The organism is Chitinophaga filiformis (assembly GCF_021646545.1).
In the GTDB taxonomy this organism is placed as follows: Bacteria; Bacteroidota; Bacteroidia; order Chitinophagales; family Chitinophagaceae; genus Chitinophaga; species Chitinophaga filiformis_A.
The window spans coordinates 115,343-173,013 of record NZ_JAKIRP010000014.1 but is presented as its reverse complement, the minus strand read 5'-3'; the positions used below and the strand labels follow the sequence as shown (position 1 = coordinate 173,013).

The following is a 57,671-nucleotide window of genomic DNA, read 5'->3' as shown; positions in this document are numbered from 1 at the left end:
ATAAAAGGGGGAATGCTGCTGCCCGTACCGAATGGGCGGTAAATCAGCTGAAATATGCCGCCAGGGCAAGCCGTAACCTGGGGCTGAATGCACATGCTACTTTCAGCGGTGCGTTACTCTGGCATACGGTATACCCCTGGCCACAGCGTCCGGCAGGACTGGTAGAAACAGGCTTTAAGGAGCTGGCCAACCGCTGGCTGCCGATCCTGAATGAGTTTGACGCCAACGGTGTAGACCTCTGTTACGAGATCCATCCGGGCGAAGACCTGCATGACGGCATTTCTTACGAGCGTTTCCTGGAGGCTACCGGCAATCACAACCGCGCCTGCCTGCTGTACGATCCGAGCCATTTCGTGCTGCAATGCCTGGATTACCTGGAGTACATTGATATCTATCACGAGAAGATAAAAATGTTCCACGTAAAGGATGCAGAATTCAATCCTACCGGCCGTTCAGGCGTATATGGCGGCTACCAGGGATGGATTGACCGTCCGGGACGTTTCCGTTCACTCGGAGATGGTCAGGTAGACTTTAAAAGCGTCTTCAGTAAGCTGACCCAATACGATTACAGCGGCTGGGCAGTGATGGAGTGGGAGTGCTGTATCAAACATCCGGAAGATGGAGCAAAAGAAGGTGCGCCGTTCATCCAGAACCACATTATCCGTGTCACCGAAAAAGCCTTTGACGACTTTGCCGGTGGAGGAGCTGATGAAGCCCTGAACAGAAAAGTTCTCGGGCTGTAAGGCAGAACGGTCAGCTGCAGATAACCAATCATGAATGGGGAATAATGGGACAGCTCATCATATAATGTATACACCGTTGTACAATGATGAGTATATTACCTTCCGGTCGTTCGTAAAAAAGATGCTATGCTGCTTTAGCTGGAATAACATCACAGGTAACTGAGCGTACTTATGGAAGTAGTGTATGCTTTTTTATAGAAGTCAATTTGTATTTAGGAACTTATAAACGATTGTAAAATGAGAATGCGTTTTTTGGCGCCGGTTGTATTATGTGCTGTAGTGCTGGCCTCCTGCGGTGGCGGCAGCAGCGAGAAACAAACTGAAAAGAAAGAAGAAGCTGCCAGTGAAACACCGGTAGACAATTCAATGGTATCTCCAGGTGCTGCTGAAGCTGCAGCCTCCAAAGGAGCTGCCCTGATAGAGCAGAAAGATTGTAAAACCTGCCATAAAGTAGATACTAAACTGGTAGGTCCTGGTTACAAGGAAGTAGCGCAGAAATATGAGGCTACAGAGGCAAACATCGAAATGCTGGCCGACAAAGTGATCAGCGGTGGTAGCGGTCATTGGGGTGAAGTTGCTATGACGCCTCATGCTGACCTGTCTAAAGATGATGCCAAGGAAATGGTGAAATATATCCTGTCGCTGAAATAGCAGACAGACAACATTTATATTGGTCTCTCAGCTTTCTAAATTAACTATCATATATAGCCGGTAGTTGCCTGTTCCACCAACTGTGGACCAGCAATGCAACTATCGGCTATAAAAAAACTCAATTTGCAATGAAGCACATTATTCCCGTTCTGGCACTCAGTCTGATCTCTTTATCCACATCTGCACAGGAATTGAATACCCTCACCGCTAAAGAAAAGAAAGCGGGCTGGAAATTATTGTTCAACGGTTCCAACACCGAAGGCTGGCACACTTATCTGCAGAAAAATGCAAGTGCTGCCTGGAAAGTGCAGGACGGTGCACTGGCACTGGACCAGGAAGCCAAAAAGAACGGCGCTCCCGGTGGTGACCTGGTAACCAACGACGAGTACGAAAATTATGAGTTAACACTGGAGTGGAAGATCTCCGAAGGTGGCAACAGCGGTATCATTTTCGGTGTTCACGAAGATCCGCAGTTCAAAGCTACTTACCTCACTGGTCCTGAAATGCAGGTACTGGACGATGCTAAACACCCTGATGGCAAATATCCTAAACATAATTCCGGCGATCTGTACGATCTGAAGAAATCTGAAAAGAACGCCGTAAAACCAACGGGTGAGTGGAACAAGGTGAAGATCCTGAAGAAAGATGGTAAGCTGACCTTCTGGCTGAATGGTGTTAAAACCGTAGAAACCACCATGGGCAGCGAAGAGTGGAAAACACTCCTGGCCAACAGTAAATTCAAGAACTGGAAAGGCTTCGGCGAATATGCAAAAGGTCATATCGCGCTCCAGGATCATGGTGATGAGGTGTGGTACCGCAATATCAAGATTCACGTACTGTAATACCACATACACATGAGCAAGACCCACGTAAGAGAAACAACCCTTCTGTCCCGTACAGAAACACATCATAACCTCGCTTGCAACAAAGCAGGTAAAATAAGCATGGTCCCTTTCAGAACGGGGCCATGCTTTATTGTTGCCCTCCTGCTGACATTGGCTATCACTGTAGATAGTTATGCAGCATCCTTCAAAAAAACTCCCCGTTTACTGGTATTTTCCAAGACCGCAGGTTTCCGTCATGACTGTATCCCGGTTGCCAAACTGGCAATGATCAAACTGGGACAGGAGAACGGATTCGCGGTAGATACGACAGAAGATGCCAGCGTGTTTAATGATAAAGATCTGAAGCGCTATGCCGCCGTATTGTTCCTTAATACAACCGGCAATGTGCTGAACGACGAACAGCAGGCAGCAATGGAGAAATACATTCATAACGGCGGCGGTTATATGGGTATCCATGCAGCCACCGATACTGAATATGAGTGGGCCTGGTACAATAAGCTGGCAGGTGCATGGTTCACCAGCCATCCTAAACAACAGCAGGCTACTTTGCTGGTGGTGGATCGTAACAACGATGCAACCCGTCACCTCCAGGAGAAATGGTCACGCTGGGATGAGTGGTATAACTTTAAAGACCTCAACCCGGATGTACATGTGTTGATCAAGATCGATGAAAGCTCTTATGAGGGTGGTAAGAACGGTGATAATCACCCGATGTGCTGGTACCACGATTTTGAAGGAGGCCGTGCTTTTTACACGGAACTAGGCCATACTAAGGAGTCCTATGCCGACCCGGTATACCTGCAGCATGTATTGGGAGGCCTTCGTTACGCGATGAATTTAAAAGCTAAGAAATAAGAGGATTAGTCCCTATGGCAGGATGCGGTCTGTAAAAAGCGCCGTATCCCGTATTATCAATTAACATTAAAAATATCATGCAAATCAGGTATGTAATGATGCTGCTGGTATTACTGGGAACAGTAATGTCCGGTTGCCAGAAGAAAACCCGGCCAGGTAATCCAAGAGTACTGGTGTTCACGAAAACAGCCGGTTTCCGGCATGCTTCTATCCCCGCAGGGATCCAGGCTATTCAGAAATTGGGAAAAGAAAATGGCTTTGAAGTAGATACTACAGAGAATGCCGCCAACTTTACCGAAGATTCCCTGCAGAAATATGCAGCGGTGATATTCCTGAATACCACTGGTGATGTACTGAACAATTACCAGGAAGCAGATTTCGAAAGATATATTCAGTCAGGCGGAGGCTTCGTGGGTATCCACGCTGCAACCGATACTGAATATGAGTGGGGCTGGTACGGTGAGCTGGTAGGTGCTTATTTCGATAATCACCCTGCCGGTACACACAAGGCTAAACTGACGGTAAAGGACAAAACATTCCAGGCCACAGCTACGCTGCCTGATACATGGGAACATACCGACGAGTGGTACAATTTTAAAAAGATCAGCAAGAATACAAAGGTGCTGATCACCGTAGATGAAAAGACTTACGAAGGTGGTACTAACGGACCTGATCATCCTATCAGCTGGTACCACGACTTCGACGGCGGCCGTGCTTTTTATACAGAGTTAGGTCATACCGACGAATCATATACAGAGCCGCAGTATCTCGCACACATCCTGGGTGGCATCAAATATGCCATCGGTAAAAATACCATGCTGGATTACGCGCAGGCTACCACCCTCCGTGTGCCGGAAGAGAACAGGTTCACCAAGAATTCACTCATTTCAGGCGAGTTCTTCGAACCAACTGAAATGACTATCCTGCCCGATCTCAGCATCCTCGTGGCACAACGCAGGGGTGAGATCATGTATTTTAACCAGGCCAGCCGCAAGCTGACACAGGCTGGTTTCCTGCGGGTGTATTATAAAACTGAAACGCCTCATGTAAATGCAGAAGAAGGCGTGCTGGGTATGAGCGCTGACCCTGATTTTGCTAAGAACCATTATGTTTATATCTATTATTCTCCGGCAGATACTTCCGTGAACCGCTTATCGCGTTTCAAGTTTGAGAATAACGTGCTGGATTCCTCATCTGAAAAGATCATCCTGCAGTTGTATTCTCAGCGTAACATCTGCTGCCATACAGGTGGTTCTATCACCTTTGGTCCCGGAGGACTGTTATACCTGTCTACCGGCGATAACAGCACTCCGTTTGACGAGCCAGGACAGAAATATGTCAGCAATGGTTATGCACCACTGGATGATCGTCCCGGACATCTGCAGTATGACGGTCGCCGTACATCTGCCAACACCAACGACCTGCGTGGAAAGATCCTGCGTTTAAAGATCAATGAAGATGGTACTTACAGCATTCCGGACGGCAACCTGTTCAAACCAGGTACGCCGAATACACGTCCTGAGATCTATGCAATGGGTACACGTAACCCATACCGTATTTCTGTAGACCGTAAAAACGGATACCTCTATTGGGGTGAAGTAGGACCGGACGCTAACAATGACGATCCTAACCGTGGTCCGCGTGGTTATGATGAGATCAACCAGGCGAAGAAGCCCGGTAACTTTGGTTATCCGATGTTCGTAGGTAACAACTATGCCTATCATCTGTATGACTATGAAACAGGTAAGAGCGGCGCTGCTTTTGATCCTGCGAAGCCTGTGAACAATTCCCGCAACAATACAGGTATCAAGAACCTGCCACCGGCACAGCCGGCCTTCATCTGGTATCCGTATGCGAAATCGCCCGACTTCCCGTCAATGGGTAGCGGCGGCCGTAATGCAATGGCGGGACCTGTGTACTACAACGAATTCTATCCGAAGGAAACCCGTTTCCCGGATTACTATAACAACAAGTTCTTCATCTACGACTGGGTACGTGGCTGGATTAAAGCGGTGACTTTTGACAAGGACTTCAACCTGTCCAAGACAGAAGACTTCGTACCACATACAAAATTCAATGCGATCATAGATATGGAAATGGGACCTGATGGTCGCCTTTATTTACTGGAATATGGTAATGGATGGTTTAGTAAGAATAAAGACGCTGGTCTGTCACGTATCGATTATAACGGTGGTAACCGTGCGCCTCTGGCACAGATCCATGTAGACAAACTGTCCGGCGGCCTTCCGTTTACGGCTAAACTGAGTGCGAAAGGGTCTTCAGATCCTGACGGTGATCAGCTGACATATGTGTGGTACCTGGGTAACGGTAACAAGAAAGAAACCAAAGAACCGGAAACAGAGGTAACCTATACTACGGCTGGCGAATATGCAGTATCTGTAGAAGTGCTGGATGCCAATGGCGCAAGCACCCGCAGTAGTGGTATAGAGCTGTATGCTGGTAATGAAACACCACAAGTGAAAGTGAGTGTGACTGGCAACAAGATGTTCTATTTCCTCGGCAAACCTGTTGCTTACAGCGTTAATGTGAAGGATAAAGAAGATGGGTCTACCGAAGATGGTAAGATCGATAATGCTAACCTGTACATCAGGGCCGACTATATGGAAGGTAATGACAAAGCGGGTATTCCTCAGCAGGGCCACCAGATCATTACTGGTGCTATTGCTGGTAAGAACATGGTGGAGTCCAGCGATTGTAAGACCTGTCATAAAGTAGATGAAAAATCTATCGGGCCAAGCTTCAAACAGGTAGCTGAGAAATATAAAGATGATCCGAAAGCGCCTGATTACCTGGCAGACAAGATCATCAAAGGTGGTGGTGGTGTATGGGGCGAAACAGCGATGTCTGCACACCCGACCATCACACAGTCAGAAGCGCATCAGCTGGTGGAATATATCATGTCAGTAGGTGGTAGCAGCAAGGTTGCGCCATCATTGCCGGTAAGCGGTACGGTAGATGCTACTGCAGGTAAACCGGAAAAAGACAATGGTGTGTTGTACCTGATGGCCAGCTATACGGATAAAGGTGGTCCTGGTATCAAACCTATTACTGGTACAGATGCGATCACGCTGAGGAGTCCGAAGATACCTGCGGCGGCATTCGATAAATCAGATGGTGTTTCTACCTTTGAATTTAATGGTAAGAAACTGTTGATACCTACTGGTAATGGATGGGCGGATTACAGGAATCTTGACCTGACAGCGGTGAGTGGTATCAGCATTAACTATTTCACACAGGAGCCATTACAGCATGGTTATGTTGTGGAGATATTCCTGGATAAGGCAGATGGGTTGAAACTGGGAGAAGCGATCATTGGTGTGGGAGCTAAAGGTATGGCGCCTAATGCTGCATTGGTGTCTTTTGCACCTGTGGCTGACGGGAAGGATCATACGCTGCATGTGGTGATTAAGGCTGCTGATCCGGCGGAGAAAACTGGTCTCGGGATATCGTCGTTCCAGTTGATGAGTAAGTAATAGAATTAGATATAAAAAGAAGTGCCCCCAAAGAGTGTCTCACTTTTTGGGGGCACTTCTTTTTTTTATCGCTAAGTAGCTTTGGTTTTTATCGCTAAGTAGCTTCGGTTTTTTGTCGCCAAGTAGCTTCGGTTTTTTATCGCTAAGTAGCTTCGGTTTCAGTATGGGATGGCGGTCGGCGCCTCTCTGGAAGACTATTGAGCGCTGTCAAGCGAATAGGATGTTGAATATCTATTGAACAGCATCGGTCGTGTGGCCGGAGAGCCGAAGGCCCGCCATTCCCATCTGAAACCGGTGCTACTTACGCTGTCCCTATTAGTGTATAAACGCCCGCTTTTCAGGAGCCGGTGCGACTTATGCGGTCCCTATTAGTGTATAAACGCCCGCTTTTCTGGAGCCGGTGCTACTTATGCGGTCCCTGTGGTGTTTAAATGCTCCGCTTTTCTGATGGAGGTACTGCCTATGCGGGTCACGTTATCGCTTAGACGTCTTTTTTCCCTCTGAGGGCTTTTTTATCGATAGACAATGGCTATTAATCAGGTATCTTGAAAGTAGGATCTTTATCTTCTTCTGTTTCAGGTGGCTTGTTAAACTTGTATTCCATTTGAGATTTCACTTTGCGGTACCAGTTGAGGTCATGAGGTAATTTGTCAAACCATTCCTGGAAATCTGCCGGTATCAGGTCATATACATCACTGGGAACGGGAAAGACCATGCCATTTATGATCAGCTGCACCGGATCGGTTTGCACCACAGCGCCGTCAGCAAAGCCTGGTAACAATGGTGATTCTTGTCCTTTTTTGACAAGCCACTCCTTTTTTCTTCCGTAATCGTTCAAATCGGCAATGTCATCATTATTCCAGGTTTTATTAAGGTCTATCAGCTTTTGCCGCATTACCTGACCAGCAGGGGTGTCTGCAAATAGCTTGGTTAGGAAAGTCTGGGCATATTCAGGCGCTTTGCCTATGTGTCCGGTATAGACACGCACCATTTCCTGGGCGGACTCTGTGGTGCCCAAATGCATTTTTGACTGTCCGAAAGGAGTGGGGGTATTGCTGATTGTATCCAGGCCGGCCATATTATAACCTAAAAGGTTATTGGCATCGTGGTAGGGTATGCCAGTGGACGCCAGTAGCTGCTGATGCGCATATTCGCCTATCTGACCATGTATCTTCAGCTCATTCCATTTGGCGTTGGGCTGCATATGCTCGGCGGTCCGGCCGGGACCGTTCAGATGCGTTACATATTCATCCTGTGAATCGGTGAGCGGGCTGCCGGGAGGGGAAGGCGGATGTATTTTCAACGCTTTCTGCGCCTCATGAGCAACCTGGTACGCTGCTGCACCTGCTTCTTCCCAGGAATCAAAATTATGGCGGGCATTTTCAGCTGCCCATCTTTTTAATTGTGCGAGCATCTTCAGCACGGAAGGATGTACGCTGCGTAATTTCCCGTATACGGATGCCGCGTATAGAAACGGCTTGTTGTCTTTTGGCTTTTCTATTCCAAGCCTGTCGTAAAAATCGGCCTCGTCTTTTGCAGCCAGGATATAAGTCTGCACAAGTTTCAGGCTTGAACGTCTCCTTTCCCGGCCGTTAATTACCAATTTGAACTGCGCTACTTTATTAGGTAGCTGCTGTTGCTGAACTACCGGTTGCATAACCGGATACCCGGATGTAGGGTTGATCTGTGGCTTTACGGCAGGCCTGGCAACGCCGGCAGCGCCAATGTTGTTAGCGGATGCCTGCGAAGCAGTGCGAATACCTGGGGCAACAGCCGGTGTGTGATTGTAAGGGTATGACACAGTATAAGGGAATTGTAACTAATTAAATTTAAGCATTTCCTACTATAACAATGTACTTGTTATATTACTTGTTATACATCGCCCGCGGTTCCTTACCTTCCGCCTTTCCCGGTGTGGGTTTCCCCCGGCTACGATTGGGCCCGCAGACTTTTGAGGAACTCCGCTGGCGGCCTGCCGGGATATTTTGCAGGATGGGCCGGAACGTCTAACGCTTCTTCAACTTTCTGCCTGCATAGAAATAATTGACCGTAGTATTACTGAGCAACTGCTGCTGGCAATGAACGTTTAATGCTTCTTCAATTGTCTGCCAGCATGGAAATAATTGATCGCACGGAAATAATTGATCGTAGCAATACTAATCAGCTACTGCTGGCAATGATCGTTTAACGCTTCTTCAATTGTCTGCCAGCATGGAAATAATTGATCGCATAGAAATAGTTGATCGTGGCAATACTAATCAACTACTGCCGGCATTGATCGTTTACCCCTTTTTCAACTTTCTGCCTGCATAGAAATAATTGATCAGTAATACTATGATCAGTAAGAATAATCCGAAGAACTCACGTGTTTCTTCTATCCATGGTTTCGTTGCTTTCATGGTTTCTGCAATGTTCTCACCATGATGTTCGGTAGCCCAGTCTATAACACCGTTCTTATCAAAGAAAAGGTAGGCTGCATACACGAGGTATACAAATATGCCGAAGAGATAAGCGCGCCTGTAAAAGCGGCCACTCGCAGCAAGCAGGCAGCATCCGGCGCCAAACAGGTAAATAGGTCCCCATATGTAAGGATCAGGATCATTGTATTGTAGTCCTGCGAAAATGATGAACAGGATACCCCAGATGATGTTGAATATTTTCATAGAAAAAAAATTGTCAGCGACAGAACGAAGATAGTTGATATAATATAGAAAATATATACCTTTGCATCCGAATTCCTTTATTGTTCACCTCTAAAAAACACAAGGAATCATGACAGAACGTATTCACATATCGCCCTTTTCGCCCGCTGCCTGATACAGGCAATATTTCCTTTTTTAATTTACTGGAAAGCGTGTAGACATTGATGTCATTCATCATTAGTGTATATCATTGGTGTACATCATCAATGTGACTATTGGTATGTTTCATTAGTGTGCTTCATTAGTGTGCCTGTAGCTTCAAGTTTAACCGGGATGGTCGTATACACCTGCTACGGTTGCACAGCTGCGTCTTTATAGCCAGCGGTGTGCCCCCGGGAAATCAGTATAGACGGGATCTTCTGCGCCTGCGGAAAGGGTGTCTCATGCCTTAATTGTCGTTCGATATCATTTGAGCGATACGATTCACTATACAATTTATTACGCACCTATATGGGCAGTTTACGCACAAAAGAACTGAGTAAGATCGGTTATACAAATGACCGTGCAAGAAGTCTGGTCATTAATATTATTTCAAAACATTTTAAGCATCATACCAAAGAGCAGCTCATTACATTATTGTCGGGTATTAAAGAGAAACCTGAGCAATATATCAATGATGAAGTGCTGGGTAAGATCGCAGCTACATTCATAGAAAAAGAAGAAGTCACGCATCATAAGGAGTTCACCTTGCTGGAACAGACAGGACGCCTGAAGATCTATGGTGGCAAAGAGATCGAGCATGCTGCGAAGAAGCAGATGGAGATCGCTATGTCGTTGCCGGTAACGGTGCAGGGAGCTCTTATGCCGGATGCACACACAGGTTATGGATTACCTATTGGTGGAGTACTGGCTACGGAGAACGCTGTTATACCTTATGCGGTAGGCGTGGACATTGGCTGTCGCATGTCATTGTCCATCTTTGATGAAGGTGAAAGTTTTATCAAACGTTACGGCTACCAGATGAAGGTGGCATTGAAAGAATGGACGCACTTTGGTATGGAAGGAGGGCTGGATGTTGAACAGGAACACCCTGTACTGGATGATCCTGCTTTCCAGGCAACCGGCCTGCTGAAGAAGCTACAGGCAAAAGCGGCAAGGCAGCTGGGAAGTTCCGGTAGCGGTAATCACTTTGTGGAGTTTGGTATGATCAGGTTAGCTGAAGATAATTCATTGGGGCTGCCTGCAAAAGATTACGTAGCGCTATTGTCGCACTCGGGCAGCCGCGGACTGGGCGCCAATGTGGCGATGCATTATACGAAGATCGCTATGGACACCTGTAAGTTGCCAAGAGAAGCGCAGCAGCTGGCCTGGCTGGATATGAACAGTGAGGCAGGGCGGGAGTACTGGCTCAGTATGCAGCTGGCGGGCGATTATGCCAAAGCCTGTCATGACAGGATACATATCAATATGGCAAAAGCAGTAGGACTGGAGCGGCTGATCACTATTGAGAACCATCACAATTTTGCCTGGGAAGAAAGGCTGGAAGATGGTCGTAAAGTGATCGTGCATCGCAAAGGAGCCACACCTGCTCATGAGGGAGAGCCGGGCATTATTCCCGGAAGTATGACCACCGCTGCATATCTGGTAACCGGAAAAGGCGTGGAGCAGTCATTATTCTCTGCTTCGCATGGCGCCGGCAGAATGATGAGCCGGAAGCGTGCGAGAGAAAGTATGACAGTATCAGCATTGAAGAAGATGCTGGCAGATGCCGGCGTTACCCTGATCGGTGGTACTGTGGAAGAAAATCCGCTCGCCTATAAAGACATTGAAAGTGTGATAGCAGCGCAGCAGGAATTGGTAAACGTAGAGGGGCGCTTTTTACCCCGGATTGTAAGAATGCATAAAGAGTAACAACATGAACAAGTCAATTATACAGGTAACAGCCGGAAGAGGACCGGCAGAATGTACACGGGTAGTGGCAAAGGTGGTGGAACTGATGATGAAGGCCGCCCGCGCACAGGGACTGGATATCCAGGTGTTGGAAAGCAAAAAGGGAGATCTGAAGGGAACACTGTTATCCGCAGTACTATTAATAAAAGAAGAAAATGGCGCGAAAGGAAAGGGGCTTGATGCATTTGTAAAGGAGTGGCGAGGTACTGTGCAGTGGATCGCAGAAAGTCCTTACCGTAAGTTCCACAAGCGCAAGAACTGGTTTGTGGGCGTCGAGGTCTTTGATGTGAAAGAGCAGCTGAAATGGGACCTGAAGGATGTAAAGCTTGAATCGTGTCGTGCATCGGGTCCCGGTGGGCAGCATGTCAATAAAGTAGAGACAGCGGTGCGGGGCACGCATCTTCCTTCCGGTATCCAGGTGCTGGCAATGGACAGCCGTTCACAGTTGCAGAACAAACAGCTTTGCCTGGAAAGGCTGGAAGCGAAGTTCATGTCCTGGCAGATGGAACAGTTGCTGGCACGCCGGCAGGATCAGTGGCAGGAACATAATGAACTGGAAAGAGGTAGGGCCGTAAAGGTGATCACAGACAAACTGTGATCGCCGCCCTCTTTCTTCACCGTTTTGTAAAAGTGATAGTAAATTCTTAAATACTGATTAAAAATTTACAGCTTGTCTTGCTTAAATTAAACGAATGTGTTACCTTGGTCGGCAGTTAACAATTGAAACTTTAGTGTGTGTTTAATAAATGCCAAGATCTAATCCATGTTCCCTAAGTTTTTATGTTAACACGTATGAAAAAACTAAACTGTAGTCCTTAAAAAAAACATTTAAGTACGCCATTCCCATTTTTTAACAACTAAACCGCCCGGATATATTATTGCATTGATACTGATGCAATCGGTATCGATATGGATTTGAGCCCGAGAGGAAGGATGTACATAGTGTCCCTCTAAGACCAGGATATTGACTTAACCCGGTCATTTTTCGTGTCTGTACCTGCCGAAAGGCGCAGTGTACAAGCCCGGACAGGCTAATTATTAACCAATTTTTAAAAACGTTTCACGTTATGAAGAGACATGTCTACCGCACATTTGCGTGTTGCTGGCTATTGTTGTTGTTGTTTGCCGGCGCTGCATTCGCCCAGACTAAATTTACCGGGAAGGTCACAGATAAGGCTTCCGGTAATCCCTTGCCAGGTGTAACTGTAGCAATTAAAAATTCCGGCCGTGGTACTGCCACAGATCCAGCTGGAAATTTTAGTGTTACTGCCAAAAAAGGAGAGATCCTTGTGTTTTCATTCGTAGGCTATACTCAGCAGGAAGTAGTGCTTGGAGATGCTGCTTCTGTTAGTGTAGTGCTGAGCGAAAAAGTAGGTTCACTCGATGAAGTAGTGGTAACTGGTTACGCTACTCAACGTAAAAAAGACCTGACAGGTGCTGTATCTGTTGTAAACGTAGAACAGATCAGCCGTCAACCCACTGCTCAGGTGAGCAATCAGTTACAGGGCCAGGTATCTGGTATCACTGTGTTAGGTTCCGGTCAGCCGGGTGAAGAACCACAGGTACGTATCCGTGGTGTGAATACCTTCGGTAACAACACTCCTCTTTACGTTATTGATGGAGTACCTACGCAGAACATCGTAGACCTGAACCCATATGACGTAGCCTCTATGCAGGTGCTGAAAGATGCAGGTTCTGCTTCTATCTATGGTGCAAGAGCTGCTAACGGTGTAATCATCATCACCACCAAAAGAGGTAAATCTGATGGTAAGGTAAGAGTGACCTATGATGGCTACTATGGTACCCAACGTCCGAAAGGTGGTAATGTATGGGACATTCTGTCTCCACAGGAGATGGCTGATCTGAAATGGATGGCATTAAAAAATACAAATCCGAATGTTTCTTATAACGATGGATTGTATGGTACTGGTGCTACTCCGAGACTACCCGACTATATTGCTCCGGGAGGTCTGATGGAAGGAGATCCAAACGTAGATCCTTCTAAATACAATGTGAATCCTAATTACAAGAATCCTTCTGACCTGGATAATTTCTATCGTATCAGCAGGGCAAACAAAGCAGGTACAGACTGGTTCCACGAGATATTCAAACCAGCTTACATTACAAGTCATAACGTATCAGTAAGCGGTGGCGGTGATCAGGGATCTTACTATCTGTCCTTCTACTATTTCAACCAGAAAGGTACCTTGCTGAATACTTACCTGAAACGTTACTCTATCCGCTCCAACAGCCAGTTTAACGTAAGTAAACATGTACGTATCGGTGAAAATCTCGAGTTCTCTGTAATCGACAACCCGCAGATAGATGCGCTGACAGAAGGAAGTGCCATTGGTATGGCTTTCCGTGAGCAGCCGATCATTCCTGTGCGTGACATTAGGGGCAACTTTGCCGGTTCCTTCAGCACAAACGGCGCTCAGTTGGGTAACGCCCGTAATCCTGTTGCAATACAGGACCGTACGAGAGAAAACCGTGGCCTTGGCAACCGCTTGCTGGGTAGTGTATATGGAGAGGTCGACTTCATGAAGCATTTTACTTTCCGTACTACCTTTGGTGGTGAGATTTTTTCTGCTTCTACTCACAACTTTACTTATCCTGAGTATGAAAATGCTGAGAATAATAAAGTAAACTCCTATACAGAAGGATCCAGCAATGGATACAACTGGACCTGGACCAATACCCTGACTTATGCACAGAACTTCAACAAAGTGCATGACATCAAGATACTGGTAGGTACTGAAGCATTCGACAACCATGGTCGTACACTGACAGGTACCACACAGAATTATTTCATCTTTGATCCAAACTTCACCAACCTGTCTACCGGTACCGGTACGGTGACTAATGGCAGTGGTACTTATACTGATGCCTTGTACTCTATCTTTGGCCGCGTAGATTACAGCCTGTTAGACAAATATCTGATCGGTGCTGTTATCCGTCGTGATGGTTCCAGCCGCTTCGGCGCCAATAACCGTTTTGGGGTTTTCCCTGCGGTGAGCGCTGGTTGGCGTATCTCACAGGAAGCTTTCCTGAAACAAGTGGCGTGGTTGTCTGACTTAAAGATCAGAGGAGGATATGGTGTCATGGGTAACCAGCTGAATGTGGAAGCATCTAACGCCTTCACACAGTATGGTCTGAACAAAGGTTCTTCCTTTTATGACATTGGAGGTACTTCCAATTCACTGGCTTCCGGTTTCTTCAGAACACATATCGGTAACCCTGATGCAAAGTGGGAAAGCAATACCAACATGAACATTGGTATCGATGCGACATTGTTTAAGGGTAAACTGGAATTCACCGCAGACTATTACAAGAAGAAAGTAAAAGACCTGCTGTACAAACCAGAGATCTCCGGTACTGCCGGCCGTACAGATCCTCCGACAGTGAACATTGCACAGATGGAGAACCACGGTATAGACGTGTCTCTCGGTGTTAATGACATTCATCTTACCGGCGACCTGGTACTGAAAGCAAATGCTACCCTGACCACTTATTCGAATAAGATCGTTAGCATATCTGCCGATGCTCCTTATTTTGATCAGGAAGCGCGTCGTTTCAATGGTAACTTTATCATCCGTAACGCAGTTGATCATCCGATCTCCAGCTTCTATGGTTACAAAACTGAAGGATTCTGGAATAGCGCAGAGGAAATTGCACAGGCAAATGATCAGGCGCAGAAAGCAACCAACAATCCTAATGCAATTTACCAGACAGGTATCGGACTGGGACGTTTCCGTTATCAGGATACTAATAAAGATGGTATCATCACTGAAGCTGACCGTACATTCCTTGGTAACCCTAATCCTGATTTCAGCTATGGTCTGAACCTCGAACTGGACTATAAGAATTTTGATTTTACCGTGTTCTTCTACGGTGTACAGGGCAACCAGATATGGAACCAGGTACGTTGGTGGACAGACTTCTATCCATCATTTGCCGGTGCGAAGAGCAAAACTGCGCTGTATGATTCCTGGAGACCCGATCACCAGAATGCAAAAGCGCCTATCCAGGAGAATGAAGGTTCCTTCAGCACCAACACTGTACCTAACTCCTTCCTGGTTGAGAATGGTTCTTACCTGAGAGCCAAGAACATGATGTTAGGTTATACGCTGCCTAAACCAATCCTGCAACGTCTGGGTATTGAGAGGTTCCGCATCTATGTACAGGCAGCTAACCTGTTCACCATCACCAAATACAGTGGTATTGATCCGGAAATCACCGGTGGTACAACCAACTTCGGCCTTGATGAAGGTGCTTATCCAAACCAGCGTCAGTATCTCGTAGGCGTTAATGTAGGCTTCTGATTTTTTAGCTAACGGGTAAGGTTATGTTAAAAGTAATTGGAGAATATCAAAATTATCTAAACATGAAACGGAACATAATAAGATCAAAATATATAATAGTTGCAGCAGTAGTAGCCGGAGGTTTGTTCTTCGACGCCTGTAGCAAAAGTTTCCTGGAACGTGATCCTCAGGGTTCACTGACGGGAGCCGCAGTATCTACCAAAGATGGTATAGACGCTTTACTGATCGGTGCATATGCTGCACTGGATGGACAGCAGCAGGACGTAGCAGCCATCGGCACAGGTGGTCCCTGGGAAGCAGCTCCCAGCAACTGGATCTATGGTAGCGTAGCGGGTGGTGATGCACACAAAGGTAGTGATGCAACAGACCAGCCGCCTATCAGCCTGATCGCAACCGGGCAGTTTGATGCAAGCAATGGTTTCTTCAATACAAAATGGAAAGTATTGTTTGACGGAGTAGTGCGGGTAAACACGCTCCTGTCACTGCTACCTGACGTAAAGGACATGTCAGCCGGTCAGCTGACACAGGTACAGGCGGAAGCGCGTTTCCTGCGTGGTCACTACTACTTCGAACTGAAGAAAATGTTTGGTAAAGTGCCCTGGGTAGACGAAACCCATATCACTGATTACAAACAGCCAAACAACGTAGACATCTGGCCAAAGATCGAAGCAGATTTCCAGTATGCTTACGAAAACCTGCCTCCTACACAATCGCAGGTAGGACGTGCCAACAAATGGGCAGCAGCTGCTTACCTGGCTAAAACCTATGTGTATCAGAAAAAATGGACAGACGCTAAACCGCTGTTTGACCTGATCACTACACAGGGTGTAACTGCAAAAGGCGTGAAATATGCACTGACAGCAAGATTCGAAGACAACTTCGATTCAGAAACAAAGAATAACAGTGAGTCTGTGTTTGCCATTCAGATGTCTGCCAACAATGGTACCGGTCAGATCTCCAACGGTAACCAGGGCGAGATGCTGAATTTCCCTTACAATAGCCCATTCGGTTGCTGCGGATTCTATCAGCCTACCCAGGACCTGGTGAACTCTTACCGTACAAATGCTAACGGCTTGCCTTTCCTGGAAGATTTCAACGATCATGCAGTAAAGAGCGATATGAAGGTATTGTCTACAGCGCCATTTACGCCTGATGCAGGTAATCTGGACCCACGTCTTGACTGGACAGTAGGCCGTCGCGGTATTCCTTACCTGGATTGGGGTAATCACCCTGGCCGTAGCTGGGTGCGCGATCAGGATTATGCTGGTCCTTATGCTCCTAAAAAGAACGTGTACTGGCAGTACAACCAGGATAAGTATAAAGATGCAAACTCCTGGGCGCCTGGTTCTGCTATCAACCTGGTGTTGATCCGTTACTCAGACGTACTGTTACTGGCTGCAGAAACAGAAGCTGAGCTGAGCAACCTCGATGCAGCGCAGATATATGTAAATATGGTGCGTACCAGGGCTGCTAATCCACAGACCATCGTATACAAATACATCGACGATACCAAGCCAATGGGTGGTTTTTCCACTACACCAGCTGCGAATTACGTAGTAGCTAATTATCCTGCAGGTGCATTCACCGCAATGGGTAAAGATGGCGCACTGAAAGCGATCCGCTTTGAGCGTAAGCTGGAACTGGCAATGGAAGGTCAGCGTTTCTTTGACATCGTTCGTTGGGGAACAGCATCAGCTGAGCTGACCAGGTTCTTCGCTTACGAGTCCAAGATCACTACTGACGTAACCGGCGGTAAGTTTGTTGTTGGCCGTAATGAGAATTATCCTATTCCTCAACGTCAGATTGACCTGAGCTTCAAAAACGGAGCGAAGACGCTTGAGCAGAATGCGGGATATTAACACATGTCTATTTAACGAAGAGGATAAAATGGAAAGACCCTGGCGACGGGGTCTTTCCGCTTTTTGGGTATATTTATATTTCCTAATCCAACACACTTGAAAACACTACTCCCTTTCATTCTCATTATAGCATCCATCATAACATACTCCTCGTGTTCCCTGAGCAAACAGGAAAAAGGAAAACTCCTCGCTGAAAAATATTGCGGCAGTTGTCATTTACCTGTGTCTCCGACGATGCTGGACAAAGTGACCTGGATGCAGCATGTGCTGCCGGCAATGGCGCCTAAGCTGGGAATTGGCGTATGGCGGGAGAATGAGTATTTCCCTAAGCCTGTGAATGGTGCTGCTAACATCAGTATCGAAGACTGGAAGAACATTGTTGCCTGGTACCAGGAATTGGCGCCCGATACCCTGACAGCAGCAAAGGCACCACAGCCGCTGGCGGAAGACCTGCAACTGTTTGACCTGTTGCAGCCGGATACAGCAGGGCATAGGCAGACTGCCACGACTACGATGGTGTCTATAAATCCGTTTACCGGTGATATTTATTCCTCCGCAGAATACGGCGCTACCCTTTACAAATGCGACAGGCAGTTGAAGTCATTACCCGCCATCAAACTACAATCTACGGCAGTAGATATGAACTGGCGTGCGGCTGATACCGCCCTGCTCACCTGCATCGGTAACATGCGGGCAGTAGATGTGCCCACGGGCGTACTGTGGGAGGTGCATCCTGCTCAGGAAGAAGCCCGGCAGGTAAAAACGATAGGAATGGGATTACCCCGTCCGGTGCAGAGTATAGCGGCCGACTTTAATAAAGACGGCAGGATGGATTACCTGGTATGTGGCTTTGGGCATAATTACGGAGGATTGTATGTGCTGCAGCAGACGGCGGATGAGGAATACACCAAACGGGCCGTATGGGAGGTGCCGGGTGCTATCCATAGTGTGGTGGAAGATGTTGATAAGGATGGCTGGCCGGATATCATGGCATTATTTGCCTATGGGGATGAGGGCATCTGGTTGTTCCTGAATGATCATAAGGGCGGCTTTAAACAGCAGCAGTTATTACGTTTTCCGCCAGTGCAGGGTTCTACTGGCTTTCAGGTGGTGGATATGAATAAGGATGGTCTTTTGGATATATTATATACCTCCGGAGATAACGGAGACTATTCTATGGAGCTGAAACCCTTTCATGGCGTGTATCTGTACCTGAATAAGGGAGACTTCACTTTTGAGCAGGCCTGGTTTTATCCTGTGAATGGCTGTACAAAGGCTATAGCGGCCGACTTTGACCTGGACGGCGACCTGGATATTGCCAGCATTGCGTTCTTTGCTGACCTGAAGCACCGGCAGGCAGAGAAGTTCATATTATTCACCCAGGATAAACCGCTGCAATTTATGCCACACGTTATGCCGGCACTGCAAACAGCAGGCAGGTGGATCTGTATGGATGTCGGAGATTATGACAGGGATGGTGATGCAGATATAGTGCTGGGAAACTACTCAAAAGGGTTCATTATCCAGGAGGATTTTAAGCCGGACTGGGACGTTAACATTCCGTTTAGAATGCTTAGAAATAAAACAAAATGAGCCAATTACACTTGCTCAGTTTAAAAATAGTAATCGAGGGATCAGTTTTTTGGGCATTCGATTGCAGTTGTAACAAATAAATACTTATATTGCATAAGCAATGTCAGGCAAAAATCTAAATCTATGCTGCTTAAACTACTCAGTTTAATCTACGTGTAGCATTTCTTTTTCCCTGTAAACAATACTGAATTTATAAAGCAATAATCTCCGCGGTATTATTGTTTTTCAAGATACTCCTGATTGAACTGATCAGGTTTTAGAATGGCGGAAGGAGAGGCACACCGTGCCTCTCTTTTATTTACTACACCATCTATCACAGTTTTCCATTTTTTTTAATGCTTATTCAGCTAACTTTAACCTGGATAAATTTCAACCGGAGCGATGGAACATGCTTATTATTACGATAGGAATAAATTCGACGCGTTATTATACCGGATCATTGAGCAAAACAGTACAGAACAGGCGCTCAACTGGTTACAACAACAAAAGGAGAAACTGGGCGAACCAGTAAGTGCACAGCGTTTCAATCTTACTTTCACCGCCATCCCGCGGTTCATGGGGAAACATCCCCTAAAGTCTGCCACATCACATATTGAGCTGTCTGACGATACCAACTTTTTCATACAGGGTTATACGTTAGATAAGCTGGTGAGGATCTGGTGGTTATTACAGTTCCCGGCAGCAGACAAGGATGCGTATATCAGGGTGATAGAAGGGCTGTTTGACGCAGCTGATATGAACGAGCAGGCGGCACTGTATGCAGCCCTGCCGGTACTGGCGTGGCCGGAAGCATGGGTGTTCCGTACCACGGAAGGTATCCGTTCGAATATTGGTCCGGTACAGGAAGCAGTAATGTTACATAACAGTTATCCTGCACGTAACCTGGAAGAGCCGGCCTGGAACCAGCTGGTAATGAAAGCGTTTTTTACAGATAAGCCGATCCATCAGATTGCAGGTCTGGATGAAAGGGCTAACTCAAACCTTGCCGCTATCCTTACAGATTACGCGCATGAGCGCTGGGCTGCCGGCAGGAAGGTGCATCCTATGTTGTGGAGGCTGGTAGGGCCATTTATTAATGCTGACAATTTCCCGGATATACAACGTATATGGCATTCTGAAGTGAATGTCGAAAAAGAGGCAGCTGCATTAGCCTGCGCTTCAAGTACATACGATGCGGCACAGCAGCTGCTGGAGCAGTCGGCCACACTTAGAGAAGAAATAGCCACCCGTCAGCTGACATGGGACACTATTGCAGCCCGAATAGCATAAACGTGTATCACACCTTCAGTGTATATAATAGTAACTTGCACAATGGTAACTCAGCCCGCCAGGGCAGTTTTCTCAACAGGTTCTTCAATTTACAGGTCTCGATAAAAAGAATAAGATATGTGTAGCAGTCATGAGTTAACAGGTAAAGAATTTCAACCTATCGCCACGCCTTCTTCCTATTTGGAACGCATAAAAGGCATGCGTTTCTTTGATCCTCATGTACATATGACATCCCGCACCACGGATGACTATCAGGCAATGGCGGATGCAGGAATAGCCGCCATCATAGAGCCGGCCTTCTGGCTGGGACAGCCACGCACAGGTGTGGATACTTTCCGTGATTATTTTAACAGCCTGATTGGCTGGGAAAGATTCCGTTCTTCTCAGTTCGGTATTAAGCATTATTGTACTATCGGTCTCAACTCTAAAGAAGCCAACAATGAGCGGCTGGCTGAGGCTGTAATGGAAATATTACCTTCATTTATATATAAAGAGGGCGTAGTAGGCGTTGGTGAGATCGGCTTTGACGATCAGACTGCTGCTGAAGAAAAATACTATCGCGCACAGCTTGAACTCGCTAAAGAAGCAGGGCTCCCTGTTCAGATACATACCCCGCACCGGGACAAGAAAAAAGGCACTCAACGTAGTATGGATATTGCGTTGGAGCATGGCCTGGACCCCCATATGGTCATTGTAGATCACAACAATGAGGAAACGGTTAAAGAAGTATTAGACCGTGGTTTCTGGGCAGCGTTCACTATTTATCCCTTTACTAAAATGGGTAATGAACGCATGGTGGAAATCGTAAAACAGTATGGTAGTGAGCGCATAATGGTAAATTCTGCCGCCGACTGGGGCATCAGCGACCCCTTGGCTGTACCAAAAACTGCGGCGCTCATGCACGAAAGTGGTATTGACTTGAATGACATTCATTTGGTAACTTTCCGCAATGCTATAACTGCTTTCGCTCAAAGTGGTCAGATGGACGAGGCGGATTTTGACACGGTCAAGGACGTTGATCAAAGTCTGAAATTTAACGGGAGCACCGTACTGCGCGGTGGCCAGCAGCCAAGAATAGATAAACAATCTAATATTATTAGATAAATCGTTACAAGTTTGTACTACGGATATCCCTCGCTATGTAGTGATACAGAAACATTGCTGTGTCCCTTACATAACCAGTGATCTGTGTTGCCTACTTGGAGAAAACCCGAGCCCGGTGAATTATATTGTAAGCAAGTTGTTAGGATATTTACGTTTAATGCGGCCCGCCAACATAGTAACTGCTGTAGCAGATATATTGGCTGGGGTTGCTATTTCCGGCTTCCTCGGTTCCGAAGTGTCCAGTTACCTGGACCATTTGTTGCCTGTCATTTGTATGTGCCTGGCAACCATCGGACTATATGGCGGGGGAGTCGTGTTTAACGATGTGATGGATGCCGAGCTGGATAAGAAAGAACGTCCTGAACGTCCCATACCAAGTGGTGTTATTTCGCTTACAGAAGCGATAGTACTGGGAAGTTATCTTTTGCTGGTGGGAATACTGGCGGCTTTTACCGTCAGCCGTATCACCGGCTATTTCGCACTGGGCGTTGCCGCTTCTGCCCTGATATATGACAAATGGGGAAAACATCTCTCCTGGGGGCCTGTGAATATGGGTTTATGCCGTGGATTAAACCTGCTGATGGGGATCAGCATGGTCGCCGCTGCCCTGAATAAGTACTGGTGGCTGGGGATCATTCCCGTGATTTATATAGCCGCTGTGACCGCTATCAGCAGGGGAGAAGTACACGGAGGAAGTAAACGTACATTGCGTATTGCCGCCCTTTGTTATGCGCTGGTATACGGTACCATGCTGGTACTGGCAGCGATAAACGGGCATATTCTTATAGCGGCGCCATTTGTCATCCTTTTTGCGCTCATGATTAATCTGCCTTTATTCCGGGCCATGAAGGACCCCTCCGGTCCCAATATAGGAAAAGCGGTAAAAGGAGGCATTATTGCCCTGATAGCAATGAATGCCGCCTGGGTAGCAGCTTTTTCTACCTTACCTCATGCTTTACTGGTATTGATATTATTGCCATTGTCATTACTGATGGCGAGAGCGTTTGCAGTAACCTGATTCCTCGTTCGTCATTCGTAATTCGTCATAGCAATTAAATTTTGTACTTTAACGGTCTGTTTGACGATTCATTAAACGAAAGAAACATCAGAGCGATTATCCATGCAGAGTATTCAACAGACTTTTAGTGTCGATTATTCTTATAAGGTCTTTTTTACCCGGTACCTTTTCAATTCATCTAATCCGGAATTCCGGAATTATCTAACGTCCCAGATTACACCTGGACTCACCAAGAAGCTACTTTTTATTTTAGATGATGGAGTAGCTAAAGCCCATCCGGCGCTTACGACAGAAATAGCCGCTTATTTACAACAGATAGAAGGTTTTAAGATAGCAGGAGATGTGATCCTTGTACCCGGTGGTGAAGCCTGCAAGAACGACCAGGAACTTTTTTATCGTTTGATAGACCATGTGGATGCACAAGGCATAGACCGTCATTCATTTGTGGTAGCTATCGGTGGCGGCGCTGTACTTGACCTGGTGGGAATGGTGGCTGCCGTGTCACACAGAGGAGTGCGCCATATCCGTATACCGACCACCGTATTGTCGCAGAACGATTCAGGGGTGGGTGTGAAGAACGGCATTAACTACCGGGGAAAGAAGAATTTCCTTGGGACGTTTGCTCCGCCCGCGGCAGTGTTTAACGATGCACAATTCCTTACCACTTTGTCGGGTCAGGACTGGCGCTCAGGTATATCAGAAGCTGTGAAAGTAGCGTTAATAAAAGACGCTCCTTTCTTCGAATGGCTGGAAGCCAATGCAGCGGCGCTGGTAAATAATGATTTACCTGTGATGCAGGAGCTGGTATACCGCTGTGCCGCTTTGCATATGGCGCACATCGGTGGAAGTGGTGATCCGTTTGAAAGCGGTTCTTCCCGTCCGCTGGATTTCGGGCACTGGAGTGCACATAAGCTGGAACAACTGACAGACTTCGCATTACGTCATGGAGAAGCGGTCGCAATAGGGATAGCGGTTGACAGCGTATACTCCTCATTGTTAGGATGGATCGATGCAGCTGCAGCTGAAAGGATCGTCCGTTTGCTGGTGGCGCTGCAACTGCCTGTTTATCATCCTTTGCTGGAAATGCAGAACGGTGTTTCGTCGCCTGTTATTAAAGGCTTACAGGAGTTCCGGGAACACCTGGGCGGACGTCTCACTATCTGTTTGTTGAAAGCGATCGGACAGGGCGCAGAGGTACATGTAATAGATGAAGTGTTACTGAATAAAGCTATAGAGCATTTAAAAGTGAACCATGCAAGTAACTGACCATTCGTATTTAACCTATTGCACGAATATTCACCCGGGTGAGAACTGGAGTGCTCATTTTGAGCAACTCAAGCAATTCGTCCCGGCTGTAAAACAGGAAGTATCTCCTGATAAACCTTTTGGTATCGGACTGCGCTTATCTAATACTGCCAGTCTGGAACTGAGTAAAGAGGAGGCCCTGCTTGAATTTAAGCAGTGGCTGCAGGCACAAGGTTGTTATGTGTTCACGATGAATGGATTTCCCTATGGAGGCTTCCATCATACTGTTGTAAAAGACCAGGTACACACGCCCGACTGGACAACGGCCGAGCGGGTAGCCTATACCATCCGCCTGTTCCGCCTGCTGGCGGCCCTGCTGCCCGAGGGCATGGAGGGAGGCATCTCGACTTCTCCACTCACCTATAAATTGTGGCATGTACGTTGCGAAACAGAAAGGGAGGCGGTTATGGAAAACGCCACCCTCAAAGTATTGCTCGTAGTAGAACAGTTGGTACGCACCCACCGGGGTGGCGGCCCCCTGATGCACCTGGATATTGAACCAGAGCCCGATGGATTAATGGAAAATTCGCAGGAATATCTGTACTGGTACCTGAACTATCTGTTGCCATATGGTGTGCCTTTTCTGCAGGATAAGTTCGGAATGAGTGAAGACCAGGCTCGCGCCAGTATAAAAGCGCATGTGCAGCTATGCTATGATGTATGCCATTTTGCACTGGTATATGAATCAGCAGAAAGTGTATTGAAGAAACTGGATGAGCATGGCTTAAAAGTGGGCAAGATACAGATCAGCGCTGCAGTAAAGGCTTTGCTGCCGGCGGAAATGGCGGCAAGACGGCCATTGATCGATGCCTTCAGGGAGTTTAATGAAACAACCTATCTGCACCAGGTGGTAGCGCGTAAGGCAGACGGGTATATACATTATCCGGATCTTCCGCAGGCACTGGAAGATGCTGCGAATCCGGTGGTGGAAGAATGGCGCTCGCATTTTCATGTGCCGGTATTTATCGAAAGTTACGGCGTATTATCATCTACCCGTTCCGATATAGAGAAAGTATTAGAATTACAACGGAAACAACCATTTACACAACACATGGAAGTCGAGACTTATACCTGGGATGTATTGCCGGCTGATCTGAAGTTGCCCATGGACAGGTCCATATCGAGGGAACTGCACTGGGTGTTGCAACAGCTGAACAATTGATCTTGAATTTTAGTTTTGACCCACATATCCTAACGGCGCCACTCTCATGAAAAAAACAGTAGTAATTGACGTAGTAGGGCTATCCTCCTCTCTGATAGGTACTCACACACCTTTCCTGCAGTCATATGTCAGCCGGCAGCATTTGTCGACCATTAAACCCATGGTGCCAGCCGTGACCACAGCCGTACAGAGTACCTATGTTACCGGACAATGGCCTTCAGAACATGGTATTGTTGGCAACGGCTGGTACGACAGACAGGACAGTGAAGTTAAATTCTGGAAGCAGTCCAATAAACTGGTGGAAGCTCCCAAGATCTGGGACAAGGCCAAACGGCTTGACCCTTCCTTTACCTGCTCAAAAATGTTCTGGTGGTACAATATGTATTCCACCGCCGATTATTCCGTCACTCCTCGTCCGCAATACCTGGCTGACGGCAGAAAGGCGCCGGACTGCTATTCTCATCCGGCATCCCTGCGCGATCATTTGCAGAAGGAACTGGGTACATTCCCTTTATTCCAGTTCTGGGGACCAGGGGCCAATATCAAGTCCACACAATGGATCGCTGATGCGTCGATGATAACGGATAACCTGTATGACCCGACCTTGACACTGATCTATCTGCCGCACCTGGACTACTGCCTGCAGAAATTCGGGCAGGACTTCAACCGTATCAGCAAAGAGCTGGGAGAAGTTGATGCCGTATGTAAGCAACTGGTTGAGTTCTATGAGCAAAAAGGTTGTGAGGTGATCATTTTGTCTGAATATGGCATTACCAATGTCAATCATCCTATTCACCTGAACCGCCGGTTCCGTGAGGAAGGCCTGATACAGGTCAGGGAAGAAAGGGGACTGGAACTGCTGGACGCCGGTGCTTCAAAAGCATTTGTAGTAGCAGACCACCAGATTGCACATGTATATGTAAATGATCCTTCGGTTTATAAGAAGGTCCGCAGTATTGTGGAAAATACGCCGGGAGTAGAACTGGTGCTTGACAGAGAAGGCAAACGGCAACATCATCTGCACCATTCACGTAGCGGTGAACTGATACTTGTAGCTGATGCTAATAGCTGGTTCACATACTATTACTGGCTGGATGATGCCAAAGCGCCGGACTTTGCCCGCCTGGTAGATATCCATAAGAAGCCGGGATACGATCCGGTAGAAATGTTCATGAACCCTGCCGATCCCCTGATCAAACTGAAAGCAGGATTTAAACTGCTGAAGAAAAAACTGGGCTTCCGCTACCTCATGAATGTGATACCATTAGATGCAACGTTGATAAAAGGCTCTCACGGGCGTATTTCCGAAGATAAAGCCAATCACCCTGTACTTATATCAGGCCGGGTGCCTCAGGGGCAGGAACTGGCTGCTACGGATATTTACGGTGTGATCTGGAATGCACTGACGAGATAACTTGAAAATAAAGGATCAGGAATGGCAATACCCGCGATGGTGTTTTTGTAATTCCTGATCCTTCGTTTTTCCGTATATATACCAAAACACTACCCCATGAAACTACTCTTCCTCTCAGTAAGCATGCTCCTGCTTACATGTGTGTCTTCAGCACAGGACAATTCCTTCCTTTATCAATACAACAAGCAGCGGATCAACAGCACCAAAACTGCCATGCTGGTACTTGGCGGATGGGGAGTAGCGAACATTACGACGGGACTGATCGGCAATAGTACTGCCGGAGGAGAAGCAAAGTATTTCCACCAGATGAATGCCGTATGGGGTGTTATAAATCTGGGTATCGCGACTGCCAGTTATCTTGGTAACCGCAGGCTGGACCCGGGAAAATATAACTGGCAGGGAAGCGTGCAGGAACAGCATAAGATAGAAAAGATCTTCATGATCAATGGTGCGCTGGACCTGGCCTATATGGCCGGCGGGTTATTTATGCGGGAGCGTGGCAAACTGAAACTCACAGGAAGGGCGCATGACCGCTGGAAAGGTTATGGTAACTCTTTCATCTTACAGGGTGCTTTCCTTTTACTCTATGACGGTGTTAACTTTACACTGCACCATGCGCACGGCAAGAGATTGTTCCAGCGGTTTAATGAACTGCAATTGAGCGTGGCCCCTGGAGGGGTGGGAATGGTGTATAGTTGGTAATATTCGCCTATATCTTCTCATTTTGCCTTTTTATAGTGAACTTATTCAAATCATAGATTTAGTAGGCTAGATAGGTTATACACGGGTGTAAGCCGCTGCTGTCAAAATCATTACCTCAGGTTATCTGCGATAACTTTTAGTAATACTGACACCCTGTCCTGAATTTTGTTGAACCCATACCAGTGCTGTAGCTTTGGCTTGTCCTTCCATTAAAACATCGATGTAACTGAAGAGGATACCTGTAATTCACATAGACCAACCATTTAAATAATTAGCAGCCCCGGCTCCACACCAAGGCCTGTTTGCTAAAGGAAGTATTTTATGATCACATTATTGCAACAGACCGATTATCTGGTCGTTTTACTTATCGGCGTTATTGTCGGTTATCTCTCCGGTTTACTGGGCAAGGGAGGAAGTGCGGTGAGTACCCCTGCCTTACAGATCTTCGCAGGGGTCAATCCGTTCTATGCGTTAGCTTCCCCGTTACCTGCGGCTATTACCAGTACAATATCTGCAACCACTGTTTATAGTCGTCAGAAGTTATTTAACAGGCAGGTTATCATTACCGGTGCGCTGTTCGGTATACCGGCCACACTGGCGGGTGCATGGCTGAGCAAGTTCCTGCCGGGAGAAACTTTAATGATCCTGACCGCTTTGTTTATTGTATCAATAGGGGGCTCTCTATTGTTCTCCTTCCTGCGCAAAAAAGCTCATGAAGAAGAACATGCCGTAGATGCAATAAAAGATCATCATACGCTCATTGTAATGGCCTCTCTGGGTATTGGCTTATTGTCCGGGTTGCTGGCCAATGCAGGAGGTGTACTGTTCAGCTCTTTCTTTATCAAAAAACTGCATATGCCTATCAAGCAGGCGCTGGCCTGTTCTATTGTGCTGTCTGCCCTGTTATCGATACCGGGAGCGCTGGCACATTGGTGGCTGGGGCATATTGACTGGAATATTGCATTGTTGTTGTCTCTCACGGCTATTCCCTCTTCCTATCTGGGTGCTAAAACAGCGGTGAAAATGAAGTCTCCATTGCTGGAGAAATTGTTTGCCTGCACGCTGATCATATTTGGGGTATACGACATCATTTATACACTTTGGAAATAACCAAATGGGGGACATGGGGATATGCTGGAAGTAGAGAAAACACGAATGGCTCGCAAAGCGAGCCATTCCATTTTTAATATTATAGGCGCTGCCAGGCGCTATACGCAGAACTTCCTCTTGTATTCATAGCACCGATGCATTACCTCCTCGTTATACTCTTTCTTTCCGGATCTGCGTCCGTTCTTCCGGAGGTAATGTACTCACCACAAGATCATACGCATTTTGAAGAAGCGACTGTAGTTCATGCACTGGTAAAGTATCCAGTGATCTTATCTGTACCCAGTGGTAGCGCGCCAGGTATGGAGCCGGCACGATGCCCGGTTGTGAAATAAGACGATGAAAATCTTCCAGACGGCATTTCAAGGATATGCGATGCGGTTCATTTTTGGAGATCATGCAGAATAACTTTTCTCCTACGGAGAACCGCAGATCTTCATCCCATTTTTCTTCCTGCGTTACGGCAGGAAATGCGAGACAGTAATTAAGGGTCATGTCAAACATAATACTGGCAGCTTAAAAGTTAAAAAATAGTCGAGTGGAAAATATAAAGCGCAATCAAGAAATTGAAACAACAAATGATGGTAAAAGGTTTGTTGATTGTCTTCTTATTCCAGCATTGCCAGACATGAGGGTCTGTTCCGGATATGTTGTGTGATTGTGTATAGCTGATGGACAACTAACCTAAAACCTCGAGGTTCCTGACTCTATTCCTACTATAAATTTAAGTATCTTTTCCCAAAGCGGGATGTATATTTTTCGTTAACAACTGATATTGACAAGTCCTTAAACAGGTAGTCCACAGGCAATGACCACCACAATTGTTATAGTTTAAAAAAATACTATAAGTTAGTGATTATCACCTATGGACTATCAGCGCCTTATGGATGAGTTACTTAAACCGCCTGGCCATTTTTTCCTCCAGCACACTTAGCGGTACGCAACCATCTTTTAACAATTCGTCGTGAAAATTTTTCATACTGAATCCAGTAGAATGACTGTATTTGTCCCGCAGTTCGCGAATTTTCAGCTCGCCGATCTTGTAAGACAAGGCCTGACCAGGTATGGCCATATATCGTTCTATTTCAGCAACAGCTTCATGCTCGCTTACGGGCTCATTGTCCATCATGTATCGGATAGCCTGCTCCCTGGTCCATCCTTTGGAGTGCATACCTACATCCACAACCAGGCGGATGGCGCGATGGATCTCATCTGAGAGATGACCAAAGTAACTGTAGGGATTGGTATAGACACCGAGGTCTTTACCGAGGCTTTCACAGTATAATGCATATCCTTCGCCGTAGGAACCGATCCAGTTGAAACGGCGGAATTTAGGCAGGGAATCATTCTCCTGCTGAATAGAAATCTGGAAGTGGTGCCCCGGAATGGCCTCATGCAGGAAAAGACATTCCATTCCGGTATAGTTGAAAGTAGACGCGTCCAGGATAGGCACATAAAAAATACCGGGACGGGAGCCGTCCGGACTTCCCTGCATATATTCGGCGCTGGCAGACGCTGCACGGAAAGCTTCTGTCTGGCGGATCTCAAACTTTGTTCTGGGCAGATGTCCGTATAGTTGTTTTACGGCAGGCATGATCTTTTGCTCGATGGCCCTGAATGAATCCAGTACCTGCGAAGGAGCGGTGAATATCTTAAACTGTTTATCTGTACGGATGAAGTTGAAGAATGCCGGTAGTTCGCCTGTAAAACCGGTGCTGTTCTTCACGGAATCCATCTCTCTTCTGATACGGGCTACTTCTTTTTCACCGGTAGCGAATATCTGATCGGGCGTCAGATCAGTGGTTGTCCAGTATCTGATCAGATGCATGTACCATTCTTTTCCGTTTGGCAGACCGTCAATACCGCTGCTGGTCCGTGCTTTCGGCAGGTATTCTTTAGCAATGAAGTCATGCAGTTTAGCGTAGGAGGGAAGTACATATTGCTCAACAGCCGCCCTGTAAGCTGTGCGCAGGTCATTTTTACCTGTGCTGTCAATGTCGGCCGGCAGGAGCCGTAAAGGAGTATAAAATACGTTGTTACTGTCTTGCTTCGCCAGGTCGGCAAGTTGGGGTATTACTTTCAATGCAAGGGCTTTGGGTAATACATATCCGGTAGACATACCACGCCGCATGTTTGCAATAGCTGTATCACTCCATTGTGCAAAGCTTTTCATTCTCTGAATGAACTTTTCATAATCTGCTTTGTTCTTAAACGGCTGGGCGCTTGTACCTGAACCAAATTGAGGGAGCGTAAGGGTTAGGCCCCAGAACTGCTGGATAGGCATCAGGTAATCCGGAAAGCGGAGACCTTCCTTACCTACGGAGATTTCCCTTTGCAGCATGGAATAGCTGATCAGGTCATTATTATTGAGTGTTGATGTATCAATTCCCTGTAACGCTTCCTGATAGCGGGTGTAAAAGCTATCCAGTTTTAGCCGGAAAGGCTCGCCGATATCAATTTGCAGCAGCCCATCGTACTGATGTTCTCCATTCATGGTAGCCTCCATGGGAAAGAGTTCCATTTTCTCATCATAATAGTGTTGAACAAGATGATGTAATGAATCCGGAGCGTTATTTCCAGCCGTTTTACCCGGTCCTGAGCAGGAGGCTGAAAAGATCGTCACTGCCAGCAAAAGGGCGTAGTTAGTCTTTAGCATGTGTTGCGATTAGATGAAGGTGATATATTTCGGTACGTTATATGCTTCCGGATAGAATAAACATAAAAAAAACACTCCGAAGAATCGGAATGTTTTATATAGAACAGTGAACAATGAAAACTCTTTCATCAGTTGATAAAGCCATTATTATAAATTTATAGTAAAGGCAAGTAATTGATTCCGTGATACTTTATCCCACAAACCTGCATATACGGAGCTTACTTTTATCAACCCGTCTGCCTGGACAAGCCAGCAAACGAATGCAAAATTAGCTTAATTAACAAACCGAACTTGTTAACCTATCTTAAATTTTTGATTTTTATGCTACGGAATGACACTGTATTGCCGTGGTCCTGCAATAAGATGTGTCCTTCGGGCCACAATCCAAAGTTATTCCAATTTTTGTATTTACTGATCGCTACCAGGTCTTTAAATTCTTTGGAACCTCTGTCGTACTCAACCATTTTGAAACCATTCAACCAGTGTTCAACATGATTGTTGGGATACACAATTATACGCCCTTTATTCCATTCTCCAATCTTCTTTATGGCAGCTTTGTTCAGATCAGTATTTTTCCGGGGAATCAGGTCATACAGGGAAGACAGGGTCCTGTTACCGTCACGCCCCAGTTTTGCATCGGGATGACGCTCGTCGTCCAGCACCTGGAATTCCAGCCCTATAGCTGATTTACCTTTTGTATCATAGCTCTCCTTTACATTGTATTTCACACCACTGTTCGCGCCCTCTGTCAGTTTAAAGTCGAACTCCAGTTCAAAAGCACCGTATTCCTTTGTAGTTACGATATCGCCGCCGGAGCCCATTTCATCGCCGTTAGACTGATGGATGGACAGTTCGCCGTTTTCCATTGTCCAGCCGGACGTAGGAAATTTGTCCTGGTTTACCCTGCGCCAGCCATTGCTGGTTTTACCATCCCACAGTAACTGATACCCGTTCTTCTTTTCCTGGCCGGAAATGTTATTGGGAATGTCATTTACGACATATATATTATCATATGGTGAATACTGGGAAGAGGCCGGATTTTCCAGGATGCGGATATTACGCCAGTGTATCTGTTTACCCTTATCGTCTTCTTTATAGATCTGGTGCACCTGTAATGCGATAAACCCTTTCAGGGTCATATCATCGATCAGGTGAGCAGTAGGAACACCGTTAACCCAGGTACGGATCTCGGGGCCACGGCATTCAATACGGTACTTGTTCCAGCCTTCTTTTTTGAATGCAGATTTACCCGCAGGATTCAGTTCCAGCGGATACAACCATCCACGGCGGGCTTCATCATAAATACCGCCACTCCACGCACGGTCGCTGGGATCAACTTCCATCTGATACCCATGTACGCGGCCATTATTATACTCAGGTTTACTTTCACTGCGGAACTGAATGCCATAGTTCATCGGAGCATCCAGCTTCAGTTCAAGTTCGAGTATGAAATCACCGTATTCTTTTTCCGTAGCGAGGAAGGAATTTGGGCTGCCGGCCACGGAAGTGCCGTTTATCATCCCATCTTTAGCATCATAAATTGCTGTCCCGTTTACTTCTTTCCAGCCATTCAGTGTCTTGCCGTCAAACAGGTTTTTCCATTCTGCTTTTTTTTGCTGGGCGACAGAGAAGCTGCTTATAAGTATGGCGCTGCATACCAATAACGTGTTTTTCATAACCATAACCTAAAGTACTCTTAAAAGTAAATAATGATAACTATTTATTCAACCGATTGCACAAATTTTATGATAAGCGGTATTATTTCAGGTTGATTTTATGCAATCGTTTGCAATTTATAACTAATCTACTTAACTTGTACTACCCCATTCTCTGAAAAATGTTTTAGAAAAACCTGATTGAACTTATAAATGACTGTTTTTCAGGGAGGTGTATTCTGTTACAAATTAAAATTCTACGTATGAAGAACACGTTATCGAAGGCGGGCGCCGTCTTACTATGCCTGTTATTGTATGGCACATTTATCAGTGCCCAATCCATTCCTATCAGGGGGAAAGTTACCGGACCGGACGGTAATCCTATTATCGGTGCTTCTATATCCGTCAAGGGGCAAAAGAACGGAACAGTGACCGATGTTACCGGCTCCTACAAAATACAGGCGCCGAAAGATGCTGTACTGACTTTCTCCTTTATTGGTTTCCTGCCACAGGAAATACCTGTGAACGGCCGGTCAGACATTGAAGTAAAACTGGCAGAAGACCAGAAAAAACTCGACGAAGTCGTTGTAGTCGGCTACGGTCAGCAAAAGAAAAAGGATGTGACCGGAGCCATCTCCTCCATCAACAGTAAAACAATTATGGAAGTTCCTGTAACCAATGCACAACAGGCACTCCAGGGCAGAACACCGGGGATTGATGTATTAAATAACAGTAACAAACCTGGCGATGAGCCTCAGGTCAGGGTTAGGGGAACACGTTCTTTATCTGCAGGTAATGATCCGCTCTACGTTGTAGACGGGATTCCGTTTGCCGGTAATCTCAATGACATCAATCCACAGGACATTTCTTCCATGGATGTACTGAAAGATGCTTCTGCTACGGCTATCTATGGTTCACGTGGTGCTAACGGTGTTGTACTGGTAAGTACCCGTAAAGGAAAGATCGGTAAACCACAGGTGAACTATAGTGGTATGTATGGTATTGTCAACTCACTTGGCAGAACTGATATGATGGACAGTCAGCAGTACCTCGCCATGAAAAGGGAAGCAAACCGTGCAGCAGGACTTTACGATGATAATAATCCCGATGCTTCCGATGCCAAAATATTTACGGCTACAGAGCTGGCTAATATTAAAAAAGGTGTGAACACCGACTGGCAATCGCTCATGTTAGACCCGGGCTGGCAGACCCGTCATTCACTGGGTGTAAGCGGTGGTAACGAATCTACTAAGTACGCAGTGACCGGCGGTTATTTCAAAGATCAGGGCGTACTGAAATTACAAAGTTATGAACGCTATAACCTGCATGTTGCGGTAGACCAGATGATCGGTAAACGCATTCAGGTGGGCGTGTCTTCACTGGCTACCTATAGTATGCGTAAAGGCAGTACCTATAATGGTATGAGCGCTTCGCTTAAAATGCTGCCGATCGCTGATCCATACGATGCTTCAGGTAAACTGATCACCTATCCTACAGCCGATAACCAGCAGCCTAATGCATTGCTGGATTACGAGGAGGGCAACCGTGTTGAAAGACTGAGCCATATCCGTTTCTTCAACAGCTTATATGGCGAGGTAACGATCCTCGATGGATTGAAATACCGTCTCAATGTCGGTACCGACGTTTTCCAGAACAACTATGGCCTCTTTCAGGGTAAAAAGAATACAGACCTGCTCATAGGTGGTGGCGATGCTACCGCTACGAAACAGGGACAGCTGGTGTGGGCATATACGGTGGAAAACCTGTTGACTTACAACAAGACCATCAGAAAACACTCCCTGAACCTGACTGCATTATACAGTGTGCAGCGTCAGCGTGAAGATTCTTCCACCGCTTCAGTAAGAGGTATTCCGGTAGAGTGGCAGGAATATTATAACCTCGGACAGGCAGCCAATGTAACTGCTATTGGCAGCCAGCTTGGTACATGGACGATACTGTCTTATATGGGTCGTTTGAACTATGGTTATGACGACCGTTATCTGTTGACTTTGACACTGCGTGCCGATGGTTCTTCCCGTTTTGCACCAGGACACAAATGGGGGTATTTCCCTTCTGTAGCGGTAGGATGGAATCTGACCGGCGAAGATTTTATGAAAAGAGCATCCTGGGTTGAAATCCTGAAAGTACGTGCCAGCTATGGCCGTATCGGTAATACCGGTATTCCGCCGTATGCTACACAGGGGCTGCTGGGACGTATGCCTTATTCCTTTGGCAATAAAGGTGTAACGGGCTTTTCTCCGATCCTGCTGCGTAATCCCAACCTCACCTGGGAGACTACTGCTTCCTTCAACTATGGTATCGACTTCAGTTTCTTCAAAGGAAGACTATCCGGTAGCATTGATCAATATAAACAGAAAACCACTGACCTGCTGTTGCAAAGATTCCTGCCTTACAGTAACGGTGTGAACTATGTACTGGAAAATACAGGTGTTACGCAGAACAAGGGCTGGGAAGTAGGATTGTCTGCCGTCGTTCTTGATACAAAGGGCGGCTTCAACTGGTCTATGGATGTGAACTGGTTCAGAAACCGTGAGAAGATCCTTGCATTAGGTGAAGGTAAAACACAGGACGTAGGTAACGGCTGGTTTGTAGGAAAGCCTACCTATGTATATTATGATTACAAAAAAGTAGGTATCTGGCAGGATGAAGCCGCCGCACAGGTATATAAACAACACCAGGGCGAAATACAGCTGGCTGACCTCAACAATGACAAGAAGCTGGACGATAAAGACCGTACCATTCTGGGGGCACCACAGCCTAAATGGTCAGGTGGTATGACACAGCGTTTCTCTTACAAAGGTTTTGACCTGTCTGTCGTTGCGTTTGCCCGTATAGGTAGTATGGTAAAGAGTGATTTTTATTCCACGTACAATACACTCTTCGGCCGTTACAACAACCTGGATGTAGACTACTGGACACCAGCAAATCATACCAATGATTTCCCTCGTCCAAATGCCAACCAGGAACGCCCAAACAACTACAATACACTGAGTTACTTTGATGGCGATTTCATCAAGATCCGCAATATCACATTTGGATACTCAATGCCTTCCAGTATTATGAAACGCTGGCAGATGCAGTCTTTGAGGTTCTCTGTCGATGTAAAACAGCCACTGATCCTGGCGCCTTACAGGCAGAAGTATAAAGGTATCGATCCTGAAGACGTGAATACTATTGGTGTAGATGCACCTGCTACCTGGATGCTGCAGTTTGGTGTCAATGCTACTTTTTAATGCAACAAAAAAAATTCTTTATGAGAAATATATGCTGGTACCTGTTCTTATGCGCATGCATAGTAACAGGGTGTAATAAAATGCTGGATGAAGATGTGGTATCTTCTGTAACGGATGATTTTTATAATAATGCAGCTGGTTTCCAGACTGCGGTAAACGGTAGCTATACCGGCTTACGCAGCTTTTATAGTACAGAGCGCGGTATGACAACGAGTGTATTCGGAACAGATACTTATACGAATGGCTCTGATGGCGATTTCAAATTTGCGAATCAGTATACATCCCAGCTGGACCCTCGTTATGCGCACCTTCGTGAAATATGGAATTCATTTTACCAGGCTATCAATACCTGTAATGTCGTGATTGGAAGGGCTGACCAGGTACCTGATCTGGATAGTGCTGTAAAGCGTTCCGGTGTAGCGCAGGCGCGTTTCTGCAGGGCGAATTATTATTTCCTACTCGTGCAGATGTTTGGTGCCGTTCCGTTAAGATTAACAGAGAATAAAGAGATCGTCACCGAAGCGCATCGCGATCCGGTTCCTGATATTTATAATGCGATCCTGGCCGATCTGCAGTATGCTGCGCAGACATTGCCTGTTACACAAACAGAATGGGGCCGGGCTACCAAACCTGCGGCTGAGCATCTGATGGCAAGAGTATATCTGACCAGGGCTACTTCTGCGGCCAAGGGTGCAACCGATTACGATAGTGCAGCTACATATGCTACACGTGTGATCTCTCAGTATGGCATGCAGTTGTTACCTGATGTTGGTCAGGTGTGGGCGCAAGGAAAAGAGAATAACGCTGAGACTGTTTTTGCTGTGCAGTTCACTACAGACGCATTGTATAATGCTACAGACAATAATGCCTGCCGTTTCTTCCTGATGCAATACGATGTATTGGGTGGTATGAAACGTGACCTGGCGAATGGTACGCCATGGAAGCGTTTCCGTCCTACAAAGTTCCTGCTGGATACCTTGTTTGCCGACCGTGTGCACGATACCCGTTATGAGAAATTCTTCACAACCGTATGGTTTGCCAACGCCGGTAGCACCAAGCTGAAAGTAGGAGATACTTCTGTTTACATGCCGGGTGTTAATGTAACTGACGAGCAGATTGCCAGCAAGAATTATCTGCTGGTGCCTCCGCGTAATTACACAGAACGTTTGTATCCTTCGCTGAACAAATTTGCAGATGCACTACGTCCCGACAACCAGGCTTCAGGTGTACGTCCTTTTATTGCCTACCGTCTGGCAGAAGACTACCTGATCGCTGCGGAAGCTTTGATGTATAAAGGCGACAGAGCGGGTGCAGTGGGTTATCTGAACACGCTGCGTATGCGTGCCGCGAGGGCAGGTGCTACAGAAGCTGAAACCGGTGCACACCGCGATGCGATGAAGATCACAGAAGCGCAGCTGAATATAGACTTCATCCTGGATGAACGCGGTCGCGAACTGGTAGGAGAGCAGCAACAATGGTTTGACCTGGTACGTACCAATAAGTTGCTGGAGCGCGTACGCCTCCACAATCCGCAGGGTGGTCCCAACATCGAACAAAAACATATGCTGCGCCCTATTCCGCAGGATCAGATAGACAGAACAAGCAATGAGTTCCCGCAAAACCCTGACTATTGATAGGGCAGGAAGAAGGCTCTTTCATCGTTTACACTTGCCTGAATTCCTGGTTTAAGTAGTCAGGAGAAGAGGTACACGAACAATATTTCCCTCATGAAAATCCACTGACTCCGGTAGTATAGAAATATGCTACCGGAGTCTTTTTTTCATTAACTTTAGTGGCACCCAAAAATCCCCAGTTCATGTCACAACAAAAGATCCTCTTTATTACAGGAGATTACGCAGAAGATTATGAAACAATGGTACCCTTTCAGATGATGCAAATGATCGGGCACACTATCCATGCCGTTTGTCCGGATAAATCAGCGGGAGATAAGATCATTACCGCTATCCACGATTTTGAAGGAGATCAGACATATAGTGAGAAGCGGGGGCACTATTTTGTACTGAATGCATCCTTTGCAGATGTGCAGGTATCTTCGTACGATGCGTTGATGATTGCAGGGGGAAGGGCGCCGGAATACCTGCGCCTGAATACGAAGGTGATTGACATCGTAAAGCAGTTTGTGGCTGCAAATAAGCCGATTGCCGCTATTTGTCATGGCATACAGATCCTGACTGCAGCCGACGTCGTGAGAGGCCGGACCCTGACCGCCTATCCTGCTGTGGCGCCCGAGGTGACGCTGGCAGGCGGAACCTATGCATCCGTGAATATCGACGAAGCAGTCACAGACGGCAACCTGGTAACGGCCCCTGCCTGGCCTGCTCATCCACAATGGGTGGCGGCTTTCCTGAAGGTACTGGGTACACAGATCCAGTTATAAAGATCTTATTACTGATCTGTTTGTTATGTGCCAGTGAGTAGCTTACATATTTATTATATTCAAATGCCTCTTTTTTTACTATTTTTGGTAGCACAATCAGCTACCTATGAAAAAGAGTCCTATTCTTGTGTGCCTGCTGTTTCCCGCTATAATGGGTTCTGCCCAGTCGTTAACTTCCCCTGGTAAAACAGCCGGAGATTCCCTCCTCCTGGTAAAAATTGAAAAAGCCGGTAAGTATGGATTTACCGATACAGCTGGCAAGGTGGTCATTGCGCCTGTATATGATGCCATTGCGCCCTTCCATAACGGACTGGCAGCTGTGAAGAAGAATAAAAACTACGGCTTCCTGCTGGCCGATGGGAAGACCTCTTCCCTGAAATATGACTCTGCCTGGATGAAAGAAGGGCGTTATCCTATGGTCAGGCTCAATGGGAAGACCGGCATGCTGGATAATAAGGGAAAAGAGCTGGTATCTCCTAAATATGACGACGTGGCCGGACTGAGGGACGGCTATGTATCCGTATTTGTAAACGGTAAATATGGCGTAGTCAATTCCAAAGGGAAAATGATCTTAAAGCCTGAATATGAGCATCTTGGTTTTGTAACCAATGGCAGTATGCTGGTGTATATAGATGGAAAATGCGGCCGGGCTGACCTCACAAAAGGAAAGGTAGTGATGACCCCTTATGAGAAGGTAGGTCCTTTCCGGGACGGAATGGCCTGGGTAAGGCAGGAGAAAAAATTCGGCTTTATCAATATAAAGGGAGAGCTGGTGATTCCTTTGGCGTACGACTGGGTAGGCAATTTCAATGAAGGCCTGGTGGCGGTAGCTACCGGAGGGAAATATGGTTTCATTAATAAAGCGAACCAGGTAGTGATACCTCAGAAATACGATAAGGCATACACTTACTCGAAAGGCCGGGGCCTTATCCGGCTGAACGGCCGTATCGGTTATGTGGATAAGGATGGCAATGAATCCTGGCCCGAAGCGGCAGCTGCGTTACCGGCAGAAGGAGCTCAGAGCAAATAATCCCCCTCCCCGGATATGTTTTATAATACATGCTCAATTAGACATGTTTTTTATTACCTTTGCAGCCAAATTGAAAAGCCCCAGGGGGCCTAATTATCATTCAAAATAAAGTAATACATAAAACATTATGTCCGGTCAGCTTAAAGAAGTTCGCAACCGTATAAAGTCAACACAGTCTAACCTGCAGATCACTAAAGCCATGAAAATGGTAAGTGCTGCCAAGCTGCGTCGTGCACAGGATGCTATCTTGCTGATGCGTCCCTATGCGCTGAAACTGCAGGAAATGTTGAAGAACATTGTTTCCAACAGTGAAGGAAGCATTGATCTGGCACTGGCTGCACAACGTCAGGTAGAAAAGGTGCTGCTGATAGTGATCACTTCTGACAGGGGATTATGTGGCGCTTACAACTCTAACCTGATCAAGCTGACCAAACAGGTGATCCGTGAGAAATACGAGGAGCAGTTTGCCAAAGGCCATGTAGAAATACTGCCTATCGGTAAAAAAGGGTATGAGCACTTTGTAAAGAATGGTTATAAACTGAATGATACTTTCTGGCACCTGTTCGCTCACCTGGATTTCGAGCACGTAAAACAGGCAGCTGCTTTCGCAATGGAAGGATTTGTTGCTGGTAATTACGATGCCGTAGAGATCATCTATAGCGAATTCAAGAACGCTGCTACCCAGCGCTATGTAGCTGAGCAGTTCCTGCCGGTAGCCCGTGTAGAGAATACAGACCAGAATGCCGGTCGTGCAGATTTCATCTTCGAGCCGGAAAAGAAAGCCCTGATCGCCGAACTGATGCCGAAGATCCTCAATACTCAGCTGTACAAAGCAATGCTGGATGCTAACGCTTCTGAGCATGGCGCCCGTATGACAGCGATGGATAAGGCTACTGAAAATGCGAACGAACTGCTGCGTAGTTATAAGATCTCTTACAACCGTGCACGTCAGGCAGCTATTACGACCGAACTGACTGAGATCGTGAGTGGTGCTGCAGCATTGGAAGGTTGATCATAGCCACTTATACACATCGAATCAACATCAGGATATTTTGATTTCTTCATAAGGGTCAAAGGCTGTATTTTCGGCCTTTGACTTTTTTCTTTTACAGCTGTGGTAATGGCCCCTGCCTTTCCGCACCTGAATACTGAAAATCCGGATAATGGAACTTTCACAGATTATACCGCACATAGAATCATTGATATTTGCCGCAGACAGGCCTTTGCCACTGCTGGAAATACTCGACCTGGCGAACAATGCGCTGGCCTTCCTGGAAGACCGTGCCTCACTGGAACAGGTGGAGACAGCCCTGGAGGCTATCAAGGAGAAATACAGCTCCGAATTCTACCCTTTTGAAGTAAGGGAAAGCGGTGGGGGCTACCAGTTCCTGACAAAGAAAGAATATTACCAGACTGTTGCCCAGCTGAACGGGGAGAAATTCCTGAAACGCCTCTCCACAGCTGCACTGGAAACCCTGGCGATCGTTGCTTACAAACAGCCGATCTCCAAAGGTGAAATAGAACATATCCGCGGTGTAAGCACCGATTACTCCATCCAGAAACTCCTTGAAAAAGAATTGATTGTGATCTCCGGTCGTAGTGAAACACTGCCCGGGAAGCCGCTTTTATATTCTACCTCCAAGGCCTTCATGGACTATTTCGGCCTGAACTCCCCTAAAGATCTGCCGAAACTGAAAGAAGTATTTGAAGACGAAGGCATCCAACCTACGCTTGTAGGCCTGGATGGTAATACAGAATCTCCGGATGACGATAGCCTGAATATGGTGGTGTCTGAAACAGGAGAACTTGTAGAACGTGACCTGACACATAATAATGACGCCCACGCCGGACTCAATGGGCACCATACAGATGCGCCGGAAGAAATTCCGGTAGTGGATGAAGACATCCCGGTAAATGATCAGGAAGGCGCTGAGGATGATAATGTCGCTGCCCAGGGAGTTATCCCCACGGTAGTTGAAGATATTCCTGCTTTGAATGAGGAAACCCAGGACGCTGTAGAAGACAATGAGGATACTGCTGATGCCTCTTCGGATGATACTACAGATGAGGAAGATATCCCTGCCGCAGATGAGGACAATGCAGTGGCTACAGACGATGATATCGCAGCTTTCCTGGAAGCAGCTGCAGACCTGGGGCCTAAAGGTGATGACGAAGAAGATGAAGAGGATGAGGAAGACGAGGACGATGAAGACTTCGATGATGAGGACGATGAGGACAGCGATGAAGATCTCGATGATGAAGATGACGAAGATGGAGATGACGACGATGATGATTTTGGAGATGACGAAGACGAGGAGAATGACGGTGATGAAGATGATGACGATTTCGACGACGAAGATGAGGACGAGGATTTAGATGAGGACGAAGACGGTGACTTTGACTTAGATGAAGATGAAGAAGGCGGTAGCAAAGAAGAGGATGTAGATGATGAGGGGTTTTATAAAGATGGCGGTTTCGAAGATGAGGAGGATGAAGATGAGGACGACGACAAAAAGTAGATTCGATTCATAGATATTTAGAAGCCGGTCATTGCTAAATGCGCAATGACCGGCTTTTTTTGGTTATGGGATAAACAAACAAAGCCCCTCATAGTTTCGACAACTATAAGGGGCTTGTAATTATGTATACAAGATTTACAACTTACTGATAACCGCTGCAAAGATCTCACTCAACTTCTTATCAGCTGTACCCGCCACAGCGATGATCTCTTCGATAGACACCGGGTGCAGGTTGTCAGGGTCGCATTCATCCGTGATAACAGAAACTGTGGCACAAGGTAGTTGCAGTTGGTTAGCCACGATCACTTCCGGTACGGTGCTCATTCCAACAATGTCAGCGCCAATCGTGCGCAGGTAGCGGTATTCAGCCCTGGTTTCGAGATTGGGGCCGGTAACAGCTGCATAAACCCCGTTAGTATGCATTTTATGCCCCAGGGAGGATGCGGCTGTTAATAACGCCTCACCTAATGCGGCATCATAAGGACGGCTCATATCCGGGAAACGGGGGCCGAATTCAGGGGAGTTAAGCCCACGGAGCGGATTGTCTGTCTGAAGATTGATATGATCGTCCAGGAGTACCATGTCGCCCTTGGAATAGGCTTTATTGATACCACCGGCAGCATTGCTGAGCAGCAGGTATTGAATGCCGAGGGCTTTCATCACACGTATCGGGAAGGTGATCTGCTGCATAGTATAACCTTCATAGTAATGGAACCTGCCCTGCATGGCAATAACAGGAGTGTCGCCGATATGACCATAGATCAGTTGCCCTTTGTGCGATTCCACGGTAGATTCCGGAAAATGAGGGATCTGATGGTAAGGGATGCTTTTCTGTACCTTAATATGGTTGACCAGTTGACCAAGTCCTGTTCCCAGTACGATGCCTACACGGGCGGGCTGGAGGTCTTTCAGAAAGGCTGCTGCGTCTTTTATTTGCTGTTGAAGCATGGTTTTATCAGTTACGAATTTATCAATTACGATTAGACAGTCGCGAAGGTAATAGCTAATTCTTGATTGAGGATTGACATTCGTCAAATAGTGAAGAACTACCAGCGGAAGATAGGAGCCGTTTCCAGGCATCCGTAGTAAATAAAACAGTAGTGAACAACGGGCCAGTGAGGAACGGTTAGTTCCGGCGGAAGATAGGAACCGTTTCCAGGCATCCGCAGTAAATAAAACAGTAGTGAACAACCGGGCCAGTGAAGAACGGTTAGTTCCGGCGGAAGATAGGGGTGGTTTCCAGGCATCCGCAGTAAATAAAAACTGCGGTGAAACAATCCATGAGAAATGCTTCACCGCAGTTAATCTGTTTGTTATACCCTAGTCGAGGTTTGTAACTGAAATATTCTTCCATCTCACTTTGATCCCTCCGCCGGAATGGATCTGAAGTGCGATCTGCCCATTGGCGCCACCGATTTTTTCATCGGTGAGTGTTATCATTTCATGGCCATTGAGGAAGGTGGTCACTTTGTTGCCTTTGACGATCACCTTCATGGTGTTCCATTCTCCCTCTTTTAAATATTGTTCTTTGTCGGCAGCCGGCTGGATCAGCCATCCACGTCCATACGATTCGTATATGCCGCCGGTATGTTTGCCTTTAGGCGCTACCTCCGCCTGCCATCCGGTGATCTTTGTGCCTTCAATAGAGGAGTGGAAGAACACACCGCTGTTACCATCAGCTTCCTGTTTGAATTGAAGGGTCAGTTCAAAATCTTTGAACGACTGGTTGGTGGCCAGGTAGCCATATTCCTTATCAGGGCCGCTTTCGCAAACCAGGGTTCCGTCTTCCACATACCATTTTTCGGTACCGTAGACCTTCCAGCCTTCAAGATCCTTACCATTGAAGAGGGACTGTTTTTGTGCGAAGATGAGAGGACTGCCCATGAACAGGAAGGCAGCCAGCAAGAGGATTTTTTTCATTTTTCAGAACGGTTTTATAAGCTAAAAGAATACGTGGAACTTAAATGTAAGAAACAAAAAATAAAAAAGGCGCCCTGTTTTCAGGACGCCTTTTTAAAATAGGTTATACAGTTGCCGGTTTAGCGTGCTACGTTTACAGCACGTTTCTCACGGATCACGGTTACTTTGATCTGACCTGGGTACTGCATTTCAGTCTGGATCTTGTTAGCGATCTCGAAAGACAGACGGTCAGCGTCATTATCGGTTACTTTATCACTTTCAACGATCACGCGCAGTTCGCGGCCGGCCTGGATAGCGTAAGCCTTTTCCACACCATCATGGGCGAGGGCCAGGTTTTCCAGGTCTTTGATACGTTGCAGGTAGCTCTGCATGATCTCACGACGTGCACCAGGACGGGCGCCGCTGATGGCGTCACAAGCCTGAACGATAGGAGAGATCACGTATTGCATTTCCATTTCATCGTGGTGGGCGCCGATAGCGTTCACTACCGCAGCGTGTTCACCATATTTCTCAGCCAGTTTGGCACCCAGCAGGGCGTGGCTCAGTTCAGTTTCTTCATCAGGTACTTTACCGATGTCATGCAGCAAACCGGCGCGTTTTGCCAGTTTTGGGTTCAGACCCAGCTCTGCCGCCATCACAGCACAAAGGTTAGCAGTTTCCTTGGAGTGCATCAGCAGGTTCTGACCGTAAGATGAACGGAAACGCATTTTACCAACCAGACGTACCAGTTCTTTATGTAAGCCATGGATACCCAGCTCGATCACAGTCCTTTCTCCGATATCCATTACCTGCTCTTCCAGTTGTTTCTTGGTCTTTTCTACTACTTCCTCGATACGTGCAGGGTGGATACGTCCGTCCTGTACCAGGCGTTGCAGGGACAAACGGGCGATCTCACGACGTAATGGGTCGAAGGAAGACAGTACGATAGCCTCAGGGGTATCATCGACGATCAGGTCCACACCGGTTGCCGCCTCAATAGCACGGATGTTACGGCCCTCACGACCAATGATCTGACCTTTGATTTCGTCACTTTCCAGGTTGAACACGGTGATTGCGTTCTCAATGGTCTGCTCGGCAGCGGTACGCTGGATGGACTGTATAATGATCTTTTTAGCCTCTTTGTTTGCCTTCAGTTTGGCGTCTTCGATAATTTCCTGGATGTGTGCCAGCGCCTGTGAGCGGGCTTCTTCCTTCAGGCTTTCGATGAGTTGGTGGCGGGCTTCTTCTGCAGTCAGGGCCGCTACTTTCTCCAGGCGGCGGATGTGTTCTTCCTGGTGTTTTTCCAGCTCAGTACGTTTTATAGCAACCAGTTCCATCTGGCGGTTCAGGTTTTCTTTGATCGCCTCATTCTCCTGCATCTGTTTCTGAAGATTCTCTGTCTTCTGGTTCAGCGTCTGTTCTTTCTGTTTGATGCGGTTCTCTGAATCTGCTATTTTCTGGTTACGTTGTAAAACTTCTTTCTCGTGCTCACTTTTCAGCTGGAGGAATTTTTCTTTTGCTTCCAGCAAACGGTCCTTCTTGAGGTTTTCTGCGGTAAGCTGTGCTTCTGAAACTATTTTCTGTGCCTGTAATTCTGCCTCCTGTATTTTATGTTGAGTGTTCTTGGCAAAAATCACCTTACCTAACAAAATACCTATGATCAATGCCACTACTGCAGCTATTGTCGACATTAAAGTAACTTCCATACAAAAATTTTAATACTTGATTTATGTTGCATTCCTGGCCATATCCCATTCCGTGGAAAGGTAGAGGGTTTAGAACTTGATTCGCGAAAATACAAAAAAGAACGTGCGAAACGACGGGACGATGAGCTGATATGCAGATGTGTGGAAGCTTACAGGAAAATCCTATACTAGATAATTGGATAAAGCATTGATTACCTTAGTAGTATGTTGTAGTTTTATTTCAATACGTTACTAGCTGCTAATCTACTTTTTCAAAATATTTTGTGCATCACAGATCTGTTCCGATCAGGAATGAAGCGTCAGGAATAATGACCGGAGCGAAGTAGTTCAACTGCTCCTTATCCTGATCCGTTCAATCCTGGTTCATTACTTCAGCGAGTTGTCCAGCAGCGCTTCAAGGTGCTGTAACTTTTCTTCCAGGAAGGGCGCAAGGCCTGCCTGGATCTTTCCCCCACTTGTCACGGGATGGGTGGCGTACATGATAAGGACCATAGCAATATAGTCTTGCAGGTCTTTACCAGCGTACGCTGTCTTGAATTCAATGATCTTTTCGTTCACTTCCTTCATGGTACGGCGTACTTCCTCTTCCTCTTCCGGCTTTATCTTAATGCGGTACGACCTGTCGGCTACCACAATGTTAATGGGAATCAGCGGTTCCATGTCGGTAAATTTGGTTTTAACTAGCTGTTTAACAGTGCGATACAGCGATCAATCTCCTTTATATAATCATTGATCTTGTTGCGCATTTCCTTTCTGAATTCTTCATCGTCTTCCCGGTTGGACGGTGTACCCTGGGTGGCCACGGCCATTTTGGCCAGGTGGAGCTTATTTTCCAGGGCTGCGATCGTTTCATCCCGGGCTGCCAGTGTTTCTTCCTGTTCCTGCAATTGCTCTTTCAGCAATACATTTTCAGCCTGCACCTGCTGCAGTTTTTTTAACAACAAATGGAGCTTATCGTCTATCCTTTGTATGTACTGCTCTAAAGCCATAAAATTCAATTCATTGTTAAGAATTAAGAAGCGTGGTCAACATACCCCGTTCTTAATTCCTAATCCTGATTATTTCCTGATTTCTGCCTGTAACTGTCCTTCGAATGCTTTTACCAGCTTATCCATTACCGCGTCAATCTCTTTATCGGTAAGGGTCTTCTGTGCATCCTGGAAGGTGAAGCTAACGGCGTATGACTTTTTATTAGCGCCCAGTTTCTCACTCTCAAACACGTCAAACAGATTCAGCTCCTGCAGCAGGGAAGATTTCACCGTTTTGGCGGCAGCTTCCACGGCTGCAAATTTCACCTGCTTGTCGAGTACCAGTGCAAGGTCACGGCGAACAGCCGGGAACTTCGGAATTTCTTTGTAAAAGTTATCGCTTTTTTGCAGTAATCCCAATACAATCTTCCAGTTGAAGTCGGCAAACCACACCGGTTGCTTAATATCAAACTGTTTCAGTTTCTGTGCGTTAACAGCACCGAGCACCACCACAGGCTTATTCTTCACACTGATCTGCCAGCCATGCTGCAGTGCGTCGTTTTCAGCTTCCGACCATTGCAGGCCATTGATGCCCAACTGTCTGAAGAGGTTCTGTACATAGCCCTTCAGGAAGTAGAAATCTACCGGCTCAGCCTTGTTCATCCAGCTTTCCGTTCTTTTCTGACCGGTCAGGTAGAGGCTCAGGTGAGCGGTTTCATCATATTTACCCTGTTCGCTGACAGCGTACGTGTTACCGAATTCGAAGAACAACAGGTTGTCATTCCGGCGATTCAGGTTGTGTGCTACACTTTCCAGGCCGGTTTCCAGCATGGAAGGTCGCATTACGTCCAGGTCAGCACTGAGGCTGTTGATCATCTTCACCGTGTGCTGCAACACTTCAGGTGTAAAATACTTACTATTTGTGATAGAGTTGGTAAAAATCTCATTAAACCCGTTGGCTGCCAGGTAATTAGCTGCTTTTTCACGCACTTTCTCCCTGTCCGGTTTCGAATTGGGGGCAGGAGTGATCAGCACCTGTGACGGGATCTCAATATTATCCAGGCCATCGATACGCATTACCTCTTCCACAATATCTGCCGGGATGCTGATGTCAGGTTTGCTGTAAGGCACGCTCACCCGCAGCTTTTCGGTATCTTTTTTAAGAATACCGAAGCCCAGACTGCTCAGGATATTCACAATTTTATCTTCCGGATAAGCCTTTCCACTCAGTTTACGGATATAGCTCCAGCTTGTTTCTACTTCTGTCTGTGCCTTCGGATGAGGATATACATCCACTACCTCCGATGCTGCCTGACCACCTGCCAGTTCGCAGATCAGTGCGGCAGCGCGCTGTAACACATATGCTGTTGCAGAAATATCAGTTCCTTTTTCGAAACGTGCTGCAGCATCTGTACGGAGACCGTGACGGAAGGACGTAGGGCGGATGCTGGCAGGGCTGAAGCAGGCACTTTCCAGAAAGATATTCGTGGTGCTATCTTTTACACCGGAATGCAGTCCACCGAAAACACCGGCAATACACATAGGCTCACTCTTGCCATTGCAGATCATCAGGTCTGCGGCGTCGAGTTTGCGCTCTTTTTCATCCAGCGTTACAAAAACCGTGTTCTGTGGCAGATTCTTTACGATCACCTGACGGCCGTCTATAGCGTCGGCGTCAAAAGCATGCAGCGGCTGACCGGTTTCGTGCAGGATGAAATTGGTGATGTCTACTATATTATTAATAGGCCTTACACCGATAGCGAGCAGTTTATTTTTCAGCCAGTCGGGAGACGCAGCGATCTTCACACCGGTAATGGAAATACCGCTGTACCGGGGACAAGCTTCTGTATTTTCTATGGTAACACCGATCTGGTAAGGGGCAGTTGCTTTGGGCAACGCAGATAGTTCAGGTATTAATGCCTTGTATTTCAGTGTGTTCTCACTGTTGTTCAGGTAAGCGCATACATCTCTGGCCACACCCAGATGGCTCATGGCGTCCATCCTGTTAGGTGTCAGGCCGATCTCGTAGATCCAGTCCTGAACGGGTTTAAATACCTCCCTGGCAGGAGTACCGGGTTGCAGGGACGGGTCGAGTACCATAATACCGGCATGGCTTTCACCGATACCGATCTCATCTTCCGCACAGATCATTCCATGGCTCTCTTCTCCGCGGATCTTCGCCTTTTTCATGGTCAGCGGTTCTCCGCTGGCAGGATAGATGGTGGCGCCGATAGGGGCTATTACTACTTTTTGTCCGGCAGCAACATTGGGTGCGCCGCAAACAATGTGGAGCGGTTCTCCGCTACCTGTATTTACTGTTGTTAATCTCAGTTTATCGGCATTGGGATGGGGTGCTACGGTCAATACCTCGCCTATCACCAGCCCTTCAAGACTGCCCTTTACGGACTCGAATTGTTCCAGGCTTTCCACCTCCAGGCCTATACGCGTCAAAATAACAGATAGTTCCTCCGGCGTCGGTTTCACCGGCAAATAGTCACACAGCCAATTGTACGAAATAGTCATTTGTAAAATTATATAAGTCCGTAAAGTTAGTGTAATTCACGAATAGTCCCTATATAGAAGAAGGAATAGCGCCCGGCGGTGTTGCCCGCAGCGGTACCCGGGCTGCGATTTATTCCCTGACACAGCAAGCGACGAGGAAGCGACGAACTAGCGACGAACTAGCGACGAACAAGGATGATCATCCTGTCCCATTTCCGGACCGCCAGCCAACAAATCACACCAAACAATACCGGTTACCCGGATACGAAAGCAATCGAATTCTTCCGGGGAAGGAATGTGCAAATCAACAAACCTTATGTGTGAAACTTTTTTGCACATTGTTTGTGAATATCCTGACCTTTGTGTGGGGATATTGTGTGAGTTTGGTGGATAATGAATCGATAGTCAGTGTATAACTGTCATTTTGCGGGTGCATAACCTGTGCATGTCACCTTATAAATTATATACCCTGGCAAACTTTAGAAAATCGAAAAATGCGGTTACCTTAGTCAGTACGGCCCTAAAAAGTTTACAATTTCATAAAACGGGAATGGCACAACTGGTACAATAAATTGTAAGGACAAACTAAGGAAGCCACGACATATTAAGTTTTTGATTAACAGACTAATCACGAATATATAGATGGATCTCAATCTAAAGAAAGACCGCAATGTACGCCGTAAGTCGTCCGTTGACGTATCTACCATGATGTACGGCAAGATTCCTCCGCAGGCAAAGGAGATGGAGGAGGCTGTATTGGGAGCCATTATGCTGGAGAAAGGAGCATTTGACACAGTGGTAGAGATATTGAAAGGTGAATGTTTTTATGTAGAAGCACATCAGAAGATATTTACGGCCATGACCCGGCTGGCAGGTAAATCCATGCCGGTGGACATTCTGACCGTAGTCGAAGAACTGCGTTCAATGGGTGAACTGGAAATAGTAGGTGGCCCATATTATATTACCCGACTGACAAATACGGTGGTATCTTCCGCCAACATTGAGGCGCATGCCCGTATCATCCTTCAGAAGTTTATCCAGCGGGAACTGATCCGCATATCCGGAGAGATACTAAGTGAATCTTACGAGGACACGGCAGACGTATTCGACCTGCTGGATTCTGCGGAAAGTAAACTTTTCGAGGTGACCAACAACCACTTACGTAAGAACTACGACAGTATCGACCGTGTATTGGTGAACACCATGAAACGTATCGAAGACCTGCGTAACCGTGGGGATGATATTACGGGAGTACCTTCCGGTTTCCCTTCACTGGACAAGGTAACCTATGGCTGGCAGTCGACGGACCTTATCATCATCGCGGCACGTCCTGCGGTGGGTAAGACCGCTTTCGCACTGAACCTGGCCAGAAATGCCGCCCTTCACCCACGCTTCCCGAAAGGAGCAGCGGTGTTCTCTTTGGAAATGTCATCCGGACAGATCGTACAACGTATCCTGTCCGCGGAGTCTGAAATAAAACTGGAAAAGATCACAAGGGGTAAACTGGAAGAGTATGAAATGAAGAAGCTGATGACCCACGGTATTGAACGCCTGGCAAAAGCACCTATCTTCATAGACGATACCCCGGCACTGAACATCTTCGAGTTGCGTGCCAAGGCCAGAAGGCTGGTACATAACCACGGAGTAGGGGTGATCATCATCGACTACCTCCAGCTAATGAGTGGTAGCGCCGATGGAAAGGGTAGCAACCGTGAGCAGGAGATCAGTAAGATCTCCAGGGACCTGAAAGGGTTGGCGAAAGAGTTGCACGTGCCGATCCTGGCCCTCTCCCAGTTGAGCCGTGATGTGGAAAAGCGTAAGGATGGTAACAAGATGCCGCAGTTGAGTGACCTCCGTGAATCGGGAGCGATCGAGCAGGATGCCGACATGGTAATGTTCCTGTACCGTCCTGAGTACTACGAGATCAACACCAACGAGATGGGCGAGTCCAACAAAGGTGAAACCCACGTGCGTATAGCTAAACACCGTAACGGTCAGCTGGACACCATCAAATTGCGCGCGGTACTCGAATTCCAGCGTTTTGAGGACGATGGTAGTCTGGAAAACCCGGGTGGTGGCAGCAGCAACGCATTCGCAGGCATGCGCAATAATGATCCTGGTGGTAATGACGAAGCGAAACTGTATATCCAGAAGGGTTCCAAGATGAATGACATGAATTTCGATGAAGGATTTGAAGATGCTCCTTTTTAAGTAAACAGCATTAGTAATAATACTGAAAGGCGCTCCTTCTGCACGGGGCGCCTTTTTAATTTCCCCTTATAATATGATGTGGACTAAATATCGTCTGTACTATAAAGACAATTTTAAGTTAGCCTACCCTGTAGTTATTTCCCAGCTGGGGCACGTGCTCGTTGCCTTTTCTGATACCATCATCATCGGTCATACCGGCGATGTGCCCCTGGCGGCAGTAGCGCTGGGCAGCAGTATATTTTCTGTTTTCATGGTGATAGGTATCGGCATGTCTTATGGCCTCACGCCACTGATAGCACAGGAGCATGGCCGTAAAAATCTTGCCCAATGCGGTTTCCTGTTGCGCCATAGCCTGATCATCAATATCGTACTTGGTTTATTATTGTCTACCGCTATCATCACTGGCAGCAATTACCTGCACCTGCTGGGGCAGGAAGAGGACGTACGTGTGCTGGCCAGACCTTTCTTACAGTTATTGGGTGTTTCCTACTTCCCGCTGATGATCTTCCTGACCTTTAAACAGTTTGCCGAGGGCCTGGGATTCACCCGGCAGGCGATGAACATCAGTATAATAGGGAACGTGCTGAATATAGTGATAGGCATCACCCTGGTGTACGGGTTGTTTGGAGCGCCCCGATTAGGGGTGGTGGGTGTTGGTATCGGTACGCTGACAGACAGGGTGCTGATGGCGGCTGCGATGACCTGGTATGTATTGTCTTCTCCCCGTTTCAAGGCTTACCTGGTGCATTTCCGGCAACGCTATCTGTCTCTGGCAGCCATCAAACAAATCCTGGGTATAGGTACACCTGTTGCCCTCCAGTATATTTTCGAAGTGAGCGCCTTCAGTAGCGCTATCGTAATGGCCGGCTGGATTGGGGCCCGGGAGCAGGCAGCTCACCAGATTGCCATTAACCTGGCGTCTATTACCTACATGATGGCCAGCGGTATCTCTGCCGCTGCAGGTATCAAAAGTGGGAACCACTTCGGCGCACAGCAGTGGCGTGAGCTGCGCTCCTCTGCAATAGCCAGTTATCATATGGTATTAGTAATGATGGGCGCAGCTGCGCTGATCTTCATGGTAGGCTGCAGGCTGTTGCCGTTGATGTATATCAGCGATCCTGCAGTTATTAACATTGCCGCTGACTTGCTCATTATTGCAGCGTTCTTCCAGTTGTTTGACGGCACACAGGTAGTAGGGCTCGGTATCCTCCGCGGATTAGGAGATGTACGAATGCCGACTGTTATAACTTTACTGGCATATTGGGTGTTGGGATTGCCTGTGGGTTACTTCCTGGGCATCTACCTGGAATTCGGTGTGCAGGGAATCTGGTGGGGGCTGCTGATAGGCTTACTGACGGCGTCGATATTGTTGTTTTTCAGGTTTCAGCATAGGACGAGGGCGGTGTTGGCCAAAGCCTGATTTTGTTTTACCCCCGATATACCTGGAACTACCGTCTCATTAACCAATGAGGCGGTTTTTTCATTCATCCCGTTTGTATTGATGCGGGTTGCACTGATGAAAATAATGACAACACTAATTGCAAACACGTAAAAAAGTAACAGGTAGCTATTTTTCATTGTAAGTTATTTTGAAATTTGTAAATCGGAAACCCTTGCTACACGATGCAATGTTAGGAAAGAATCAGACACTGTTTTGAACAATGTCCCTTAACTGCAGATTCCTGTCCTTTAACTACAAAAATCTGTCCCTTAACTGCAAAAAACGGGTTCACAGGTTATCATATATCCCCTTATACCTTCCAGGCTACCAATAGTGTACGACTTCGCTACGACTATAGTGCGACTCTATACCTATAGGCGCTATAGTCCTGCGTTACGCCTGCTATTCTATAGCCCTGGCTATACAATAGTGGCTATAACGCTATAGTACGGAGCCTGTAGGTTATAGTCTCCGGTATAGTCGTAGTATAGTGTAAGCGAATACATGCCCTTGAATGCCCTTTCCATACCTGGCAGGGGTGAGTGCCGGAATGGGCCCGTTTCTGTCTTTCAGGCTATTTGCATTACATGTTTTTAACATCTATCCCGCCATGTATCCAGCATCAAACCAGCATGTAACCAGCATATGACCAGGATTAACTTCCGATAATCCTCCGATCAAATCGGAAGATAATCGGAGGTTAATCCTGGTCATATGCTGGTCATATGCTCCTCATATGCCCCTTTCTCGCCCAGGTAACCGATATTTGCCAAAATTTCAACAGGCAATCATGTTTTACGCGAAAGACATCACTCCCGGCGCCGGGCATTACACAATGGACGAACCTACCTCTAAATACTGCATCCAGGTGCTGCGCCATGAGACCGGCGACGAAGTGCTGCTGGCCGACGGTCGTGGTGGCAGGTATACCGCCGCTATCACGGATGATAATCGTAAAAAGTGTGTCGTACAGATAAAAAACTATGAACTGATGCCACCTGTGAAAGCGCCTGTACGTATTGCCATCTCCTTTACCAAAAACACCTCCCGCATAGAATGGTTCCTCGAGAAAGCTACTGAGATCGGTATGCAAACCATCATTCCACTGGTAAGCCAGCGTACGGAAAAGGAAAAGTTCCGTGCTGACCGCTTCGAGAGCATTCTGGTCTCTGCCATGCTGCAATCGCAGCAATTTTATCTGCCGGAACTGACTGCCCCCGCTACCTTCGAAGCACTGGTGCAACAGCCCCCTGCCAATCAGCTGTTCATCGCCCATTGCCTGCCGGAACAAAAACAACATCTCTGGCAAGCCATGCAGCCAGGTAAGGATAGCTTATTGCTGATTGGACCGGAGGGCGACTTCACACCGGAAGAGATCAAACTGGCACTGGAAAAAGGATTTCAACCCGTTTCCCTGGGAGACACCCGCCTGCGCACCGAAACCGCCGGAATAGTTGGCTGCACCATGATGAATGCAGTCAATGCCACTACCTTATAATTTGATAACACATAAAGAAAAAATATCACAACAAGCGTTTTTCTGATAACTAATCCCATATTGGAAAAGTGAAGAATTAATTGTAGATTACACACTTATAAGGGCTTTATACTTTTCACGTGAAAAACGCGCACATTCATCCGGATTCCACTTGCACGGATAAATACCTGTGGGATATGATCAGGGCTGATTCCGTAGACGCTTTTAACGAAGTGTACAACCGGTATTGGGGCCTGTTATTCCATGTCACCATGAAGCGCCTGCAGGTCAAAGAGATCGCAGAAGAGATCGTACAGGACACCTTCATCATCTTATGGGAGAAAAGACATGATATAGAGATCTCTGCCCTGAAACCTTATCTCTTCGCCATTACCCGTTACGCCGTATTTCATTACCTGGCCAGCAAACAGACCATTGCTTCCAGGATGAAGACCCTTGCCCATATGTCGGAAGCTGACAGTAGCAAGGGCGCCGATGTGGAAGCCCTGGTGAACGACAGACTGTTGTTACAGTTAATAGAAACCGTCGCCAGTGAACTGCCGGAAAAAAGCCGGCAGGTGTTCTACTATAATAAACTACTCGACTACTCCATCAGCCAGGCGGCTGAAACCTTCAATATATCTCAGAAAACAGCCGAAGGGCACCTCACCAAAGCCCTGAAAATATTACGCCTGAAACTAAGCGCACTACATACTGTTCTCTTCTGAAAAAAAATCTTTCTTAAAAGCAAGGGTAAATTGTCAGTTATACACTCTTAATTAGTATAACTCGGAAAAATGCCTGACGATTACATCCACGAACTTGCCCGAAAATGGCTGGCAGGTACAGCTACAGAGGAAGAGATCAACATCCTGATGCAATGGTATGGAAAGGAAGAAATGGATATGGTCAGGAATGAAGACAGTGCCCGGAAACGGCAGCTGTCCTCCGTATGGTGGATGGCAGCCGCGGTTATGATAGCCGCGGGGATCTGGGTTTTATATCCGAAGCGGGAGGAAAAGAAGGTTGTCATATATGTACCAAAAGAACAGCAGCACAGGATCATATTGCCAGACAGCAGTATTGTATGGCTGAATGCCGACAGCAAACTGCAGTACAATGACTGGCCACAGCGCAGGGAAGTCACGCTCAGCGGTGAAGCGTTTTTCGACGTGAAAAAAGGCGCCCGGCCATTTGTAGTGAAAGCCGGTGGCAGCACTACAACCGTATTGGGTACCAGCTTCAATATTAAAGCCTATAGCGGCGAGCCGACTTCCATTACCGTAGCTTCCGGAAAGATAAAAGTGGAAGACGAAAAGAAACGTATTACTGTGCTGACAGCCAATAAACAGATCACGCTGGAAGAAAAGACAGATAGCACTGCCGAAAGAACAGTCAATGCAACAGCTTACCACGCCTGGATAAAAGGCGGTTTTGAAGTGAACAATGAGACATTTGAATCTATTACCAATATGCTAAGCAGGAAGTACGATGTAGCTTTCCATTTCGAAAACGATGCACTGAAGAAGTGTACGTTCATCGCCAGCTTTGATGAGCACACGCCTATGGAGAGAATATTGGAACTATTGTGTAAGATCAACAACTCCACGTACCGCATCAGTCAGGACAAAAGAGAAATATCTATCAGCGGCGAAGGGTGCCAATAATATTTTCACAAAAATCAAGCAATCCCGTTATGAAACAAACAACAGCATTTCCCGGCGATACCACATAAAAAATCCTTTCCCATAAGGAAAGGATAACATAGCGCTGTCTGCATCAGAGTCTGCAAACCATATATGCAAACAGGCGCTACGGCTTTGTATTCTATTACATCATACAAAATGCAATTAAAGATATGAAATACTACGGTATTTTGACAGGGAAGCCTATGGGCATTACCCACCATTATTTACCAGACCTTTTGCTTAAGCTAATGCGAACAGTGATCATGATCATGATGGTGCTGTGTACAACAACGTTGTTACTCATTGCCCGTAATACCAGCGGACAAGACCTGAACACCGTGATGTTGCAGCTGAATATCAGGGAAGGAAAACTTGATAAAGTATTGAAACGCATAGAAACGCAGGCGCCGTTCCTCTTTGTTGTAGATGGTGTACTGGCCGGCAACACCCCCGTGCCCGCACTGGAGAACAAAGAGCGTTCGCTAAAAGAGGTACTGGACGCACTGCTGCTGCCGCACGACCTGTTCTATGTACAGGAGGGAAAATATATCATCATCAAAAGGATGCCCATGTCTGCCGCCATGCAGGCCGCTGCAAAAGGTCTGCCCGTACCCGAAGGCATGGCCAAGGTCATCACGGGGATGGTGACCGACGAAAAAGGCCAGCCACTACCGGGCGTGAGCATAGTAGTGAAATCGTCAAAGACGGGTACTATGACCAACGATAAAGGTGTGTTCTCCCTCGAGGCAAGGAGTGAGGCCGATACACTGTTGATCAGTTATATAGGTTACCGCACCCAGGAAATAGCCGTGAAGGGCCGTAGCCAGCTGAATATCCAGATGGCACTGAGCGACAACTCACTGGCGGATGTTGTAGTAATAGGCTACGGCAGCCTGCGGAAAGGAGACCTGACCAGCGCTGTAGCTACCGTAAAATCAGAGAACTTCGTAAAAGGTAATGTACTGGATGCCGGTCAGCTATTGCAGGGCAAAGTGGCGGGCCTGTCCATCGCTACTCCCAGCGGTGACCCCACCAGTTCCTCACAGATCCTGCTGCGTGGTAATACCACCCTGCTGGGCGCTAATGCTGATCCTTTAGTATTGATAGATGGTATCCCCGGCGATCTGAAAACTGTAGCACCTGAAGACATCGAGTCTGTAGATGTGTTGAAAGACGGATCTGCCGCCGCTATCTACGGTACCCGTGGTACCAACGGTGTGATCATCATCACCACCCGCAGGGCCAGTGGCACTTATAACAATTCAGTGGAGTACAGCGGATATGTCAGCACACAAACCATCGCCCGCAAACCGGAAATGCTGACAGCAGCCGATTACCGCAAACAGATCGCGGATGGTACCAGAGACGCTTCCTGGGATCAGGGCGCGAATACCGACTGGCTGAAGGAAATATCACAAACGCCATTAACACATGTACACAACCTCACCATGAGAGGCGGTAATGCCAAAACAAATTATCTCGCGAATGCGAACTACCGTTCCCTGGAAGGTATCATGAAGAAGTCTGACAACAGGACCTTCACCGGCCGTATCGATATCAATCACAGCATGCTGGATGATAAACTGAAGGTCAACCTGGGCATGCTAAGCGCCAACAACAAGTACACAACTACCGGCGATGGTTTCAGCTTTAATGGGTATACCTACAGACAAGCCCTCATCCGTAATCCAACATCTCCCGTACGCGACTCGCTGGGAAACTGGTATGAACAGACAGGCCTGTTTAACTACGAAAATCCGGTGTCAAGACTCTATGAAAGCGATGGCCGCAATACTTCCCAGAATACGCGTCTCAACGGTTCATTGACATTGCTGCCGGTAGACGGATTGAAATTGTCAGCCTTGTTCTCTTACACCAAATACAATGAAGACAGGGGCTATTCAGAAACCAAACGGCATATCTCCAATCTGAGGGATAGCAGGAATGGGTATGCATCCGTTGGTACGAAACAACAGATTGACAGATTGATGGAGCTCACTGCACAGTATACCGCTAATGTAGGAAGACATAAATTCACCGCCCTGGCGGGTTATAGCTACCAGGAGCGCGAATATAACAGTCACTGGATGCAGAACTGGGACTTTCCGACAGACCGCTTTACCTACAACAATATTGGTATAGGACAGGCACTGAAAGAAGGACTGGCGCCGGAATTCAGTGATAAGACAGAAACGAACCTCATTGGTTTCTTCGGCAGGGCTACCTATAGTT

At 46.9% G+C, this 57,671-nt stretch carries 41 protein-coding genes (2 of these 41 running past the window's edge); 30 read left to right on the top strand and 11 right to left on the bottom strand.

Features of this window, described 5'->3' with window-relative positions; translation table 11 throughout:
- The 5 genes from L3C95_RS26950 to L3C95_RS26930 form a co-directional block, all read left to right on the top strand.
- Positions 1 to 743, top strand: partial view of a sugar phosphate isomerase/epimerase family protein gene (locus tag L3C95_RS26950; RefSeq protein WP_236392658.1) — the 3' portion only. The gene continues 310 nt to the left of window position 1, outside the view; 743 of the gene's 1,053 nt are visible here — the last part of the coding sequence; its start codon lies beyond the left edge, outside the window; its stop codon occupies positions 741 to 743.
- A 237-nt stretch (positions 744 to 980) separates the two neighbouring features.
- Positions 981 to 1,394 (top strand): c-type cytochrome, encoded by a 414-nt coding sequence (locus L3C95_RS26945; RefSeq protein ID WP_236392656.1) that lies wholly within the window; start codon positions 981 to 983, stop codon positions 1,392 to 1,394.
- A 128-nt stretch (positions 1,395 to 1,522) separates the two neighbouring features.
- The gene (locus tag L3C95_RS26940) at positions 1,523 to 2,236 is read left to right on the top strand and encodes a DUF1080 domain-containing protein (protein ID WP_236392654.1); all 714 of its coding nucleotides are present in this window, start codon (positions 1,523 to 1,525) and stop codon (positions 2,234 to 2,236) included.
- A 12-nt stretch (positions 2,237 to 2,248) separates the two neighbouring features.
- Positions 2,249 to 3,094, top strand: coding sequence for a ThuA domain-containing protein (locus tag L3C95_RS26935; RefSeq protein WP_236392652.1), 846 nt, complete (start codon positions 2,249 to 2,251; stop codon positions 3,092 to 3,094).
- A 77-nt stretch (positions 3,095 to 3,171) separates the two neighbouring features.
- Entirely contained in the window at positions 3,172 to 6,588 is a 3,417-nt protein-coding gene (locus L3C95_RS26930; protein ID WP_236392650.1) for a ThuA domain-containing protein, read from the top strand.
- A gap of 532 nt (positions 6,589 to 7,120) precedes the next feature.
- On the opposite strand, the gene L3C95_RS26925 is transcribed toward L3C95_RS26930, so the two are convergent.
- Positions 7,121 to 8,389, bottom strand: coding sequence for a hypothetical protein (locus L3C95_RS26925; RefSeq protein ID WP_236392648.1), 1,269 nt, complete (start codon positions 8,387 to 8,389; stop codon positions 7,121 to 7,123).
- A gap of 481 nt (positions 8,390 to 8,870) precedes the next feature.
- A complete protein-coding gene (locus L3C95_RS26920; protein ID WP_236392646.1) occupies positions 8,871 to 9,251 on the bottom strand; it encodes a transmembrane 220 family protein in 381 nt (126 codons plus the stop codon).
- A 489-nt stretch (positions 9,252 to 9,740) separates the two neighbouring features.
- On the opposite strand from L3C95_RS26920, the gene L3C95_RS26915 reads away from it, so the two are divergent.
- The 13 genes from L3C95_RS26915 to L3C95_RS26855 all read left to right on the top strand — a co-directional run bounded on the left by L3C95_RS26915 (position 9,741) and on the right by L3C95_RS26855 (position 28,038).
- The gene (locus tag L3C95_RS26915) at positions 9,741 to 11,141 is read left to right on the top strand and encodes an RtcB family protein (protein WP_236392644.1); all 1,401 of its coding nucleotides are present in this window, start codon (positions 9,741 to 9,743) and stop codon (positions 11,139 to 11,141) included.
- A 4-nt stretch (positions 11,142 to 11,145) separates the two neighbouring features.
- Positions 11,146 to 11,778: a peptide chain release factor H gene (gene prfH / locus L3C95_RS26910; protein WP_236392642.1), complete on the top strand. Its 633-nt coding sequence runs from the start codon at positions 11,146 to 11,148 to the stop codon at positions 11,776 to 11,778.
- Positions 11,779 to 12,247: 469 nt separating this feature from the next.
- The gene (locus tag L3C95_RS26905; protein ID WP_236392640.1) at positions 12,248 to 15,502 is read left to right on the top strand and encodes a SusC/RagA family TonB-linked outer membrane protein; all 3,255 of its coding nucleotides are present in this window, start codon (positions 12,248 to 12,250) and stop codon (positions 15,500 to 15,502) included.
- 62 nt (positions 15,503 to 15,564) lie between these two features.
- Positions 15,565 to 17,361 (top strand): RagB/SusD family nutrient uptake outer membrane protein, encoded by a 1,797-nt coding sequence (locus tag L3C95_RS26900; RefSeq protein ID WP_236392638.1) that lies wholly within the window; start codon positions 15,565 to 15,567, stop codon positions 17,359 to 17,361.
- A 96-nt stretch (positions 17,362 to 17,457) separates the two neighbouring features.
- Positions 17,458 to 18,954, top strand: coding sequence for an FG-GAP repeat domain-containing protein (locus L3C95_RS26895; protein ID WP_236392636.1), 1,497 nt, complete (start codon positions 17,458 to 17,460; stop codon positions 18,952 to 18,954).
- Between the two features lie 381 nt (positions 18,955 to 19,335).
- The gene (locus L3C95_RS26890; RefSeq protein ID WP_236392635.1) at positions 19,336 to 20,223 is read left to right on the top strand and encodes an EboA domain-containing protein; all 888 of its coding nucleotides are present in this window, start codon (positions 19,336 to 19,338) and stop codon (positions 20,221 to 20,223) included.
- A gap of 117 nt (positions 20,224 to 20,340) precedes the next feature.
- Positions 20,341 to 21,327 carry a TatD family hydrolase gene (locus L3C95_RS26885; protein ID WP_236392633.1) on the top strand — a complete coding sequence of 329 codons (987 nt, stop codon included), beginning with the start codon at positions 20,341 to 20,343 and terminating at the stop codon, positions 21,325 to 21,327.
- 115 nt (positions 21,328 to 21,442) lie between these two features.
- A complete protein-coding gene (eboC, locus tag L3C95_RS26880) occupies positions 21,443 to 22,345 on the top strand; it encodes a UbiA-like protein EboC (protein ID WP_236392630.1) in 903 nt (300 codons plus the stop codon).
- Between the two features lie 102 nt (positions 22,346 to 22,447).
- Entirely contained in the window at positions 22,448 to 23,611 is a 1,164-nt protein-coding gene (locus tag L3C95_RS26875) for a 3-dehydroquinate synthase (protein WP_236392629.1), read from the top strand.
- Positions 23,598 to 24,812 carry a metabolite traffic protein EboE gene (gene eboE / locus L3C95_RS26870; RefSeq protein WP_236392628.1) on the top strand — a complete coding sequence of 405 codons (1,215 nt, stop codon included), beginning with the start codon at positions 23,598 to 23,600 and terminating at the stop codon, positions 24,810 to 24,812. The genes L3C95_RS26875 and eboE overlap by 14 nt, the downstream gene beginning before the upstream one ends.
- 46 nt (positions 24,813 to 24,858) lie before the next feature.
- Positions 24,859 to 26,226 (top strand): alkaline phosphatase family protein, encoded by a 1,368-nt coding sequence (locus L3C95_RS26865; RefSeq protein WP_236392626.1) that lies wholly within the window; start codon positions 24,859 to 24,861, stop codon positions 26,224 to 26,226.
- A gap of 96 nt (positions 26,227 to 26,322) precedes the next feature.
- Positions 26,323 to 26,928, top strand: a complete 606-nt coding sequence (locus tag L3C95_RS26860; RefSeq protein ID WP_236392624.1) for a DUF6992 family protein — start codon at positions 26,323 to 26,325, stop codon at positions 26,926 to 26,928.
- Between the two features lie 321 nt (positions 26,929 to 27,249).
- A complete protein-coding gene (locus tag L3C95_RS26855; protein ID WP_236392622.1) occupies positions 27,250 to 28,038 on the top strand; it encodes a sulfite exporter TauE/SafE family protein in 789 nt (262 codons plus the stop codon).
- A gap of 150 nt (positions 28,039 to 28,188) precedes the next feature.
- Here the strand turns inward: L3C95_RS26855 and L3C95_RS26850 are convergent, their stop codons facing one another.
- The 3 genes from L3C95_RS26850 to L3C95_RS26840 all read right to left on the bottom strand — a co-directional run bounded on the left by L3C95_RS26850 (position 28,189) and on the right by L3C95_RS26840 (position 32,367).
- The gene (locus tag L3C95_RS26850) at positions 28,189 to 28,530 is read right to left on the bottom strand and encodes an MmcQ/YjbR family DNA-binding protein (RefSeq protein ID WP_236392620.1); all 342 of its coding nucleotides are present in this window, start codon (positions 28,528 to 28,530) and stop codon (positions 28,189 to 28,191) included.
- Positions 28,531 to 28,927: 397 nt separating this feature from the next.
- Positions 28,928 to 30,691 carry a DUF885 domain-containing protein gene (locus L3C95_RS26845; protein WP_236392618.1) on the bottom strand — a complete coding sequence of 588 codons (1,764 nt, stop codon included), beginning with the start codon at positions 30,689 to 30,691 and terminating at the stop codon, positions 28,928 to 28,930.
- A gap of 299 nt (positions 30,692 to 30,990) precedes the next feature.
- Positions 30,991 to 32,367: a DUF1080 domain-containing protein gene (locus L3C95_RS26840; protein WP_236392617.1), complete on the bottom strand. Its 1,377-nt coding sequence runs from the start codon at positions 32,365 to 32,367 to the stop codon at positions 30,991 to 30,993.
- A gap of 242 nt (positions 32,368 to 32,609) precedes the next feature.
- Here L3C95_RS26840 and L3C95_RS26835 point away from each other — a divergent pair, with 242 nt between their 5' ends.
- From L3C95_RS26835 to scpB, 6 genes are all read left to right on the top strand, one after another.
- A complete protein-coding gene (locus L3C95_RS26835; protein WP_236392614.1) occupies positions 32,610 to 35,600 on the top strand; it encodes a SusC/RagA family TonB-linked outer membrane protein in 2,991 nt (996 codons plus the stop codon).
- A gap of 20 nt (positions 35,601 to 35,620) precedes the next feature.
- Positions 35,621 to 37,234, top strand: a complete 1,614-nt coding sequence (locus L3C95_RS26830; protein WP_236392612.1) for a RagB/SusD family nutrient uptake outer membrane protein — start codon at positions 35,621 to 35,623, stop codon at positions 37,232 to 37,234.
- 182 nt (positions 37,235 to 37,416) lie between these two features.
- Positions 37,417 to 37,998: a DJ-1/PfpI family protein gene (locus tag L3C95_RS26825; RefSeq protein WP_236392610.1), complete on the top strand. Its 582-nt coding sequence runs from the start codon at positions 37,417 to 37,419 to the stop codon at positions 37,996 to 37,998.
- 106 nt (positions 37,999 to 38,104) lie between these two features.
- A complete protein-coding gene (locus L3C95_RS26820) occupies positions 38,105 to 39,028 on the top strand; it encodes a WG repeat-containing protein (RefSeq protein ID WP_236392608.1) in 924 nt (307 codons plus the stop codon).
- Between the two features lie 127 nt (positions 39,029 to 39,155).
- Entirely contained in the window at positions 39,156 to 40,040 is an 885-nt protein-coding gene (atpG, locus tag L3C95_RS26815; RefSeq protein WP_236392606.1) for an ATP synthase F1 subunit gamma, read from the top strand.
- Between the two features lie 151 nt (positions 40,041 to 40,191).
- Entirely contained in the window at positions 40,192 to 41,547 is a 1,356-nt protein-coding gene (gene scpB, locus L3C95_RS26810; RefSeq protein ID WP_236392604.1) for an SMC-Scp complex subunit ScpB, read from the top strand.
- A 135-nt stretch (positions 41,548 to 41,682) separates the two neighbouring features.
- On the opposite strand, the gene L3C95_RS26805 is transcribed toward scpB, so the two are convergent.
- The 6 genes from L3C95_RS26805 to pheT all read right to left on the bottom strand — a co-directional run bounded on the left by L3C95_RS26805 (position 41,683) and on the right by pheT (position 48,643).
- Positions 41,683 to 42,495: a purine-nucleoside phosphorylase gene (locus L3C95_RS26805; protein ID WP_236392602.1), complete on the bottom strand. Its 813-nt coding sequence runs from the start codon at positions 42,493 to 42,495 to the stop codon at positions 41,683 to 41,685.
- 372 nt (positions 42,496 to 42,867) lie between these two features.
- Positions 42,868 to 43,467 carry a DUF1080 domain-containing protein gene (locus L3C95_RS26800; RefSeq protein ID WP_236392599.1) on the bottom strand — a complete coding sequence of 200 codons (600 nt, stop codon included), beginning with the start codon at positions 43,465 to 43,467 and terminating at the stop codon, positions 42,868 to 42,870.
- Between the two features lie 119 nt (positions 43,468 to 43,586).
- On the bottom strand, positions 43,587 to 45,152 hold the full coding sequence (gene rny, locus L3C95_RS26795; protein WP_176842132.1) for a ribonuclease Y: 1,566 nt from the start codon (positions 45,150 to 45,152) through the stop codon (positions 43,587 to 43,589).
- A gap of 366 nt (positions 45,153 to 45,518) precedes the next feature.
- Positions 45,519 to 45,812, bottom strand: a complete 294-nt coding sequence (locus L3C95_RS26790; RefSeq protein ID WP_110055904.1) for a cell division protein ZapA — start codon at positions 45,810 to 45,812, stop codon at positions 45,519 to 45,521.
- 20 nt (positions 45,813 to 45,832) lie between these two features.
- Positions 45,833 to 46,141, bottom strand: coding sequence for a hypothetical protein (locus L3C95_RS26785; RefSeq protein WP_236392597.1), 309 nt, complete (start codon positions 46,139 to 46,141; stop codon positions 45,833 to 45,835).
- Between the two features lie 69 nt (positions 46,142 to 46,210).
- Positions 46,211 to 48,643, bottom strand: a complete 2,433-nt coding sequence (gene pheT, locus L3C95_RS26780; RefSeq protein ID WP_236392595.1) for a phenylalanine--tRNA ligase subunit beta — start codon at positions 48,641 to 48,643, stop codon at positions 46,211 to 46,213.
- Between the two features lie 621 nt (positions 48,644 to 49,264).
- Between pheT and dnaB the strand changes: the two genes are divergently transcribed.
- From dnaB to L3C95_RS26750, 6 genes are all read left to right on the top strand, one after another.
- Positions 49,265 to 50,833, top strand: coding sequence for a replicative DNA helicase (gene dnaB / locus L3C95_RS26775; RefSeq protein ID WP_236392593.1), 1,569 nt, complete (start codon positions 49,265 to 49,267; stop codon positions 50,831 to 50,833).
- Positions 50,834 to 50,906: 73 nt separating this feature from the next.
- Entirely contained in the window at positions 50,907 to 52,253 is a 1,347-nt protein-coding gene (locus L3C95_RS26770; RefSeq protein ID WP_236392591.1) for an MATE family efflux transporter, read from the top strand.
- Positions 52,254 to 53,064: 811 nt separating this feature from the next.
- A complete protein-coding gene (locus tag L3C95_RS26765; RefSeq protein WP_236392589.1) occupies positions 53,065 to 53,772 on the top strand; it encodes an RsmE family RNA methyltransferase in 708 nt (235 codons plus the stop codon).
- Positions 53,773 to 53,891: 119 nt separating this feature from the next.
- Positions 53,892 to 54,479, top strand: a complete 588-nt coding sequence (locus tag L3C95_RS26760; protein WP_236392587.1) for a sigma-70 family RNA polymerase sigma factor — start codon at positions 53,892 to 53,894, stop codon at positions 54,477 to 54,479.
- Between the two features lie 69 nt (positions 54,480 to 54,548).
- Entirely contained in the window at positions 54,549 to 55,418 is an 870-nt protein-coding gene (locus tag L3C95_RS26755; RefSeq protein WP_236392585.1) for a FecR family protein, read from the top strand.
- Between the two features lie 191 nt (positions 55,419 to 55,609).
- Positions 55,610 to 57,671: the 5' portion of a SusC/RagA family TonB-linked outer membrane protein gene (locus L3C95_RS26750; protein WP_236392583.1), read on the top strand. It continues 1,295 nt past the right edge of the window; only the first 2,062 of its 3,357 coding nucleotides appear in the window; its start codon is at positions 55,610 to 55,612; its stop codon lies off the right edge, out of view.

Bases quoted from the DNA above. Each gene is read 5' to 3' on its own strand.
- L3C95_RS26865 (WP_236392626.1), top strand. From the start codon at position 24,859: ATGAAAAAAACAGTAGTAATTGACGTAGTAGGGCTATCCTCCTCTCTG.
- prfH (WP_236392642.1), top strand. From the start codon at position 11,146: ATGAACAAGTCAATTATACAGGTAACAGCCGGAAGAGGACCGGCAGAA.
- rny (WP_176842132.1), bottom strand. From the start codon at position 45,152: ATGGAAGTTACTTTAATGTCGACAATAGCTGCAGTAGTGGCATTGATC.
- L3C95_RS26855 (WP_236392622.1), top strand. From the start codon at position 27,250: ATGATCACATTATTGCAACAGACCGATTATCTGGTCGTTTTACTTATC.
- L3C95_RS26785 (WP_236392597.1), bottom strand. From the start codon at position 46,141: ATGGCTTTAGAGCAGTACATACAAAGGATAGACGATAAGCTCCATTTG.
- L3C95_RS26915 (WP_236392644.1), top strand. From the start codon at position 9,741: ATGGGCAGTTTACGCACAAAAGAACTGAGTAAGATCGGTTATACAAAT.
- L3C95_RS26935 (WP_236392652.1), top strand. From the start codon at position 2,249: ATGAGCAAGACCCACGTAAGAGAAACAACCCTTCTGTCCCGTACAGAA.
- L3C95_RS26840 (WP_236392617.1), bottom strand. From the start codon at position 32,367: ATGAAAAACACGTTATTGGTATGCAGCGCCATACTTATAAGCAGCTTC.
- eboE (WP_236392628.1), top strand. From the start codon at position 23,598: ATGCAAGTAACTGACCATTCGTATTTAACCTATTGCACGAATATTCAC.
- L3C95_RS26820 (WP_236392608.1), top strand. From the start codon at position 38,105: ATGAAAAAGAGTCCTATTCTTGTGTGCCTGCTGTTTCCCGCTATAATG.
- L3C95_RS26875 (WP_236392629.1), top strand. From the start codon at position 22,448: ATGCAGAGTATTCAACAGACTTTTAGTGTCGATTATTCTTATAAGGTC.
- L3C95_RS26830 (WP_236392612.1), top strand. From the start codon at position 35,621: ATGAGAAATATATGCTGGTACCTGTTCTTATGCGCATGCATAGTAACA.
- L3C95_RS26765 (WP_236392589.1), top strand. From the start codon at position 53,065: ATGTTTTACGCGAAAGACATCACTCCCGGCGCCGGGCATTACACAATG.
- L3C95_RS26825 (WP_236392610.1), top strand. From the start codon at position 37,417: ATGTCACAACAAAAGATCCTCTTTATTACAGGAGATTACGCAGAAGAT.
- L3C95_RS26900 (WP_236392638.1), top strand. From the start codon at position 15,565: ATGAAACGGAACATAATAAGATCAAAATATATAATAGTTGCAGCAGTA.
- L3C95_RS26930 (WP_236392650.1), top strand. From the start codon at position 3,172: ATGCAAATCAGGTATGTAATGATGCTGCTGGTATTACTGGGAACAGTA.
- pheT (WP_236392595.1), bottom strand. From the start codon at position 48,643: ATGACTATTTCGTACAATTGGCTGTGTGACTATTTGCCGGTGAAACCG.
- L3C95_RS26940 (WP_236392654.1), top strand. From the start codon at position 1,523: ATGAAGCACATTATTCCCGTTCTGGCACTCAGTCTGATCTCTTTATCC.
- L3C95_RS26885 (WP_236392633.1), top strand. From the start codon at position 20,341: ATGTGTAGCAGTCATGAGTTAACAGGTAAAGAATTTCAACCTATCGCC.
- L3C95_RS26920 (WP_236392646.1), bottom strand. From the start codon at position 9,251: ATGAAAATATTCAACATCATCTGGGGTATCCTGTTCATCATTTTCGCA.
- dnaB (WP_236392593.1), top strand. From the start codon at position 49,265: ATGGATCTCAATCTAAAGAAAGACCGCAATGTACGCCGTAAGTCGTCC.
- L3C95_RS26790 (WP_110055904.1), bottom strand. From the start codon at position 45,812: ATGGAACCGCTGATTCCCATTAACATTGTGGTAGCCGACAGGTCGTAC.
- L3C95_RS26945 (WP_236392656.1), top strand. From the start codon at position 981: ATGAGAATGCGTTTTTTGGCGCCGGTTGTATTATGTGCTGTAGTGCTG.
- L3C95_RS26835 (WP_236392614.1), top strand. From the start codon at position 32,610: ATGAAGAACACGTTATCGAAGGCGGGCGCCGTCTTACTATGCCTGTTA.
- L3C95_RS26890 (WP_236392635.1), top strand. From the start codon at position 19,336: ATGGAACATGCTTATTATTACGATAGGAATAAATTCGACGCGTTATTA.
- L3C95_RS26850 (WP_236392620.1), bottom strand. From the start codon at position 28,530: ATGACCCTTAATTACTGTCTCGCATTTCCTGCCGTAACGCAGGAAGAA.
- L3C95_RS26860 (WP_236392624.1), top strand. From the start codon at position 26,323: ATGAAACTACTCTTCCTCTCAGTAAGCATGCTCCTGCTTACATGTGTG.
- atpG (WP_236392606.1), top strand. From the start codon at position 39,156: ATGTCCGGTCAGCTTAAAGAAGTTCGCAACCGTATAAAGTCAACACAG.
- scpB (WP_236392604.1), top strand. From the start codon at position 40,192: ATGGAACTTTCACAGATTATACCGCACATAGAATCATTGATATTTGCC.
- L3C95_RS26845 (WP_236392618.1), bottom strand. From the start codon at position 30,691: ATGCTAAAGACTAACTACGCCCTTTTGCTGGCAGTGACGATCTTTTCA.
- L3C95_RS26770 (WP_236392591.1), top strand. From the start codon at position 50,907: ATGATGTGGACTAAATATCGTCTGTACTATAAAGACAATTTTAAGTTA.
- L3C95_RS26805 (WP_236392602.1), bottom strand. From the start codon at position 42,495: ATGCTTCAACAGCAAATAAAAGACGCAGCAGCCTTTCTGAAAGACCTC.
- L3C95_RS26905 (WP_236392640.1), top strand. From the start codon at position 12,248: ATGAAGAGACATGTCTACCGCACATTTGCGTGTTGCTGGCTATTGTTG.
- L3C95_RS26755 (WP_236392585.1), top strand. From the start codon at position 54,549: ATGCCTGACGATTACATCCACGAACTTGCCCGAAAATGGCTGGCAGGT.
- L3C95_RS26800 (WP_236392599.1), bottom strand. From the start codon at position 43,467: ATGAAAAAAATCCTCTTGCTGGCTGCCTTCCTGTTCATGGGCAGTCCT.